The organism is Flagellimonas abyssi, assembly GCF_019457905.1.
GTDB classification, from domain to species: Bacteria; Bacteroidota; Bacteroidia; order Flavobacteriales; family Flavobacteriaceae; genus Flagellimonas; species Flagellimonas abyssi.
In genome coordinates this window covers 1-57,671 of record NZ_JAHZSV010000021.1, presented here as the reverse complement: position 1 = coordinate 57,671, position 57,671 = coordinate 1, and the positions used below count along the sequence as shown (strand labels likewise).

At 41.7% G+C, this 57,671-nt stretch carries 53 protein-coding genes and 1 tRNA gene; 25 read left to right on the top strand and 29 right to left on the bottom strand.

Features of this window, described 5'->3' with window-relative positions; all coding sequences use genetic code 11:
- The first annotated feature begins 96 nt into the window (after positions 1 to 96).
- The 15 genes from K1F36_RS14075 to K1F36_RS14015 all read left to right on the top strand — a co-directional run bounded on the left by K1F36_RS14075 (position 97) and on the right by K1F36_RS14015 (position 12,949).
- Positions 97 to 303, top strand: coding sequence for a YgaP family membrane protein (locus tag K1F36_RS14075; RefSeq protein WP_220114404.1), 207 nt, complete (start codon positions 97 to 99; stop codon positions 301 to 303).
- 269 nt (positions 304 to 572) lie between these two features.
- Complete coding sequence (locus tag K1F36_RS20170; RefSeq protein WP_258539076.1) at positions 573 to 701, top strand: hypothetical protein; 129 nt, start codon at positions 573 to 575, stop codon at positions 699 to 701.
- 129 nt (positions 702 to 830) lie between these two features.
- Positions 831 to 2,204, top strand: a complete 1,374-nt coding sequence (locus K1F36_RS14070) for a cytochrome ubiquinol oxidase subunit I (protein ID WP_220114403.1) — start codon at positions 831 to 833, stop codon at positions 2,202 to 2,204.
- 4 nt (positions 2,205 to 2,208) lie between these two features.
- Positions 2,209 to 3,246, top strand: coding sequence for a cytochrome d ubiquinol oxidase subunit II (cydB, locus tag K1F36_RS14065; RefSeq protein ID WP_220114402.1), 1,038 nt, complete (start codon positions 2,209 to 2,211; stop codon positions 3,244 to 3,246).
- A 121-nt stretch (positions 3,247 to 3,367) separates the two neighbouring features.
- Positions 3,368 to 4,825 (top strand): NAD(P)/FAD-dependent oxidoreductase, encoded by a 1,458-nt coding sequence (locus tag K1F36_RS14060; protein WP_220114401.1) that lies wholly within the window; start codon positions 3,368 to 3,370, stop codon positions 4,823 to 4,825.
- Between the two features lie 6 nt (positions 4,826 to 4,831).
- Entirely contained in the window at positions 4,832 to 4,966 is a 135-nt protein-coding gene (locus tag K1F36_RS20165) for a hypothetical protein (protein WP_258539073.1), read from the top strand.
- Positions 4,967 to 5,120: 154 nt separating this feature from the next.
- The gene (locus tag K1F36_RS14055) at positions 5,121 to 6,422 is read left to right on the top strand and encodes a TolC family protein (RefSeq protein ID WP_220114400.1); all 1,302 of its coding nucleotides are present in this window, start codon (positions 5,121 to 5,123) and stop codon (positions 6,420 to 6,422) included.
- Between the two features lie 10 nt (positions 6,423 to 6,432).
- Positions 6,433 to 7,521, top strand: a complete 1,089-nt coding sequence (locus tag K1F36_RS14050) for an efflux RND transporter periplasmic adaptor subunit (RefSeq protein WP_220114399.1) — start codon at positions 6,433 to 6,435, stop codon at positions 7,519 to 7,521.
- Positions 7,522 to 7,537: 16 nt separating this feature from the next.
- Entirely contained in the window at positions 7,538 to 10,732 is a 3,195-nt protein-coding gene (locus tag K1F36_RS14045; RefSeq protein WP_220114398.1) for an efflux RND transporter permease subunit, read from the top strand.
- Position 10,733: 1 nt separating this feature from the next.
- Positions 10,734 to 11,039: a hypothetical protein gene (locus K1F36_RS14040; protein ID WP_220114397.1), complete on the top strand. Its 306-nt coding sequence runs from the start codon at positions 10,734 to 10,736 to the stop codon at positions 11,037 to 11,039.
- A gap of 10 nt (positions 11,040 to 11,049) precedes the next feature.
- On the top strand, positions 11,050 to 11,253 hold the full coding sequence (locus tag K1F36_RS14035) for a YgaP family membrane protein (RefSeq protein ID WP_220114396.1): 204 nt from the start codon (positions 11,050 to 11,052) through the stop codon (positions 11,251 to 11,253).
- A 59-nt stretch (positions 11,254 to 11,312) separates the two neighbouring features.
- The gene (locus tag K1F36_RS14030; protein ID WP_220114395.1) at positions 11,313 to 11,870 is read left to right on the top strand and encodes a YeeE/YedE family protein; all 558 of its coding nucleotides are present in this window, start codon (positions 11,313 to 11,315) and stop codon (positions 11,868 to 11,870) included.
- Positions 11,867 to 12,280, top strand: a complete 414-nt coding sequence (locus K1F36_RS14025) for a DUF6691 family protein (RefSeq protein WP_220114394.1) — start codon at positions 11,867 to 11,869, stop codon at positions 12,278 to 12,280. Before K1F36_RS14030 ends, K1F36_RS14025 begins: the two co-directional genes overlap by 4 nt.
- Positions 12,281 to 12,382: 102 nt before the next feature.
- Positions 12,383 to 12,787 (top strand): response regulator, encoded by a 405-nt coding sequence (locus K1F36_RS14020; RefSeq protein ID WP_220114393.1) that lies wholly within the window; start codon positions 12,383 to 12,385, stop codon positions 12,785 to 12,787.
- Positions 12,788 to 12,877: 90 nt separating this feature from the next.
- Positions 12,878 to 12,949, top strand: a tRNA-Arg gene (locus K1F36_RS14015).
- 282 nt (positions 12,950 to 13,231) lie between these two features.
- On the opposite strand, the gene K1F36_RS14010 is transcribed toward K1F36_RS14015, so the two are convergent.
- From K1F36_RS14010 to K1F36_RS13970, 9 genes are all read right to left on the bottom strand, one after another.
- Positions 13,232 to 16,279 (bottom strand): hypothetical protein, encoded by a 3,048-nt coding sequence (locus K1F36_RS14010; RefSeq protein WP_220114392.1) that lies wholly within the window; start codon positions 16,277 to 16,279, stop codon positions 13,232 to 13,234.
- Positions 16,280 to 16,342: 63 nt separating this feature from the next.
- Positions 16,343 to 16,927 (bottom strand): hypothetical protein, encoded by a 585-nt coding sequence (locus K1F36_RS14005; RefSeq protein ID WP_220114391.1) that lies wholly within the window; start codon positions 16,925 to 16,927, stop codon positions 16,343 to 16,345.
- A gap of 22 nt (positions 16,928 to 16,949) precedes the next feature.
- Positions 16,950 to 17,492, bottom strand: a complete 543-nt coding sequence (locus tag K1F36_RS14000) for a hypothetical protein (protein WP_220114390.1) — start codon at positions 17,490 to 17,492, stop codon at positions 16,950 to 16,952.
- Between the two features lie 18 nt (positions 17,493 to 17,510).
- Positions 17,511 to 18,074, bottom strand: a complete 564-nt coding sequence (locus tag K1F36_RS13995) for a hypothetical protein (RefSeq protein WP_220114389.1) — start codon at positions 18,072 to 18,074, stop codon at positions 17,511 to 17,513.
- Positions 18,075 to 18,220: 146 nt separating this feature from the next.
- Entirely contained in the window at positions 18,221 to 19,180 is a 960-nt protein-coding gene (locus tag K1F36_RS13990) for a hypothetical protein (protein ID WP_220114388.1), read from the bottom strand.
- Positions 19,181 to 19,208: 28 nt separating this feature from the next.
- The gene (locus K1F36_RS13985) at positions 19,209 to 20,132 is read right to left on the bottom strand and encodes a DUF4412 domain-containing protein (RefSeq protein WP_220114387.1); all 924 of its coding nucleotides are present in this window, start codon (positions 20,130 to 20,132) and stop codon (positions 19,209 to 19,211) included.
- A gap of 70 nt (positions 20,133 to 20,202) precedes the next feature.
- Positions 20,203 to 20,352: a hypothetical protein gene (locus tag K1F36_RS13980; RefSeq protein ID WP_220114386.1), complete on the bottom strand. Its 150-nt coding sequence runs from the start codon at positions 20,350 to 20,352 to the stop codon at positions 20,203 to 20,205.
- Between the two features lie 126 nt (positions 20,353 to 20,478).
- Positions 20,479 to 24,945 carry a two-component regulator propeller domain-containing protein gene (locus tag K1F36_RS13975; protein WP_220114385.1) on the bottom strand — a complete coding sequence of 1,489 codons (4,467 nt, stop codon included), beginning with the start codon at positions 24,943 to 24,945 and terminating at the stop codon, positions 20,479 to 20,481.
- 550 nt (positions 24,946 to 25,495) lie between these two features.
- Positions 25,496 to 27,118: an RluA family pseudouridine synthase gene (locus tag K1F36_RS13970; protein WP_220114384.1), complete on the bottom strand. Its 1,623-nt coding sequence runs from the start codon at positions 27,116 to 27,118 to the stop codon at positions 25,496 to 25,498.
- Between the two features lie 373 nt (positions 27,119 to 27,491).
- Between K1F36_RS13970 and K1F36_RS13965 the strand changes: the two genes are divergently transcribed.
- Both K1F36_RS13965 and K1F36_RS13960 read left to right on the top strand, forming a co-directional pair.
- Positions 27,492 to 30,401, top strand: coding sequence for a PEP/pyruvate-binding domain-containing protein (locus K1F36_RS13965; RefSeq protein WP_220114383.1), 2,910 nt, complete (start codon positions 27,492 to 27,494; stop codon positions 30,399 to 30,401).
- A complete protein-coding gene (locus K1F36_RS13960) occupies positions 30,402 to 31,664 on the top strand; it encodes a serine hydrolase (RefSeq protein WP_220114382.1) in 1,263 nt (420 codons plus the stop codon).
- On the opposite strand, the gene K1F36_RS13955 is transcribed toward K1F36_RS13960, so the two are convergent.
- Positions 31,651 to 34,386 carry an Npt1/Npt2 family nucleotide transporter gene (locus tag K1F36_RS13955; RefSeq protein WP_220114381.1) on the bottom strand — a complete coding sequence of 912 codons (2,736 nt, stop codon included), beginning with the start codon at positions 34,384 to 34,386 and terminating at the stop codon, positions 31,651 to 31,653. The two genes, K1F36_RS13960 and K1F36_RS13955, sit on opposite strands and share 14 nt — an antisense overlap.
- Positions 34,387 to 34,474: 88 nt before the next feature.
- Positions 34,475 to 35,377 carry a serine hydrolase gene (locus K1F36_RS13950; protein ID WP_220114380.1) on the bottom strand — a complete coding sequence of 301 codons (903 nt, stop codon included), beginning with the start codon at positions 35,375 to 35,377 and terminating at the stop codon, positions 34,475 to 34,477.
- Positions 35,378 to 35,715: 338 nt separating this feature from the next.
- Between K1F36_RS13950 and K1F36_RS13945 the strand changes: the two genes are divergently transcribed.
- Both K1F36_RS13945 and K1F36_RS13940 read left to right on the top strand, forming a co-directional pair.
- Complete coding sequence (locus K1F36_RS13945) at positions 35,716 to 36,111, top strand: hypothetical protein (RefSeq protein ID WP_220114379.1); 396 nt, start codon at positions 35,716 to 35,718, stop codon at positions 36,109 to 36,111.
- Positions 36,112 to 36,175: 64 nt separating this feature from the next.
- On the top strand, positions 36,176 to 37,216 hold the full coding sequence (locus K1F36_RS13940; protein ID WP_220114378.1) for a YaiO family outer membrane beta-barrel protein: 1,041 nt from the start codon (positions 36,176 to 36,178) through the stop codon (positions 37,214 to 37,216).
- A 101-nt stretch (positions 37,217 to 37,317) separates the two neighbouring features.
- Here K1F36_RS13940 and K1F36_RS13935 read toward each other — a convergent pair whose 3' ends face one another.
- From K1F36_RS13935 to K1F36_RS13910, 6 genes are all read right to left on the bottom strand, one after another.
- Entirely contained in the window at positions 37,318 to 38,658 is a 1,341-nt protein-coding gene (locus K1F36_RS13935) for a hypothetical protein (protein WP_220114377.1), read from the bottom strand.
- Between the two features lie 49 nt (positions 38,659 to 38,707).
- The gene (locus tag K1F36_RS13930) at positions 38,708 to 39,265 is read right to left on the bottom strand and encodes a collagen-like triple helix repeat-containing protein (protein ID WP_220114376.1); all 558 of its coding nucleotides are present in this window, start codon (positions 39,263 to 39,265) and stop codon (positions 38,708 to 38,710) included.
- 52 nt (positions 39,266 to 39,317) lie between these two features.
- The gene (locus K1F36_RS13925; RefSeq protein WP_220114375.1) at positions 39,318 to 39,467 is read right to left on the bottom strand and encodes a hypothetical protein; all 150 of its coding nucleotides are present in this window, start codon (positions 39,465 to 39,467) and stop codon (positions 39,318 to 39,320) included.
- 167 nt (positions 39,468 to 39,634) lie between these two features.
- On the bottom strand, positions 39,635 to 42,460 hold the full coding sequence (locus K1F36_RS13920) for a hybrid sensor histidine kinase/response regulator transcription factor (RefSeq protein WP_220114374.1): 2,826 nt from the start codon (positions 42,458 to 42,460) through the stop codon (positions 39,635 to 39,637).
- A 151-nt stretch (positions 42,461 to 42,611) separates the two neighbouring features.
- Positions 42,612 to 43,196, bottom strand: a complete 585-nt coding sequence (locus K1F36_RS13915; RefSeq protein WP_220114373.1) for a GDYXXLXY domain-containing protein — start codon at positions 43,194 to 43,196, stop codon at positions 42,612 to 42,614.
- Positions 43,189 to 44,472, bottom strand: coding sequence for a DUF2157 domain-containing protein (locus tag K1F36_RS13910; RefSeq protein WP_220114372.1), 1,284 nt, complete (start codon positions 44,470 to 44,472; stop codon positions 43,189 to 43,191). The genes K1F36_RS13915 and K1F36_RS13910 overlap by 8 nt, the downstream gene beginning before the upstream one ends.
- Positions 44,473 to 44,726: 254 nt before the next feature.
- On the opposite strand from K1F36_RS13910, the gene K1F36_RS13905 reads away from it, so the two are divergent.
- Positions 44,727 to 45,056, top strand: a complete 330-nt coding sequence (locus K1F36_RS13905) for a hypothetical protein (protein ID WP_220114371.1) — start codon at positions 44,727 to 44,729, stop codon at positions 45,054 to 45,056.
- A gap of 4 nt (positions 45,057 to 45,060) precedes the next feature.
- Here K1F36_RS13905 and K1F36_RS13900 read toward each other — a convergent pair whose 3' ends face one another.
- Positions 45,061 to 46,002 (bottom strand): NAD-dependent epimerase/dehydratase family protein, encoded by a 942-nt coding sequence (locus K1F36_RS13900; RefSeq protein WP_220114370.1) that lies wholly within the window; start codon positions 46,000 to 46,002, stop codon positions 45,061 to 45,063.
- Positions 46,003 to 46,066: 64 nt separating this feature from the next.
- Between K1F36_RS13900 and K1F36_RS13895 the strand changes: the two genes are divergently transcribed.
- Together K1F36_RS13895 and K1F36_RS13890 are read left to right on the top strand one after the other, a co-directional pair.
- The gene (locus tag K1F36_RS13895; protein ID WP_220114369.1) at positions 46,067 to 46,564 is read left to right on the top strand and encodes a hypothetical protein; all 498 of its coding nucleotides are present in this window, start codon (positions 46,067 to 46,069) and stop codon (positions 46,562 to 46,564) included.
- Entirely contained in the window at positions 46,554 to 47,054 is a 501-nt protein-coding gene (locus K1F36_RS13890; RefSeq protein ID WP_220114368.1) for a nuclear transport factor 2 family protein, read from the top strand. The genes K1F36_RS13895 and K1F36_RS13890 overlap by 11 nt, the downstream gene beginning before the upstream one ends.
- A gap of 1 nt (position 47,055) precedes the next feature.
- Here K1F36_RS13890 and K1F36_RS13885 read toward each other — a convergent pair whose 3' ends face one another.
- The 3 genes from K1F36_RS13885 to K1F36_RS13875 form a co-directional block, all read right to left on the bottom strand.
- Positions 47,056 to 47,766, bottom strand: coding sequence for a hypothetical protein (locus K1F36_RS13885; protein ID WP_220114367.1), 711 nt, complete (start codon positions 47,764 to 47,766; stop codon positions 47,056 to 47,058).
- Positions 47,767 to 47,848: 82 nt separating this feature from the next.
- Entirely contained in the window at positions 47,849 to 48,655 is an 807-nt protein-coding gene (locus tag K1F36_RS13880) for an SDR family oxidoreductase (RefSeq protein ID WP_220114366.1), read from the bottom strand.
- A complete protein-coding gene (locus tag K1F36_RS13875) occupies positions 48,648 to 50,918 on the bottom strand; it encodes a M28 family peptidase (protein ID WP_220114365.1) in 2,271 nt (756 codons plus the stop codon). The genes K1F36_RS13880 and K1F36_RS13875 overlap by 8 nt, the downstream gene beginning before the upstream one ends.
- A gap of 122 nt (positions 50,919 to 51,040) precedes the next feature.
- Here K1F36_RS13875 and K1F36_RS13870 point away from each other — a divergent pair, with 122 nt between their 5' ends.
- A complete protein-coding gene (locus tag K1F36_RS13870; protein ID WP_108245353.1) occupies positions 51,041 to 51,511 on the top strand; it encodes a CBS domain-containing protein in 471 nt (156 codons plus the stop codon).
- Here the strand turns inward: K1F36_RS13870 and K1F36_RS13865 are convergent, their stop codons facing one another.
- The 4 genes from K1F36_RS13865 to K1F36_RS13850 are packed head-to-tail and all read right to left on the bottom strand — an operon-like array spanning position 51,512 to position 53,691.
- Complete coding sequence (locus K1F36_RS13865; protein ID WP_220114364.1) at positions 51,512 to 51,865, bottom strand: hypothetical protein; 354 nt, start codon at positions 51,863 to 51,865, stop codon at positions 51,512 to 51,514.
- Positions 51,866 to 51,874: 9 nt separating this feature from the next.
- A complete protein-coding gene (locus K1F36_RS13860; RefSeq protein WP_220114363.1) occupies positions 51,875 to 52,447 on the bottom strand; it encodes a pentapeptide repeat-containing protein in 573 nt (190 codons plus the stop codon).
- Positions 52,448 to 52,464: 17 nt separating this feature from the next.
- On the bottom strand, positions 52,465 to 52,956 hold the full coding sequence (locus K1F36_RS13855) for a DUF6265 family protein (protein ID WP_220114362.1): 492 nt from the start codon (positions 52,954 to 52,956) through the stop codon (positions 52,465 to 52,467).
- A gap of 36 nt (positions 52,957 to 52,992) precedes the next feature.
- A complete protein-coding gene (locus tag K1F36_RS13850; RefSeq protein ID WP_220114361.1) occupies positions 52,993 to 53,691 on the bottom strand; it encodes an SIMPL domain-containing protein in 699 nt (232 codons plus the stop codon).
- Between the two features lie 125 nt (positions 53,692 to 53,816).
- On the opposite strand from K1F36_RS13850, the gene K1F36_RS13845 reads away from it, so the two are divergent.
- Positions 53,817 to 54,953 carry a glycerate kinase gene (locus tag K1F36_RS13845; RefSeq protein ID WP_220114360.1) on the top strand — a complete coding sequence of 379 codons (1,137 nt, stop codon included), beginning with the start codon at positions 53,817 to 53,819 and terminating at the stop codon, positions 54,951 to 54,953.
- Here the strand turns inward: K1F36_RS13845 and K1F36_RS13840 are convergent.
- From K1F36_RS13840 to K1F36_RS13825, 4 genes are all read right to left on the bottom strand, one after another.
- Positions 54,950 to 55,552 carry a GNAT family N-acetyltransferase gene (locus K1F36_RS13840; RefSeq protein WP_220114359.1) on the bottom strand — a complete coding sequence of 201 codons (603 nt, stop codon included), beginning with the start codon at positions 55,550 to 55,552 and terminating at the stop codon, positions 54,950 to 54,952. The two genes, K1F36_RS13845 and K1F36_RS13840, sit on opposite strands and share 4 nt — an antisense overlap.
- A gap of 109 nt (positions 55,553 to 55,661) precedes the next feature.
- Positions 55,662 to 56,132: a hypothetical protein gene (locus K1F36_RS13835; protein ID WP_220114358.1), complete on the bottom strand. Its 471-nt coding sequence runs from the start codon at positions 56,130 to 56,132 to the stop codon at positions 55,662 to 55,664.
- Between the two features lie 49 nt (positions 56,133 to 56,181).
- Positions 56,182 to 56,676: a Dps family protein gene (locus tag K1F36_RS13830; RefSeq protein WP_220114357.1), complete on the bottom strand. Its 495-nt coding sequence runs from the start codon at positions 56,674 to 56,676 to the stop codon at positions 56,182 to 56,184.
- A gap of 211 nt (positions 56,677 to 56,887) precedes the next feature.
- Positions 56,888 to 57,112, bottom strand: a complete 225-nt coding sequence (locus K1F36_RS13825; RefSeq protein WP_220114356.1) for a hypothetical protein — start codon at positions 57,110 to 57,112, stop codon at positions 56,888 to 56,890.
- Positions 57,113 to 57,311: 199 nt separating this feature from the next.
- Between K1F36_RS13825 and K1F36_RS13820 the strand changes: the two genes are divergently transcribed.
- Positions 57,312 to 57,638: a single-stranded DNA-binding protein gene (locus K1F36_RS13820; protein WP_220114355.1), complete on the top strand. Its 327-nt coding sequence runs from the start codon at positions 57,312 to 57,314 to the stop codon at positions 57,636 to 57,638.
- The last annotated feature ends 33 nt before the right edge of the window (positions 57,639 to 57,671 follow it).

Genomic DNA, 57,671 nt, shown 5'->3' with positions numbered 1-57,671 from the left:
TTTTGAAGTAAATATTTGAAAATCAATAAGAGGCAAGGTGCAAGCTGATACGATTTTTGAAAATAAGTTGTATGCAACAATCATAAACTATCCATTATGAAAAAAAATATGGGCGGTGCAGACCGCACAATTCGGATTATCCTAGCACTTGGTGTAGGAGCATTGTACTATTTTAATGTAATAACAGGAACATTGGCCTATGTACTCTTGGCCTTTGCAGTGATATTTGTTTTGACAAGTTTTGTAAGTTTTTGTCCGTTGTACACCCTATTGGGAATCAATACCTGCAAGGTCAAGAACTAGGTTTTTTGGTTGTTTGATAAGAATGAGGCTGTCTAAAAAGTCAAGACAGCCTCTTTTTTATTCGGGTAGGTATCGGATAACTATTCTCAAATACGCAAATTATAGAGGGGTAGAAATGCTTTTTAGACGCCCCCTTTTTTGTTTTCAATAACACAGAATTGCATAGCGAGTGTTTAAAGTTCGGATGCTTGTCAAGGATTTATGAGCATTATCATGTTTTGGCTATTCCTTAGCAACTAAATTTGATTCAAACTTAAAACCAATACATCGTGAAATCATTAATAAATATTCCATTGGTATCATGGGAAAACGGCATCTGGATGATAGGCGTTTTTGCCCTAGTTGTCATTGTTCTTGTGATTGCAGTATTCGCCTTGATGAACAGCGGTAAGAAATAACACTGACCAAACATAAGAGAAATGGATTTAGCATAGCAGATCTTTTTATGTTAAATCCATTTCATTTGTAACATGGGTAACTTATAAAACGTGTTCCGCTCCTTATTTTTGAGGCACAAAACATTATTCATGGAAACCGAAATTCTTGCCCGGATTCAATTTGCGTTCACAGTAGCCTTTCATTATATCTATCCGCCTTTAAGTATAGGCATTGGTCTACTGCTGGTCATTTTTGAGAGCATTTATATCAGAACCAAAAACGAGACCTACCATAAGTTGGCTCGCTTCTGGACCAAAATTTTCGCCTTGACATTCGGTATTGGTGTTGTAACGGGCATTGTCATGGAGTTTGAGTTTGGTACCAACTGGGCAGTATATTCCCGATATGTAGGGGATGTGTTCGGTAGTGCCCTTGCTGCCGAAGGTATCTTTGCCTTTGCTTTGGAAAGTGGATTCTTGGGCGTTCTGTTGTTCGGTTGGAACAGGGTCAAGCCCTGGGTACATTTAGTGTCGACTATTGGAGTTTTTCTGGGTTCCATGTTCTCCGCCATTTGGATCGTTGTGGCCAATAGTTGGCAACAAACACCAGCGGGATTCCATATTGTGGGCGAAGGAATGGATGCCAGGGCCGAGATCACCGATTTTTGGGCCATGGTATTCAATCCCTCCAGTATGGATAGATTGACCCATGTTTGGCTCGGTGCATTTTTGGCAGGAGCTTTTCTGGTATTGAGTGTCCACGCCTACTATTTGATAAAAGGAAAATATGTGGAGGTTTCCAAGAAAGCATTTAAGATAGCCTTGGTGGTTGCCACCGTCTTTTCTTTGGGCCAATTGTTCACGGGACATCAATCAGCGGACGGAGTAGCGGAGAACCAACCGGCAAAACTAGCGGCACTCGAAGGCCATTTTGAAGCATCGGGACCCGCGGACATGTACATTTTGGGCTGGGTGGACAAGGAAAACCAAGAGGTATCCGGAATCAAGGTGCCAGGAGGATTGTCCTTTTTGGTGGAAGATGATTTTGATGCACCCATAACGGGCCTCAATGCCTTTCCCGAAGATGAACGCCCCTCACAGATAAACGCAGTGTTTCAATTTTATCACATCATGGTGGCCATAGGGATAGCCCTGATATTTTTGACCCTTTTTGCGTCATTTTTATGGTGGCGGGGGAAACTCTTCCATACAAAATGGCTGCTTTGGATTTTTGTATTTGCCGTATTTCTTCCGCAGATTGCCAATCAAGTGGGATGGTTTGCAGCCGAAATGGGCCGACAGCCATGGGTGGTCTACGGTCTTTTGAGGACCAATGAGGCATTTTCACAGGCCGTTTCTGATAATCAGATCATGTTCTCCCTGATTTTGTTCTTTTTGGTATATGCCCTGTTATTCGTATTGTTCATTTACTTATTGCACAAGAAAATCAAACATGGGCCTTTTGAAGAATCGGAATCGGACGACACCCCTTTTGGCGGAACACTAACTCATATGATGAACTAAGCTTATGGAAACGTTTTTAGGATTGGATTATCCCACTTGGTGGTTTTTGGTAGTAGGAGGACTTTTCTCAGGATATGCCATATTGGATGGTTTTGATTTTGGAGCAGGGGCATGGCATCTCTTTCTAAAGAAAGAGAACAGCCGTAGAATTGCATTGAATGCCGTTGGCCCGGTTTGGGATGGGAATGAGGTTTGGTTGGTCATTGGTGGAGGAGCACTTTTTGCTGGTTTTCCGGTAATGTATGCCACGATGTTCTCGTCTTTATATATCCCCTTTATGTTGTTTTTGTTGTTCATCATTTTTAGGGCCATTTCCATAGAGTTTAGGGGTAAGGAAGCCATGTTGTGGTGGCGCAGGCTCTGGGATGTTTGCTACAGTATTTCAAGTATAATGCTCGCTTTTTTATTGGGTGTTGTGCTGGGCAATGTATTGCAAGGAATAGCCATTGGCGAAAACTACCAGTATCAAGGAGGTGTGCTTTTTGAATTTTTGAACCCCTATGCCTTGATGACGGGCTTTACCACATTGTTCTTGTTTATGACGCATGGTGCCATATTTCTTTTACTGAAAACCGAAGGGCGATTGTTTGCCAAACTGACTAGGTTGTTAAAACGTGGAATGATATTGTTCATACTAAGTTTTTCGATAACCACACTGTATACCTTGATCTATATTCCCCATCTGTCCGATGATTTTAAAAGTAACCCGGTTTTGTTCGTGGTGCCTTTGCTCACGTTTCTCAGTATTGCCAATGTGCCCCGTTTGGCCGAAAAGCGCAAATACAAATGGGCGTTTCTGTTCTCCTCGTTGACCATAGCATTTTTATTGGTCTTGGTAGCGGTTGAGCTGTATCCTGTTTTGCTCAGCTCCAGCATAGATCCAAAGTATAATATTGACATTTACAATGCGGCATCCTCCACAAAATCCTTGCAGATTATGCTGACCATAGTGGCTATAGGCACACCTTTGGTGCTTTTCTACACCATATTCGTGTACAGGACCTTTTGGGGAAAGGTTAAATTGGACGAGACCAGTTATTGATTGTAGATTTTTTGTTCCAATTGAAGAAAAGGGCACCAAACGCGGTGCTCTTTTTTTTTGTGTGACCTAGGTCACTTTCTATGTGGTTGAGGGCGAGTAAATTTGGGTAAATAGTTCAAAAATGTCCAAAATAGTCGTATTGGGAGCTGGTATTGCAGGTCATGTGGCAGCCTCCCATTTAAGAAGAAAGCTCTCCAAAGAGCATGAGGTTGTGGTGGTGTCCCCCAATGGAAACTACCAATGGGTGCCGTCCAATATTTGGGTCGGGATCGGTAGAATGAAGCCAAAGGATATCCTATTCCCATTGGCGCCCCTGTACGCCAAAAAGCATATTGATTATAAACAGGCCAAAGCGGTCAGTTTTCATCCCGAAGGCGATTCGAAAGAAATCAAACCCTATATACTGGCTGAATATGTTACGGGCGATGAAAAAGGAACACGGGAGAAGGTAACCTACGATTACCTGATCAATGCCACGGGACCCAAACTCAATTTTGAAGCCACGGAAGGGTTGTCTCCGGGCAAAAACAAAACCCACTCTGTTTGCACCTACACCCACGCCCAAGAAGCTTGGATCGCACTGGAAGGGCTCATCAAGCAAATGAAAGCGGGCAAAAAAACGAAAATATTGATTGGTACGGGACATGCGAAATCCACCTGTCAAGGAGCCGCCTTCGAGTATATTTTGAATGTTGAGCAAGAGCTCCGAAAGCACAAAGTGAGGGATATGGCCAAAATCACTTGGATTTCCAATGAATACAATCTCGGCGATTTTGGTATGGACGGTATGCTGATGAGCTATGGAAGCAACATCATGAAATCCAACGAAATGGTGGAAATGATCTTTGAAGACAGAGGAATTCAATGGATTTTGGAAGCTGGAGTCAGTAAAGTAGAGGACGGAGTGGTCCATTACGAGACCTTGGATGGAGAATATAAAAAGAAAAAGTACGACTTTGCGATGCTGATACCTTCGTTTTCGGGCCACGGTTTTAAAGCTTACGATAAAGAGGGAGGAGATATTACCGATAAACTCTTTAGAGGATTTATGATCGTGGATGCCGATTACACCCCCAAGCCCTATGAGGAATGGAGTGTTCAGGATTGGCCGGAAACGTATCAAAACCCATCGTACGCCAATATTTTTGCTCCCGGTATTGCTTTTGCACCACCCCACAGCATTTCCAAACCCAGGAAGAGCAAAAACGGAACGGATATTACCCCTGCTCCGCCAAGAACGGGTATGCCATCGGGAATCACTGCCAAACTGGTAGCCGATAACATTATTGGGATGATCAAGCATTCCAATAATGAGCTCCATCACAAAGGATCTATGGGAAATATGGGCGCAGCGTGTATTGCCTCCGCAGGTTTTGGTACGACCACGGGAAGCGGTGTGAGCATCACTACCTATCCCATTGTTCCCGATTACAATAAATATCCCGATACCCAAGGAAGAAAATTGGGTAAAACCTTTGGCACAATCGGTCTTGCAGGTCACTGGTTGAAGTTGGCACTGCATTACGCCTTTATTTATAAAGCAAAAATGAAACCCTTTTGGTGGTTAATCCCAGAATAGAAAGTTATGACACGAAGAATCTCAAAATACAAACGATTTACGATGATGAACCCCATTATCCAGTTCTTTAAGTTCATTTATTTGAGCATTAAGGTACTGATCGTGGTGGCAGGCGGGCACGGTGGAACCCGAAATGTTTAGTCACTTACTTCCATTATCGTGGAACACCTCAATACAGGCTTGCTTTGTTTGGATGTCTTCGTATTGAGGTGTTTTTTTTGAAATTTTCTCGGTAACCCAGGTTACTGTGTAGGTGCCCTGCCAAATCTACTTTTGCTTCAAACTAAATAAGTAGATGAAACGAGGATTAATTATAGCTACGCTAATTTGGACTCAGGGGCAACTGTTTGCCCAAGACCATATCAAGATTTCCTTGGCGGATGTCCTGGTCAAGGTACAGGAGTCCAATGCCAGCATTAAGGTTTCCGAGCAAGAAGCCCAAATGGCCAAATACGATTATAGGTTTTCCAACTCCATCTTTTTGCCGCAGATCGCTGTGTCGCATACGGGAATGGCCACCACGAACCCATTGATGGCGTTCGGTTCCAAACTGAACCAAGAAATCTTGACCCAGGCAGATTTTAACCCCGCCCTTTTGAACAATCCCGACCAGATCGAGAACTATGCCACCAAAGTTTCGGTGGAACAACCCTTGATCAATTTGGACGGATTTTACCAGCGTAAAGCAGCAAAAACCACTATGGAGGCCAAGGAACTTCAGGCCATGCGCACCCGTGATTACCTTGATTTTGAAGCTCAAAAGGCCTACGGACAACTGCAATTGGCCCACAGAGCTGTTGCGGTGTTGCAAAAGGCACATGAAGCGGCAAACGCCAACCTGAACATGGCACAGAACAGTTACGATCAGGGATTGCTTCAAAAAGCGGATCTGTTGGAGGTAAAAGTTCGGGTGACCGAAGTTTCCGATCAGTTGAAGACAGCCAAGAGCAATGTGCAAAACGCATCGGACTATCTATCCTATTTAATGAATGAAGAAGGGGACGTGGTCTATGCGCCATCAGAAGAACTCATACCGGAGAATCTTGCGGAAACTACGGAAGGTTCATTGGTGGACAGGGCCGATATAAAAGCGATGGATTTGGTGTCCGAAGCGTATAAAGCAAACATGAGGGCCGACAATATGACGTTTTTGCCAAGGTTGAACGCCTTTGCGAGCTACGAAATGTACGATGATCAAATCTTTAAGGCCGATGCCAAAGGATACATTATCGGGGCAAGTTTGAGCTGGGATGTTTTTAAAGGATCCCAACGCTTTGCCAAAGTGGGAAAGAGCAAAACAAGTTATGAAAAAGCGAAACAGGAATACGAACAGTACGTCGCCAAAAGTACTATGGAGCTTCAACGCACCAAACGGATGGTCGAGGATGCGAAAAGCAGGCTCGAGACCTCAAAATTGGCTATGGAGCAATCCGAAGAATCATTGAGGATCCGCACCAATCGATTTAAGGAAGGTTTGGAAAAAACAACAGATTTGTTGGGGGCGGAAGCCACCTATGCCGAAAAACAATTGGCATATTATCAGACCATTTTTGACTACAATCAGGCACAATCCCTATTGACATTTTTAACCAAATAACAATTGTAAGATGAAAAACACTACGATATATAAAAGTTTTATGCTAACCGTATCCTTGGGATTCTTCCTGATGGGGTGTGTAAGTGACGCGAAACAAACTGCGGACATCACGGAGGCGGTTCCCGTAACCGTTGCCGATGTGGAGCTGGGCGATAGTTCCACCATTATGGCAGGCAGTGGTCAAATAAAGGCGGTGAACAGTGCCACCTTGAGTACCCGAATGATGGGCTACGTGGAATCCCTGCCCGTGAAAATTGGCCAGAAAGTAAACAAGGGTGATTTGTTGATCTCCATAAACAATGTGGACCTACGCGCCAAAAAAGCACAAGTGGAAGCCTCCATTACCGAGGCACAGGTAGCGTTTGCCAATGCCAAGAAAGATTATGAACGATTCCAGAACCTTTTTAAAGAAAACAGTGCTTCCCAAAAGGAACTGGATGATATGACCGCGCGCTACGAAATGGCCAAGGCCAGATTGGAGGCCGCAAACCAAATGAAGAACGAAGTGAACTCCCAGTTCGCCTACGCCAACATTCGGGCGCCCTTCAGCGGAGTGGTTACCAATACTTACATCGATGCGGGCGATATGGCCAACCCAGGGGTCCCTTTGGTGTCAGTGGAATCCCCTGGCGGATTTGAGGTGGAGGCCAAGGTAGCGGAGAACAACATTTCGGCCATCCAAGCGGGGACCAAAGCATACGTTTTGATCAAGGCTCTGGATACCACAATTACCGGTAAAGTATCGGAATTGAGTGCCTCCGCACAAAATACCGGAGGACAATACGTAATGAAAGTATCATTGGACAAAACGGATGCCAAGATTTTGTCGGGGATGTATGCCACCGTTAGGCTCGAAACGGAAAACGGAAGCGAAGGTAAAACTGTTGTGACCGTACCGTCCGAAGCCTTGGTGCATAAAGGCCAACTCACAGGGGTGTACACTTTGGGCCAAGATGATGTGGCCTTGCTTCGCTGGTTGCGATTGGGCGAAAATTATGGAGCGGAAGTAGAGGTCTTGTCAGGCTTGTCCGAGGGCGATCAGTACATCGTATCCGCCGAAGGAAAACTCTACAACGGGGTCAAAGTAAGCATTCAATAACCCAAAAAAGCTAACAATGAAAGACGGACTTGCAGGAAAAATAGCCAAAGGGTTTATCAGCTCTAAACTAACGGTGCTCCTAATGATCGTATTTATGGTCATTGGCGTGTACAGTTCTTTCCTTATCCCAAGGGAAGAGGAACCACAGATAGATGTGCCGATGGCGGACATATTTGTGGGGTATCCAGGGGCCAGCCCAACCGAGGTGGAATCCAGGATCACAAAACCGCTGGAAAAAATTATATCCAACATTAAAGGTGTGGAATACGTGTACACCACCTCGATGCAAGAGCAGGGGATGGCCATTGTGCAGTTCTATGTGGGAGAGGATATCGAAAGATCTTTGGTGCGCCTATACGATGAGATCAACAAGCATATGGACGAAATGCCCGCCGGTGTGACGATGCCCTTGGTGAAAACCCGTGCCATTGATGATGTGCCCATGCTGGCGTTGACACTTTGGAGCGAGGAGTACGATGATTTTCAGTTGAGGCAGATTTCAGGAGAGCTTATCAACGAGATTGAAAAAGTAAACGGGGTTTCCATCACCAAAAGGATAGGAGGGCGCAGTCCCCAACTTCGCGTGGTGTTGGATAAGGATAAAATGGCGGAATCTGAATTGGATATGTTGGCCGTTGCCCAAATGATCAAGGCCAACAATCAGCAAATGGATGCCGGTAACTTCCTGTACAATGATACAGAGTTCCATATCAGCACAGGAAATTTTCTGGAGACCAAAGAAGATCTCGAAAACTTGATTGTGGGAACGAAACAGGGTCAACCCATTTATTTGAAGCAATTGGCCACCGTTTTGGATGGCCCAGAGCTTCCAAAAAACTATGTTTCCCTAGGATTTGGTGCTGCCAGTGAAAAAGCGGAGACCTATAAATCTGAATATCCCGCGGTCACCATATCAATTGCCAAAAGAAAAGGTGCGGATGCGATGCAGATTGCCGATGTGGTACTGGAAAAGGTAGACCACCTGAAAACAACGCTCATTCCAGATGAGGTAAAGGTCGAAGTGACCCGTAACTACGGACAAACCGCATCACAAAAAGTATCTGAGCTATTGATGCACTTGATCGGGGCCATCATTGCAGTGACCTTTGTGGTCATGTTGGCCATGGGATGGCGAGGAGGACTAGTGGTGTTCCTATCCGTTCCCATCACATTTGCATTGACTTTGCTGAGTTACTATATGCTGGATTACACCCTGAACCGAATCACTTTGTTCGCTTTGGTTTTTGTGACGGGTATTGTGGTGGACGATTCCATCATTATTGCGGAGAACATGCACCGTCATTTTAAAATGAAACGCTTGCCGTTCAAAGATGCCGCTATCTATGCCATCAACGAGGTCGGCAACCCTACCATTTTGGCCACGTTTACGGTAATTGCATCCGTATTGCCCATGGCCTTTGTATCCGGTTTGATGGGCCCCTATATGTCGCCCATGCCCATCGGAGCTTCGATTGCGATGTTGTTGTCGCTGTTTGTGGCTTTGACGATAACGCCGTATTTGGGATACATTTTCCTAAGGGAAAAGGACAAAAAGAAGAAAAAGGAAAAGAAACCCGTCGAAATTCAGGAGACCTTTATTTACAAAGCCTACGCTCGATTTGAGAGACCTTTGATCGAAAGCAAGAAAAAAAGATGGTTGTTCTTGGGGATTACATTCTTGTTGCTAATGGCCTCGGTGGCCATGTTCTTCACCAAATCAGTGGCGGTAAAAATGCTTCCTTTTGATAATAAGAACGAGTTCCAAGTGGTCATAGACCTTCCGGAAGGCACTACCTTGGAACGGACATCGGCAGTGACCAAGGAAATAGGCGCATATCTATCCACACGACCCGAAGTGGTCAACTATCAGGCATATGTGGGCACCTCTGCTCCGATAACCTTCAATGGTTTGGTAAGGCACTACGACCTGCGCGGTGGCAGCAATATGGCCGATATCCAAGTCAACCTTGTAGATAAACATGACAGGAGCGAGCAGAGTCACGACATTGCTAAATTGCTCAGGCCGAAGATTCAGGAATTGGGCAAAAAGTACCAAGCGAACATCAAAATTGTTGAGGTGCCGCCAGGGCCTCCCGTGCTTTCGACCATAGTGGCCGAGATTTACGGACCCAATTACGACAAGCAGATAGCACTTGCTGATAAAGTGAAGGGCATCTTGAACAACACGACCGATGTGGTGGATGTGGATTGGAGGGTCGAGGATGACCAAGTGGAGTATGATTTTGTGGTCGACAAGGAAAAAGCGATGCTTTATGGCATTACTCCGCAGCAAATTGTCCAAGTAATGGCGATGGCTTTCCGTGAGCAACCGGTTTCCCATATGTATCGCGAAGATGCCTTTGAGCAAATTGGAATTGTGCTTTCTATTGACGAAAAGGATAAATCCCGCTTGGATGAAATCAAACAAATAAAAATAGCATCCCAACAAGGAAATATGGTTTCCGTTGGTGATTTGGTTACAGTCAAAGAAGGCATCAAGGCGAAGAGCATCTACCGAAAGAATCAAAAAAGAGTGGTTTATGTGATGTCCGATATGGCAGGTGAACTGGAAAGTCCCGTGTATGCCATTTTGGGTATGACGGACAAGTTGAACCAATTGGAGCTTCCACAAGGATATTCCATCAACGAACTTTATATGGAACAGCCCCAATTTGAAGATGACTACACTGTAAAATGGGATGGCGAATGGCAAGTAACTCTTGAGGTCTTCAGGGATTTGGGAATTGCTTTTTTAGGGGTGATCGTCATCATTTATATGTTGATTGTTGGATGGTTTCAAAACTTTAAGGCACCTGTGGTGATGATGGTGGCCATTCCACTTTCATTGATCGGGATTGTGCTCGGGCATTGGTTGCTCGGGGCATTTTTTACCGCTACATCCTTTATTGGTATGATAGCTCTGGCGGGTATCATGGTGCGGAATTCGGTTTTACTGATTGACTTTGTCAATTTGAGGCTCAAGGAGGATATTCCTTTGAAACAGGCCGTGATAGAAGCTGGTGCCGTGCGTACAACGCCTATTTTATTGACCGCGGGCACCGTGGTTATAGGAGCCTTTGTGATTTTGTTCGACCCTATTTTTCAAGGTTTGGCCATTTCACTTATGGGAGGAACCATAGTGTCCACCATTTTGACGCTATTGGTGGTGCCACTAGTGTATTATTTGATTGAACGTAAAAACTACAAGTAAAATGAAAATGATTATTGTTACCACGGTCGAGGAATATAAGAGCGAAGTCTTCAAACTGTTCAAGAAGGCCGGTGTGGAAAGTTTCAGCGAATCCGATATAGATGGGTATAAAAGTGCCGCACCACTGATGTACACCAGCAGTTGGTTTCCCAGTGAAAAAGGGGGAGCAGCATCGAACATGTTCTTTTCGTTCACCGAGGACGAAAAAGTTACCGAATTGTTCAAACTGATAAAACAATTCAACGAAAACAGCGAGACCACCAACCCGATTAGGGCAGTGGAAATTCCCATTGAAAGAACCGTTTAAAAATCAAGAAATGAGAAATAGAATCGTAAGAGGGGTAGCAGGGTCTTTTGTGCTGATCAGTTTGGCCTTGGCCATCTATGTAAATATCAATTGGCTTTGGTTTACTGCATTTGTAGGGGCCAACTTGCTGCAATCATCGCTCACTAAGTGGTGTTTGTTGGAAGACATTCTGAAGAAATTTGGAGTTTCAGATTCCGATAAGAACTGCTGCTGATATCCCACAAGTTTGTTTATTGAAGCATTTTGGTGACCTTTGTCCAAAACCTCACTAAAATGCTTTATCAACCTTGGCCTTGGTATGTGGCGGGCCCACTTATCGCTATCATCATGGCGCTGCTTATACTCATGGGCAAAAAATTTGGAATGTCCTCCAACTTGGAGACATTTTGCTCCATTGGTGGGGCAGGAAAGTTTTCGGATTACTTCAAAATAGATGTAAAATCAAAACGATGGAACCTTTTGGTCGTTCTTGGCGCTGTGATCGGTGGATTTTTTGGGGCACATTGGCTTTCTCCCAATCCGGCCGTCAATATTTCGGATAAAACCGTGACCAAACTGCAAGAACTTGGTTTTGACAGTGCAGGAAAGGCCTATTTGCCCACAGAGCTTTTTAGTATGGAGGCGTTATCGAATCTCAAAGTGTGGATCATTCTTTTGGTAGCTGGATTTTTGGTTGGTTTTGGCACTCGTTACGCCGGAGGTTGTACATCGGGACACGCCATTTCTGGATTGAGCAACTTACAGCGGCCCTCTTTGATCGCCGTCATCGGATTTTTTATCGGCGGACTCATCATGGTTCATTTGCTATTCCCTTTAATTTTTGAGTCATGAGAAGTTTGGCATATATCATCATAGGCACATTTTTAGGTGTTGTTTTGTACAAGTCTGAAGCAGCATCATGGTTCAGGATCTATGAAATGTTCCAGTTGGATTCTTTTCATATGTATGGCATTATTGGGTCAGCCTTGGCAGTTGGAATCGTATTGGTGCAATGGATCAAAAAATCAAAAACCAAATCCTTTTTTGGGGAAGTGATAAACATACAGGATAAGGAAAAATCTTTTGCTCGATATATCTTGGGAGGAACAATGTTCGGATTGGGTTGGGCGTTGGCAGGGGCATGTCCTGGACCCATTTATATATTGGTAGGAGCGGGTTATTGGCCTATAATTCTGGTGCTTATGGGTGCTATTCTCGGAGCTTTTGTATATGGTATTGTTAGGAGTAAATTGCCTCATTAAGGTTGACTCAACGGTATATTTGGGCCAAACAACGAAAATGAATGGCGCATTGATGGTTTGCTTCTAGCTTTGCTCTCCCCAAACTTACGTAATAGTTCCTACATGAAGTTAACTACGTTTATCATAGACGATGACTTGGTGTCGCAATTTGCGACTCGATACTGCATACAGCAATCCCACGGCAATTTTGATATTGTTACTTGTTCCAGCGGAGAAGAAGGCTTACAGGCTTGTTTGAGTTCGATAGAGGAGCAGAACAGATTGCCCGATATTATTTTTTTGGACTTGGTTATGGATGGAATGAATGGGTGGGATTTTTTGGAAAATTTAAAGAATTTGTTCAAAGGACATTTACTTCCAAGTGTGTACGTTCTTTCTGCCTTTACTAACACAAAAGATAGAGCCATAGCGAAAAAAAACGGAATGATCTCGGGATATGTCGATAAGCCATTGTCGCGTTCCTATCTGGAAAAAATATTGAAGGAAGAAACAGCAAAACGAAGTTAGGTGGTTCCCCCATTTTTTTGATGTAAATAGATTAGTGTGTTTGCATAAAATCCATCAAAAACCCTATTTTTGCAATCCATTTTATGGAATGGCCCCGTAGTTCAATGGATAGAATAGAAGTTTCCTAAACTTTAGATGCAAGTTCGATTCTTGCCGGGGCTACTTTTTGACTTCAGAATGATTCAATAAAGCATTTCTCTTTCCAGATAGGCTTCAAGTCAACCCGTATTGGTGCAAACAGTTCTTCAAAATATGGATGTGCGTAATGTGACACGCAATCTGGCCACAAGCGAATTAGATTACAATTTCCTGCCTGCACTCTATCAAGAAAAAAGGATATTTCCGCTCTAAAGAGAACAACACCTGGTTTGCAAAAGTTCCTCTAAAGAAGTAATCACCAAATTCCAATTTTAACCAAATCACGTAACGCCAACAATTAATATTTTAAGCCGATGGGCAGGGCAAAAATGAAAATTCATCATCCCCCATCATGTTTATTAAGTTTTCCAACCCGTCCATGCCGGTGATGACTCCTTGTGCCTTTCCAGCTCCCATTTTTCCAATAAAAGTCATAATGATACTTTTATATACATTACAGGCCAATTCTTTCAAGGCCAAGTTTACCTGCCCCTCCAGTTTATCGGGATTCATCACTATAATGGCCTCAGTGGCAAAGGCATACAATTTCACCAAGGTCATGCTGTACAATGCCACGATCGGGGCCGCAGATGTTGCAGCTCCCGGAATCATCATCATGAGCTGAACTCCCGCCAACACTTTTTTATATTCATCAATCACATTTTTCAGCGCTAATAATTGTTCCGCTGTCGAGGAGCTTCCGCCGCCGCTTCCATCTGGCAAAATTCCCCGAAGCTCCCCTGTGTTTCGATCTATTTCATAATAGGATGAAACATTCATTTCCTTGTCAAAAAAAGACAATTGGTTTTCCCTGAAAATCCGGTGTTGGAAAACCTTGTCTTTTTGTTTCAGAATATGGTAGTGGTATTCAGGATTGTTCCGGACATTGTGCAAACAGACCAGGTCATGCCCCTGCAACTGTTTTACGGCACTTTCGTCAAACACTGCTTCTTCCAGAAAGGCAAATTGTGCGGTCTTTTTAATGGTTTCATATAGGTTTTCCCTTTTGGTTCCCTTTCGGGTCACACTGGCATATTTTGCAGTGGGCAAATAATCGAAGAGGATTTTTGTTTTGTCCTCATAATACCCAGGCTTCATTCTTAATAAACAGGATCGAAATTGGGTAGGGTAGGTGACCGACTGCTCTGTGGCATGATTACTTAAGGGCTGCATCATGGTAAGCAACAATGGTGGATAACCAAGTGAGCCTTTTTCCAATGCTTCTACCGCTTTCTTTGTATCGTTCTGCTGTTGTGCCATAAACCAGTCTTCATTGCTGATCATTGACTTTAGGTATTCTGTGAGCCTGACGGACAAAGTAGGGGCTTCCCGTTCGAATGCCAATAGGCCCCCGCCCAGCATCATTTCATGCACATCGTCAATATACTTTCGGCTCGGTGTGAACCTATTTACATCCAAATAGTTGTCCCAACCTGCCAGTGTACGTTTTATTTTAGTGCTTCTCCAACTCATCTCAACATAAAGCCCTATGATGCGTTCGCCCAAATAAAGGTCGTTTTGTTCAGGAAATTTTAGGGTGGCCTTGTCCGAAAGTTCTTTTTCTTTAATGGATACGTTGATGCGATGTTCTGTGGCCTCTTCAAAAGAATGGTAGGTAAGCACATAGGGTGGAAAAGTCATATCCCCTATGATGTTTCGGATTTTCTCTTTTGTTTTTTCTTGGTCATCGGCAGGAATCTCATTAAAGTCAAAATTTTCCCGTAAGTGTTTATAAAAGGTATCAACATTAAAAACATTCAACAAAATGGCTGGCGGTCCCGTTTCGTACACATCTTTGTATTCGGCTTGGAATTGATCGTCATTATGACCATCAGTGGCATATAGGATGAGGTCAGAATCGCTTTGTTTGGCCTTTAGTAGAGAGGTGTAAACATTGGAAGTGGTCGCCGTGCTTATGACCATGGCATGCGGATACATTTCCTTTACCATTGCTTCCAGCGATGCTGCAAATTCTTTTGCACCGTCTCCCCGGTATTCTGATGGCATACTCAAAGAGGTATCATACAGCAGCATGATCTTTGGGGAAAACACATTTTGTTCCAACCACCCGGTAACGGCTTTACCATTATCGGTTATCTTAAAATTGGCAGCGGACAATCCTTCAACAATGGTTCCTGATCGGTCCTTTGGGTATAGCTCTAACTTCACTTTTGGAAAAGCCATTGCTGTGGCCTTTACTTCAAAAGTCTCTACTTGTGAAACATCTCCAAGCTTTCCACTCTCTTCTTTGACTACCACGTTTTTAAGGATTTCCTTACCTTCCAAGGTAATGGGCTTGCCCACAAGCGAGCGTTCTTCCATAAAGGACAAGTCCTTATCAAATTTCTGATAGGCAAAACAGGGGGTGAATGTACTGATGTCGGAAATGGACTTTGTGGCCTGTTGGGTGAAATCCATATTCTTCATGAACAGAATCTGCATTGTGCTGCCCATCAGATCGCTCAGGTTCCATGTTCCGGAAAGGAGTTCCTTTTCTTCCCAAAAATCAATGGCGGTCCTATAGGTCAGTGATATCTTGATGTCTTCCTCACGTACTTCTGAAAGCTTTGGGGCGTTCTTAAATTTCTTGTCCTTGTTACTTGGGTGCAATTGGCCGACAGCTACTTCAGGGTCAAAAACATGGGCGTAATGTTCTACTCCGTTCTGGACATATATCACAGAAGGGACTTCGTTTTGGTGAAAGCGGAAGGAGTTGGGTTTTATGGAAGAAACATTTTTATCGGTAAGTTGGGAGATAAGATTATCTGCCAGACTGGTACATTTTTCATCCAATTCGGATATTTCATGGGCACTCCCACTGCCGTTGTTGGCACCCAATAATTTTTTCCATTTTTTAAGTTGTTTTTTACTGATGGGTGGAGCAAATTCTGCACGATTGGTACGAAACACAATGTTTTTTACATCCTCTTCGGTGATTTCTGTTGCTTCCAAGACCACTCTTGCTTCAAAACCCGCTTCGGTGAGCATGTTCTTCAAGATTTCAGCTTTTTCTCGGGGGGTGGCCAATCCGCATCTAAGAGCGACTTCGGTCCCATACATGGACATACGGTTTGCTTGGTGGAGAAATTGCCCAATTTCAGGGATCATTTGAAGGCTGTCCCGCACAAATTCAACCATGGCCTTCGGGTCTTTGGCAGCGACCAAGGCCTTTTTTCTGCCTAGAAGATGATCTGGACTTTGCTCCAAGGCTGCAATCATTTCTTTCCAAACACCAAATGGCACAGATGGATCGTTACTTTCACAGCTAGAGAGCAACAACGGTGAAAAGGAGAGCCCTGCTGAACCAACTCCGACCAGTCCGATAAATTCTCTTCTATTAAATTTTGATTCCATATTTGGTTTTTCCAAGATTGAAACTTCTGGGTGTGCCCTTTTAGTAATGTTATGTTTGGGCCCTTATTTGAATAGCCTATCTATTTTAAGTTCTTTGAAAGCATCCCAAACGGCCTGCTTGTCGATATTGTCCGCTTGCATGTTTACTGCGAATCGGTCTTTGTACAGGAAGTTGATCAAAACCTTCTTTTCTGCTTTATAAACAGTTTCTACACCCAACATGGTGTTGTGGTTCAGGATTTTTTCCGATTTAGTATCGGTTTCCGAATCAGTGTTCAGGTTTTTGAAGGCAATGTACTGCGAGGTGAGCATTGTACCCTTTTCCCCGGCACCATCATTCACGTTCACAACTAATCTGCTTTTATCGGAGCCTTCGTATGTGGCCGTGGCACCACTTATTCCATAGCCCGTCAACGTACCTTTTACTATTTTCTGGAGTTCCATGCCCTGGAGGGTTTTTGGAAACCAATTGTTGAGTGTTTCCTCGGAAACAGGCGCGGTTTCTTTTAAGTCTTGTGACTGTTTGGCCAAATCTTGTACGGTTTTGCCCATTTTTACGGTTTCATCAACGGTGTTGTCTTTTTTGTTCTGCGTATTGCATGAGACCATTAGCAACATCAGGCCCAGTATTTTCAATGTTGTTTTCATTTGATTACAATGGATTATGGTTTTAATAAGAGGCATTTATTTTGCCCGAAATCGGAAAATTGCCATCACGTTCTATCATTCCACTGCCTTCGCCCGTAAAGGTCATTTCCAGCTTGTTTGCTGTTAACTTTTTAATGGTGATGATCCCTTTTTTGAATACAATGCGTTTATTGGTTCTTTTTACATTCCTATCGGCATTGAAGAAGTTCAGATCTACCTTAATGTTGCCCGAATTCACGCCCGGAACTTTGTATTCGGCCTTTTGCTTGTCCAGAATGTTGGTGTTGGTAAGGTTTAGGTTGAGCTGGAACGGGTTCTCATCCGCCCTGAACAAAAGCAAAATGGTATCCTTTGCAAAGGTTCGTTTTACAGGTAGTAGGTTTTCTTGCTCAATATGGAACACTTGGTTTTCCATGCTGACTTCCACTGCAATGTTGCCCGTAAGTTCGCCAGTGGACGCTGCAACTTCTTTTTTTTGGTCATTTTTACATGAAAAAAATAGGGTTCCGACCAATAAAATAGAAAAAAGATAATTGTGGAAATATGATTTTCTATAATGCATCATTTAAGTTTTAAGATTGTGCTACTTTGATTTTAATACGACCATTTTTTTCTTCTTGTCAAACATGACAAGAAATGTGTCACCTGGAATGAATGTGTCACCTGGAATGAATGTGTCACCTGGAATGAATGTATCGCCAGGGATATAGGCTTGCGACAGATCAAAGGCCAGTATGGCATCTTTTTGAAGCACCACTGAAAAGTTTTTAGTGTTTTTTATGGATAGGAACGTCCTTTTCTCGATATCCGAGTACTCATGGGGCCGTACTGAGCGGGAATCTGTTTTGGAACTGTTGCTGGCAAATTGCCTTTTTTTAACATCCGAGTACTCATGCGGATGTACCGAACGGCTGGATTCCCCATATAGCATACCAGCAAAAAAAGTGCTGCCCGGGTATTTTTTTGCTGCGGTGGTTTTGTCTGGCAGGGCATCTGCTGGAAGGATATCAACAACCGTTTTTGTTTCATTGTCAATGGCCAAAATGATTTTTTTACCATTTTTGAGTGGTGCCGACATTGATTGTGCTTGAGTCAGCGTAGCGATACCAATACATACAATCGATAGGATAATTGTTTTTATTTTCATTTGTTATTATTTTTAAATATTTAGAATGAAGCCTTTTATCGCAATCTTCACCTGTGCTTTTGTTTGTGAACTGCAGCGATTTGAAGATTGATTTCATTGATAATTTTTTGAATAGCCTACACTACTATTTATGCTCTGTTGACGGATTAATTTCTACATTTTTGTGCCGAACTTTCTGAAGCTATTTCCAATGCCTTTTTCACTTGATAACCAGGGGTGAACATTTTTCCAACAAAGTCCACTAAAAAATCTATAGCGTCATCACTCTTTATAATTTCTTTTAAACGATTATTGCTATTGCCATAATCGTTTAGTTTCAATTGATCGTTTGCAAACTTGAATTTTAAGTATAATAACATATGGGGGAGCTCATTTTTTGTACGGGATTCAAGGTCTAATTGAAGTTTTTTTGCCGAAAGGTTGAAAACCTCTTTTTCTTCCATTGTTAAGTCAGAATATTTTTTCTTCCCATTATCCCTTAAATAATCGGAAAGATTTTTGTTGTATAAGTCTCCTATTGTTTGCTCAATTTCCTTTAATTTTTGAAAATTTTCCCCCCATGCAACTCCTCCATATATGACTGAATTGCCAAAAAAATAGTTTCTAATTTCCCATTCGTAGTTTGTTATGATTTCTCGTTGTGTCTCTTCATCCGGGTCATCAAAATCGGCCAAGCCATAAAACTCTTGCGGGCAGTAATTAATGGAAGTTCCGGCCAATAAAATCATAGATTCAATGCCCAGCCATTCTTTCTTTTTGCATGGCTCTGTTTCAGATTCAGCTCTCATATCACAATAGGCCAATAATTCTGCATATGCCCCCATTATCTGTAGGCATTTGCCTGTCATGGATTCCCCCTCAAATTTTTTCAAAGCCTCAGAAAAGCCCCCCATCAGCTTTTTCAACTTAGGGTCGTCCAACTTTTTATTTATCTGATTGTTGATATTTTCCCAAGCTGCATCATCTGCTTCATTTTCTGCTGTTTCAGTAGCATTTCCAAAAAAATCCTGCGCTTCGCCCATGATGTCGTCCAGGTCAAAATCCTGTGCCTGCATTCCAGTGCCCATAAGCAAGAAAAGCATGGCGTATCCCAATATTTTTTTCATATCAATATTCTATGGTGATTAAATAATCTTAAAACCCACCCATGGTGGAATATTCCGCTTTTACAATGGACATGCTTTCTTTTTTCAGTTCGGTGCATACCATGCTGAAGTTGTCCTTTTTCTTCTTAGCAGACTCAAACTGCATTTCCATGAACATGGTGTTCTCGCCAATGGGCAACACACTGCTCGGCAGGCCTTCCGTGTTGGCTATGCCGCCCAAGTATCCCACAGGGGTCTCATTGGTGACCCATACTTTGGATACCCCATCTTTTGAGGTGATCTGATACCCCTTGCAATTGTAACCTAGGATGGTTTTGCCGGCAATGGCTGTGACCTTAATGTCTTCCGCTGCCTGTTTGTTCTTTTCCTCCATCTTTTTGGTCAACTTTTCAATGGTTTTTTTGCTGGAGGGCATTTTCATGGCCATTTTTTGTTTGCCATCGTCAGTGAACATCACCATGGTCTGGTTGCCCATGTCCATAACAGTGATGCTGCTCATTTCGCCCTCTTTGTGCCAATTGCCAAAATACCGTTGCCCCGGCTCCATCCAATAGTGTATATCGCTCACATCTTTTTGGGTGGTGATTTTCATTGTGGCCTTATACGAGAATTCATAAACATCAGGAACCCCTTTTAGGTCGCTACCCCCGAACAAACCTGCCATCTTCTTTTGCATGGCAGCTTCTTTGGCCAGGTTTTGTTGCTTTGTGGAGTCAAGGTTCTTTTCGGTTTCCCCGATATTTTTCGGGGCGTTCTTTTTTCCTTTACCTCCCTTGGTAATGGAATCTATGGCATTATCCGTTCCTTTTGATACTTCTTCATCTGTACGGTTCATTATGGTCCGTTCAACGGCATTCTCTGCTTTTTTCTTCAATTTTTTAAAAAATTGGGCTTCTGCGGAGTATGATATTGCCAGGCAGCACATAAGCAGAACAACTACTTTTCTTTTCATGACGATTGTATTTTGTTTATGTTTAATTGAGATAATGAAAAAGGGTAGGGGGAGTATTATGCCTTTTTCGTTATTTTTTTAACCTCTTGGTTTCTTCTTTCTTGATTTCCAAAGTTTGGACCACCTTGTTTTCCAATAAAATATTCAGTTGGTACTTACCGCTCTTTAAGTGGTCGATACTCATATAAATTCTATTGTCTTCCGTGGTTTTTTTCATCATATCATGGAAGGCATTGAACCTGTCCGGTTAAAACTTGTTGTAAAGATATCTGGACGTTGAGGGAGTGGATGAAAGATATGTTTTCAATGATGGAAGATATGTTTCCGACTGTAAAAAAACCTTGTTTTATACCTTTTTCGAGAGATATTCGTTAGGAGTGCAACCAACAATTTCCTTGAAGACCTTGTTAAAATAGGAAGGGGTATTAAATCCAACTTGATATGCAATTTCTGAGATAGTGGCGTCGGAATGGGAAAGTAGTTCCTTGGCCAGATTGATGCGCTGTGTGCGCACGAACTCCGTTGTGGACATTCCCGTGACGGCATGTAGTTTTTTATGCAATTGGGAACGGCTCATGAGCATAAGCTTGGCAAATTTTTCGCTAGTGAACGAGGTGGAGGTGATATGTTTGTCCAATACGCTCTGCAGCCGTCGTAAAAATTCTTCCTCCGTTTTTGTAGGAACAAGTCCGGGATTTATCTTAAAGGTTTTGGAGTAATGTTCTTGAAGACGGATTCGATTTTCCAGAAGTTTTTCTACCCTTACTTTTAATATTTGGGGACTGAACGGTTTGGTTACGTAGGCATCTGCACCTGTTTCCAAGCCTGATAATTGACTTTCTTGGTCGGCTTTGGCGGTGAGCAATATAATAGGGATATGGCTGGTGGCCTCATTCTTCTTAATGGTCTGACAAAGCTCAATCCCGCTACAAACAGGCATCATAATATCGCTTATGATCAAATCGGGAAGTTTTTCTTGGGCCACTTCTATACCTTTCTTTCCGTTTGGGGCCTTGAGGATGACATATTCATTTTTAAAAATGGAAACCACATAGGAAAGGATATCCTTGTCGTCTTCCACAATGAGCAAGGTTGGCTTTTTAAATGTGCCCAATACAGGTTCTTCCATGGGAGCCGATTTGTCATAAGAAGTAGGAGAAGGGAGGGTTTGAGTTTTGTTAAAGGGTTGACCTATCGGCAAGGTGAGCGTAAACTGGATTTTGCCCTGTCCAATATTGTGTGCGATAATGCTTCCCTTTGATAAAGATACAAGTTCCCGTACAAGAGCCAGCCCTACGCCAACACCTTCGGATTTTTCACTATTTTGATGAAAACGTTTAAACAGCTTGCTTAGGTCCTCTATTTTCAATCCATCGGTGGAATTTAGAACGGAAAATACAAGATTTTGCTGTTCTTCCTCGGCAGTTACGATTATGGTACTGTTCTTAGGGGCGTACTTTATGGCATTGGATAACAGGTTGGAAATAATTTTTTCCACAACGTCCGCATCAAACCATGCGTTGCCCATTTTTTTAATGTTGTGCTGTAGATCCATGCTTTTGTCCTTGGCAACATATGAAAAGGCCTCGATCAATTGAATCAACAATCCTTTTAGGTCGCCTTTGGTAACATTGGGCTTGTATTGACCGGAATCTATCATGGATAAATCCAACATTTGGTTGACTAGGCCCAAGAGTCTTTGGGTGTTGTTTTTGATAAGGGATAGTTCCTTTTTATCGTCATTGGAAAGTCCAGCTCTGTCCAATTGATGCTCTATTGGTCCCGAAATAAGGGTGAGCGGGGTCCGTATCTCGTGGGAAATATCTGTGTAGAGTTTGGTTTTTAATTCATCAAGTTTTTGAAACTTGTTTTTTTCAATCTCCACAAGATAAAATTTGTGCCCCAGACCCAATGAAAATATGAGAAGTTCTATAAAAACCCCTAATTGCGTAATATTAAAGCTGTAAAAACCAAAGACATTATTGGATTCCACTCCCCCTGAAAATGAATGCTGATTGCCCAAGTTCAATCCCACCATGCTAAACCCGATCAGGAAAAAATTTCCGAGAAGAATATAATAACGTAAAGGTGACTTTACCACTATGAAGGCCCTGATCACTGCATAGATGCCATATAAATGTAAGGGTAATAAAAGCAGGTTCAAATGCCTTTTTACCAGTAAAAAATCTTTAGTGAGAAGAACATAAAAGAATATGGAAATTGCGGCCAAATAGGTGGCGATGGAAAACCATTTGAGTTCACGTGAAAATTTGGCATGATGGTCCCGGATTTCTGCAAACGAGTCAACAAAAGCAATGAAAACCCCTGATAGTAAAAACACCAGTGGGGCTAAAAAATAATAGGAAGTGTCATAATTCTTAAAAAAAAGTTGTAATTCCAGTTCAAGGTCTATTCTTAAAAAGAAATAGGTGGCAAATATCAAAATATAAACACCGTACAATAGATAATCCCGTTTCCTTAGCCTAAAGTACAGCAGTAGCATAAAAATGCCAATGGCAATAAAACAGCCTTGGAATATAAATGTGGTAAATACGGCGACGGCCATGTTCGTAAAGTGCCACGGTTGTTCTATTTCAAAACTGTAGGTGGCCGGGACATCGCCCCAAATGCCATCATAATTGCTGGAGAGCACCTGAAAGGTATACTCGCCGGGAGACAAATTTGTATATCGGGCCGTATTGTTGTTGCCTGCATTAATCCAATTTTCATCATTGCCTATTAATCTGTATTTATATTGATTTAGGCTGGGTTGAGAGAATTGCAATGATGAGAACGCGAATGTAATGGTGTTTTGTGTATGCTTTAAAGGAACGTTTTCCGAAAGATTCCGCGTATCGTTAAAAACCTTTACATTGGTGATTACGGTTTTGGGTTTAAAGGGATTGGTTTCCAATTGTTCCGGCCGAAACCAATTGAGACCTTCCAAACCACCAAAGTAAAGCGTTCCCTCTTCATCTTTGAAATAGGCCCCGGTATTGAATTCGTAGGATTGTAGACCATCATAGTTTCCATAATTTTCCACGGCATGTTTCCCATTATGATATGAAAACCTGGAAATACCTCGATTGGAGCTCAACCAAAGGTTCCCTTGTTCGTCCGGTAGGATTCCATAGACAACATTGTTCGGCAATCCAGTTTTAACCGTAAAATGTAGAATTTCTCCTGTGGATGGTTCATAGGACTTCAGTCCATTTCCGTTTGTGCCTATCCAAAGTCTTTCATTTTTATGGAGCAAGGATTTTATATCATCGGCAATTGAGTCAATTTTCACTATCCTTCGGGTATCCATGTTAAGGGAAAAGAGGCCGCTCTGTTCAGTTCCCACCCAAAAAATATTGTCTTTGAAATGTTCAATGGTTCTAATATTGTCCGTGGTCAAATTGGAGTTTTCCGAATTGAATTGGGCTACAATACCATTTTTCTTATCGAATAAGATGAGCCCCTTGTTTCTTGTACACAGCCATAGATTGTTGTTGGGCGCCTTATAAATCTTCCAAATCGTATGATTTCGTAATTCTTCAATGGTTTCAATTTGATTGTTGCCCCGCATTTTTTGGAGACCATGTTCTTGATGTCCGATCCATAAGGTATTGCCATCGTGATACAGGGACATAATCCTGTCCCCGATTAAATTGGATTCCCCGATTTTGATGGTGAAGGCCTGTTGGGTATCCAAATTAATTTTGGTCAACCCTTTGCCCGAGGTTCCCAGCCAAAGGCTTTGGCCTTCCTTGGCAATGGCCCTTATGACATCCACATGGGCCTCTTTGGGCACATTTTTGTTGGTGAGACTATTGAACTTGGCCAAGTACTCATCATAATAGCTGACCCCCGCACCATCCGTACCTAGCCAAATAGTTCCTGTGAAATCCTCGAATAGAAATAAAATGTCATCATAATGAATGGCATCGGGATTGTTTCTATCGGCCAAAAAATGCCTAAAGCTCTTGGTGGAGAAATCAATGATGTACAAACCTTGTCCGTACGTTGCAACCCATAATCGGCCATATTTGTCCAACAAAAGGTCTTGTATGACCAAATCCGTTGGGAATTTTTCATTTCCAAAACCCTTGAATTGAGCAAAGGTTTCTGACGAGGCCGACTTTATAAATAGTCCTTTTTGATAAGAGCCCACATACATATTTTCTTCATTTGTGGTAAAAGCACTAAAGTTTGTCCCAGATGATCGGTAGATAGTGTCCAAAGCCTGTTTATCATTGTTCAGCTTATAGACTCCTCCCGATGCCGCTATCCAAAGATGATCCCCCCTTTCGATTAAATCGTATATCTCCAGTGACTTGTTTTGACCGCCCAGCATCTGGATAGTATCCTTCTTATTGGCTTTGATTCGAAAGAGCCCCTTTTTATAAGTGCCAATATAGATGTTCCTTCGTGAATCTTCGTACACAACACTGGCACTATCTATGGATTTTATTTTTTGAAATTCTTCCTTTTTTCTATCATAGAATTTCAAGGTCCCGGGATTGGTGATGACCCATAAGGTGTTATCGGAGTCAATGAACACCTTGCCAAGTTTACTGTAAGTGGGTCTGGTAACATCTTCAAACTGTTCTTTATAGATGTTAAATTCTCTTCCATCGTATTTGTTCAACCCATCCTGTGTGGCAAACCAAAGATATCCGGTGGTGTCTTGGGCGATGCCCACTACACTGTTCTGTGAAAGGCCGTCATTTACTGTAAGGTTATTGAATGAAAATCGATTGTGGGCCTCGGGTGGACCTTGAGCTTGACTAAATGTAGACTTGCCAAGGCACAATAATAAGACCAGCATGCTGCACCGGTATAAAAAGACAAGGCCGTTATGGCTACTTTTTTTTTGCAATGCCTTTAATGGTTGAGGTTTGTTTTTACAATATACCTTTTTTCTTAAACCTAGAGCCCGATTTTGGCCTAACATGTTCGCTTTGATGAATCTAGAGTAAGTAATTGGCCTATTTATATTGTAAACGCGTAAATGATTTCAAATTTCTTAAGGCGTTATCTACTAATCATGGGACGTAGCAGACTAGAATCATCTCAATGGTTAAACAATCTCAAGTTGAATTTTAGGGTAGTACTATCTTATTTTCAACACGCATAACATGTTTAATCAGTTTTACTTCATTGATGATTTTGTAATTGTTCAGGTATATTTGAAATGATGAAAGACAAATCAATCACAAAAGTTCACAAATCGTAAACATTTTCAAATCAAAAAGTGGAAACCCCAATAAAACTAGGGATCCAAGAGGAAATTTCGATTCTTGCCGGGGCTACTTTTCTACAATCAATTAAAATGAATTAACCAAAATTTTCTTAATTGGTGATCTACCCCACAATTTTCAAATAACAAAAGGCATTTCTGTCTTGATTTTTATCCGCTCATTGTTAATAGGATGAACAAATTCTACCTGTTGTGCATGCAAACAAAGTCGTTTTGAAGGGGTGCCATATAGATTATCTCCAACAATTGGTGCATGAAGTCCCAGTTTATGGGCACAATGTACCCGCAATTGATGTGAACGTCCCGTTATAGGATTCAATTTGATTAAGGTTTGACTGACTGTCTTTTTTATGACCTCATATTGTGTCAAAGCAGGTTTACCGTGTTTATAATCTACCATTTGCATGGGCCTGTTATTGATATCCAAGATAAGGGGAAGCGCTATCTCTCCGGTGTTTTCTTCAATTGGTTTCTCTAGAACCGCAAAATAGGTTTTGCGAATCGTACGCTCCAAGAATTGTTGTTGCAGTAGTTTGTTCGCTTTTTTGGAAAGGGTAACAATCATTATTCCAGAGGTATCTTGATCCAGTCGATGTACAATTATGGGGCCGGAAGCTTTCGGATACTGTTCCAGAATACGGGATTTTACAGAATCTTTTATGTGCCTGCCTGGCACAGACAACATGCCGGTAGGTTTATTTACGACAACCAAATGTTCGTCTTCAAACAGCACTTCCAGTTTCTTTCCTGCCCCAAAATTTTCCAACAAGGGATTTGGTTTTACAGGGATTCCTTTGAGCATATGTGCCAGAATAGGCTGGCACTTGCCTTTACATGCCGGGTAAAACTTACCATGTTCCCTAATTTCCGAATCGGGAGACGGTCCCCACCAGAACTCAGCTAGCGCCACAGGTTTCAATCCTTGTTTAAATGCATATTGAAATAGTTTTGGAGCAGCACACTCTCCTGCACCTGCAGGTGGTACATCCACCCCAAAATCGGTAAATACCGTTTTAACGGATTTGCCTTCTCCCTCACCGTTCAAAAAAATGAACGATTCAAAAATAGCATCCTGTAGCTGATTGGACTTGGTTTTACGTAGCATTTTGAGTGCTTCAATTCGTTCTTCCAACTTCCTGTATGCACCAATAGCTTTTTCTAACCGCAAGTTCTCGGAACGTGTAAAACGTCTCAGGTCCATCCCGGCATTGGTACCTTGCTTCACCAAATCGTCCAAAAGTTCCTGGCGCTCTTTATCAGGTAGGTAAATAGACTCTTTTCTAAGTCTGTCACGTTCCAATTTGCTCTTTTTTGCCGCTTTCTTGGCAGCAAGTATATTTTCTTTGGTCTCTTTTGTGGTCTTTTTTAGGCGTTGCTTGGCAGTGATGAACACATCACTTTCTTCCAGCGCTTTAACTTCTTTGCTAATGGCATTGATGCTGGCCATCTCTGGAAAATCTTCTCCTTTTGGTAATTGATGAACAGGAGGTACAAATAGTAATTTTTCCAGCTCAGGTTGAAGCTCGCCAGAATATGCACTTAGATATCCAAGTTCACCGTTCTTGGTTTGTACCACAAGGACCCCTAACATACGTCCTGTAGGTTGATTCATCAATTCTGGCAAATTCTGTTGCAATCTATTTTGAAGGTCTTTCGCTGCTTTCTTGGCAATGGCAATGGGCGTATAAAAATGAGGATATTCAAATGACTCAGGTATTTTGTCCTGCCCATTCGTTTTCAAATAAACTACTTTGTATTCCTTTAAAGGTAAGCTAGTTGCCAATATTTTTTATATTCTAAGTTTGATTGGCAGTCCATTCAAAACTTGATTAACCCTACAAATTTACAGTTCTTCTGTAGATTCAACTATTGAAGGATTTAAAAGTAAAGGTTCACTTTTGACTGGATTGTTAGTTCTCTTCAAATATGATCCTATCATTCTCATGGTTCAATAAAAATTAATGAATAAATATTGGCACTTGTTCATTTATCCCATGGTACAAGATTGAAATGAGCAAACAACAAATTCTGATGTTATTTGAATATATTTACTACAATAGACAATGTTCCAAAAGTTGCTTTACTGTTGGAAAGCATTGTTAAACGTATTTGCTATGAAACGTTTTATCTTAGGTATATTTTATCTTTTGCTCACCTTGTCATGTGTGCTCCAAGCTCAAAAATTGGAACCGAAGGAAGTCACTGTGCTTGTCAACAAGTATAAGAATGATATTCGGGGACCGTACAAAGACATTCGATGGTTCTGTACCGATGGAAGCATCCGTCCACCCAAAGACCCTTGCCCCGATAACATTGGTACAGGAGTCCAGCATGCCCGATATAAGGATGAGGTGGTAGCCCTGGGGAAATCGAACCATATCTTTTTGGGACAAATCTTGGCGTACACTGATATGGAATCCCTTTGGGACGTCGAGAACGACCATTCCAGGCTCAAACAGTACCAACTTGATAAATATTTAAGGAGTGTGGACAACGGTTGGATCAATCAAAAAGGTCAGTTTTACCGTGGCGCCATACAATCCGAAGATGAGCAAGCTTGGGGGATTGAATTTTATAAATGGCTCTTGGCCAAGGATGAAATTTTAAGGAACGAGTACTTTTTGGTTCGTCAATCGCTAAAGGATATTCCACATAATGGGGATGACAATGTTGCGCAAAAGATGAGGAGCGAATCCAAAGTGATATCAGACTTATATCTGCCTTTTATGGACCTGCGGACAAAGATTCACAGTCAGCCGGAAGAATCGGATATCCAGAAAGTGATCAAGTTTAAAAAAACACATAGTTCAAAGTTACCTGCGGATATTGCACTAAAGATAGATGCCTTGGTCACCACCATGAAAGAGTTTCATAAACCTGTAGATATTTTTGCCCTGGCACAAATGGCTCCGTTGACGAAGGGAACTCCGCTTGGTAATTCAATAAGTGGTTTTGCCGCAAGTTCCTCAGAATTGAATTCACCAAAACTATTGGTTGAACAGGCTTCTCAGCTCTTATATGATATACGGGAAGGGCTCTTGGAAGAAGAAAGACCCATGGCAAGGCTTCAGTTGCTTGATGTATCATTGAAATTGGAAGAGATCGTATTTAAGAGTTCACCAGAGTACCAACCGCAAAACTTGAAAGACCTACTGCATAAAATCTGTTATTTGGGTATGGCCGTTACTGGATCGGGCTATCTCGAACAATGGGAATGGAACCAATTGGCTCCCGGGCTCACAAACTATGATGTGCCGGAACAATCACTTGGGGAATTAACCGAGGTGTTGAACAGGGCAAGGGCCGCAGTGGAATGGAGCGCCGCGATGACAAAGGCAAATTATGATGCCATAGTAAAGCAATATGTGGCCTTTGAACCCCTCGCAGCAGGATTTATAGATGACAAGATCCGTGGCTCGGTGTCGCTCCATTTGGGGCAGAGCGTTGGCGAATTGGGCAATATGATTTCCATGGAATCGCAATTGGCGAACAAAGTGATGGATGTACAGAACCAAAGTACCATTCGAGGTCTCAACCCTGGGTATGCTTTTGGTGAACTTGTAGTAGTGGGGGGCAGTTCGGATGATATTGAGGTATCGTCGGATAAGATCTATGTATTCCAACGGCCGCCGTCAGACTTAAAGCCGGTGGCGGGCATTGCCACGGTGGCCGAGGGCAACATGGTCTCGCACGTACAATTGTTGGCGCGAAACCTTGGAATTCCCAATGCCGCCCTTTCCGATGAGAATTTGCAAGCCTTAAAAAAATATGACGGCACAAGGGTTTTCTACGCCGTATCGAACAAAGGGAACGTAATTATTAAGCCTGAGAACCAAATGTCGCAAGAAGAGCTGGCTCTTTTTGCGATTAAGGAAAGAAGGGAAGAACGTATTGAGGTGCCTGTAGGACAAATCCGTTTGGACGAGAACAATGTGCTCAACATGCGAAGCGTGGATGCAGATGACTCTGGCAAACTGTGTGGGCCCAAAGCGGCCAACCTTGGCCAGCTCAAAAAAATGTTCCCCGATAAGGTTGTTGAGGGATTGGTGATTCCATTTGGGATTTTCAGGACCCACATGGACCAACCAATGCCTGACCAAGAAGGTTCATACTGGCAATTTTTGACCAATATGTTCCAAGAGGCAAATCGAATGTTGGATTCCGGTATTACCGAGAATGAGGTTGAAAATTATCAGCTAAGACAACTGGAAATATTACGGGCGGCCATTAAAAAGATGGAGTTGCTCGACAGTTTTGTAGATCAATTGGAAAATGGGTTCAAAGAGGTACTGGGCGGTGATTTGGGGAATGTTCCTGTATTTCTGCGTAGCGATACCAACATGGAAGATCTTAAGGAATTCACGGGAGCTGGCCTAAACCTTACCATTTTCAATTCAGTGGATAAAGCCAAAATTTTGGAGGGTATAAAAGATGTTTGGGCATCGCCCTACACGGAAAGGAGCTTTAAATGGCGCCAAAAATATTTGTTGAATCCTGAAAATGTGTACCCATCAATCTTGGTGATTCCGAGCGTGGACGTGGACTACTCAGGAGTTTTGATCACCAAAGGAATAAGTTCAGGAACGGATAAAGACCTTACCGTTGCCTTCAGCAGAGGAGCCGGTGGCGCTGTGGATGGTCAGGCTGCGGAGCAATACCTGATCAAAGATAGCGGAGGCTATACCTTGTTGGCTCCAGCCAGGGAACGTTTTTACAATGTGCTTCCTGTAACGGGCGGTATCGAAAAGAAGAGTGCAACCTTTCAAGAGCGAGTGTTAAAGGAAAGGAACATCAAAGAAATCCGTGATTTGGCACGCACTATTCGGGAGCGTGTTCCCAAAGAGACCAATTCGGATTATGAGGGTGCTTTTGATGTGGAACTTGGTTTTAAGGACGATAAATTGTGGTTGTTTCAGATTCGTCCGTTCGTTGAGAACAAGAAAGCTTTGGGGTCAACGTATTTGGAATCCATCACCCCAAAGATTGACCTCGAAAAGCGTATATCACTTTCTAAAAAATTGTAGATGAAAAAGATAGTTATCATAGTGTTTTTAGGATTGATGGGGCTTGGATTCAGCGAATTTGTGGAATATCCTATCGATGGATACGAGCGTACGGGGATCAAACGTCTCAAAAGACTTGAAATGATCAAAAATGGGGAGTTGAAAGAATCCACACCATTGCCCGCGGGAGCCATGAAATCTTGGGAGGACATCAAACTCAATCTCTTATCCAGAAAGGAAGATAGCGTTGGAAGTTTTTTTGAAGTGGACGAATCATTTCAGAAAGATATAGGTGCCCTGTTCCGAGGTCTCGACAAAAGTTACTCATTGACCATTATGGATATTTCCGATCCTGATAGTGTCCGCTATGCCGAACGAAACAAATCCTTGGGGTATCAGCCGGGAAGTGTGGGCAAGTTGGCCGTGCTTACCGCGCTTTTTGAACAGTTGGCCAAAGTCTATCCCGATTCCTTTGAACTGCGTACACAATTGCTGAAAAATAAAATGGTGAAAGCTGGGGTATGGGGGCTCACTGATGAACATACCGTTCCCATTTTTAATGTGGAAAAAAATACATTGGTAAAACGGCAAGTGGTAGCAAGTGATGTATTTAGTCTTTATGAATGGGCGGACCACATGCTTTCGGTTAGTAACAATGGTGCTGCCAGTATTGTATGGCGTGAGGCATTGCTAATGGCGGCCTTTGGCGAAAAATACCCAGAGCTTACCGAAGAGGAGGCAATGGCCTATTTTAAGGAGACCCCCAAAAAAGATTTGACCGATATGGCCAATGATGTGGTGAACCTTCCTTTGCGTGATTTGGGTATAACAGCTGATGAATGGCGCTTGGGCAGCTTTTTTACATCAGGTGCCAATACCTACGTAGGAGATAAAGGCGGAAGTATTGGTACTCCTTATGGTTTGATGAAGTTTTTGGTCCAACTCGAACAAGGAAAAGTGGTAGATAAGGAAAGTAGCCTCGAAATGAAACGGTTAATGTACATGACCGATAGACGGATACGCTACGCCCAATCGCCAGCACTAAAGGAAGCAGCGGTTTATTTTAAATCTGGTAGCTTGTACAAATGCGATAGGAGCAAGGGCGAGGAATGCGGAAAATATATGGGAAATGTACAGAACTTTATGAATTCGGTTATCATAGTGGAACATCCCGATAACTGCAGATATATGGTGGTCCTCATGACCAACGTGCTTCGAAAAAATTCGGCATCCGACCATATGTATCTGGCTTCGGCGATTGACAAGATTGTTAGGAAAGGTTGATTTCCTTAATGGCATTTTGAGCAAAATCCTTGATTTTAGGATTATCATCTGTTACATAGCGTTCCAATAGCTCCTTAAAACGTTTGTCTCGCTGTTTGCCTATCAGATAGATTACCGCCAATCTTAACTTTATATCGGGCACCTGCAACAGTTGCTCAAAGCATTCGATTTCACTAGGTATGGCATGTTTGATCTTTTGTATTGCCTCTTCTGATGAAAAATCCATAGTGGCTTCCTCTATTATGGGCAGTAATTTTTGTTTAAGATTTCCTGTGAGTAGGTTGTCCAGAAACTCAATGGCCTTTATACGAGATTCTTCTTTGGGACTCAACAAGCCCAAATAGGCATTATGAACATCTTCCTGTACATATTTAAGCCCTAGTAATTTGAATATACGTTCCAGACCAGAATCAAGTCTACGTTCCAATAGCTCCAATAATGATGCTCGTGCATTCCTTTCTTCAACATTAATTTGTCCACCGGATTTTTTACGGTTTCTATATGAAATAATGATCTGGGTATGCATCGCTGAAAGTGTTTGGTGGTACAGTGTGCATTCTTCAAAGATCTTGGCAACTATCTTGAATCGGTTAAAACGGAGCGTGGGGCGCTCTTTTCTGATATCGCTCAACGACCGTACCACAGCCAGTCGTACACTGAGGTCCACATCATCAAAAAGTTGGAACAATGAATGTACCGCATCTTTGGACATAAAGGTTTTTATGACCGAAGGTACCAGTCTGCAAACATCAAGGCTTACCGTCCTGTTTTTTACATTTGAAACCAAGATGGGAAGGATTCCCGGTCCGTAGTTGTGCAAGGCCTCTATGGCAAGCGGACGCATGTTCTTATGGGTGAGCAATTGCAGTAATTTGTTGATAAACAATGGCCGCATGCTCAATCCGGCCGCCCTAATCGCTGCTTCCCTTAAATGATTGTCCACACTATCGAGATGTTCTGTTATTGCTGGGTAGAATTGAGGGTAACCCGAAGCGCCAATGGCCTTTAATACAAGTGGGTTAATTGCGATGTCGTTTTGTGATAATCGTCTTTCCAATCTGCCCGGAAGGTCATATTTTGTTTTTAGGGTTTGGTTCCCCGTACTTTCCAAGGCCAAACAATACAGTGCGGTATCTTTGATCAATTGACTATCTGCTTCCAGAAATTCGTCGAAGATGTATTCTTCATTTTGTTCGGCGTGCAGCAATAAATATTCAAAGGTGGCCAAGGTCAGTTCTTCATCATTATGCTGTAATAGTTCGTTGATATTGGTTATCATGCTGGAGCTGTTCAAAAAATACAGGTTCCGCATGGCGGCAGCTTTTATCTTCAGGGAAGGATGATCAAGTAATATTAGTACATCATCCGTAAACCTTCTATCATTGATTTCCATCAATTTGTTGAGCATAAAAAGAATCTGTTCGTCTGTGCCACTGTAAAAAACGTTTTTCATTCCTTCAATAGCGGAAATGGGCTTCGCCTTTGTATTGGAAGGATTGGTGGAGCTTGGAGAAACATTTTCCAGGTTCTTTTTGAAAGTGGTGTAATATTCCTGCCGTAGAATACTGATGAAAAAAATCCAAATCATCACCAAAACTATGATCAATAAGGTAATGCTCGTAGTTCCAAGGTCTAGTGCGCTAACAAAAAATATGAGCAATAGGCCTGCTACGCCGGTGGCAATGCTATCCACTACAACATCAATGAAAGATTTGGTACGGTTTTTCAGCTCGAACGGTAATGGGAGAACCAATAATTCGGAAGCACTTTTGTTTATCGATTGTTTTAAGATGCCGTCCATGGCCTTGATGACCACGATTGCGGACAGTTCGGGCAATATCAAAAAAAAGATGGAGCCGAAAAGGATGCCCAAGGGCAGGAGCAACAGCGAAAATCCAACGCCCCAAATACCAACAACACGATGGGTAACAAATAATTGGATTCCCAAGGACAACAGGTTGAATGTGGAAAACCAAAATGCCAAAAATGAGGTGAGTTCCTCGGGATCATCAAAAGATTTTGCAGCAAAATCGCTAAATTGATAGTCTACCAACTTGGCCACCAACACGCCTACAGCTACTGTGAGTGCCATATAGGTCAGATGTCGTGATTTTTTGATCAGTTTGTACGGATGGCCATCTGTGATGGAGATTCGCTTCTTTTTTTTGAAATCATCCAGTTTGTTCACCCGAAGTTTCCAGATTTCCCGTAAAACGGGAAAACAACCCATAAGCATGATTGCGGCGATAAAGATCATGGCATCGTTCCCCACGAAAGGTGCCAAAATGGAGGTGATGTAGCCTCCAAATATACCGCCCAATATGGCTCCAGAACCTATAAATCCGAAAAGCCTTTTGGCGTCCCTGACGTTATAGACCAGATTGGCCAACACCCAAAATTGTGAGGCTGACAGCACAGCATAAATGGCAGACCAGATATAAAAAAAGAACAGTAAATAGGGGTTGATCAATCCTAGTCTTAAAAGTACGGCCAATGCCACAAGTATTATAATTGACGAGAGCAATGTGGTTCTTATGATATGGTTCAGTCCAAATTTGGCAAGTACCCTTGTGTAGAAAAAGGAACTTAGGACTGCAGTAAAGGCAACCAAGACGTAAGCTACGGATAATTTTTCCGCACCAAGTTCTGAAAGAAAAAGTGCATTGATTGTCGGCTTTATGATCAGTAGCACGGAAATGATCAAAAAGATGTAGCAAAACATAAAAAGGGAGATTTTAAACTCTCCCTTTCGTATGTCAAAAAATTTATTTGTTAGCTCAAATATCATTGGCCATGTAACTTTCCAATGATTAAATTTCGGGTTTTTTCAATACTTTTTCGATGGGCTTTACCAAATTTCGAATAATCTGTTCGCCATTAGGGTCATCGATCAGTGCGACCAAGATGTATCTTCGATTGGCCTCTTTGCCCCATACCAGAATGGAATCGGAATGATAGGTTTTCCAAGAGCCGGATTTTCTAAAAAGACGTGCAGAAGGTGCAATGATTTCCAAGGTGTTCACGAATTTGTGGTGAAGCTCCGGATTCTCCATGATGTTTAGCATTTGTTTGGAGCGTTTTTCATTTACCAGCTTACCATTGGCAAGTAAGTAATAAAAGCGGCACACCTGTGTCACGGATGCGGCATGGCTAAGTTGTTTTAAAGGTTCCCTGTTGGTATTGCCACCTCCACCATATCTTTTGCCTACCCAGAGCCCGCCCCCGTTGCCCTCATCATAGAAAGCATACGTTGGATCGGTCATTACGGATTCTATCTTGGCATACCCCAAACGGTCTATCATCCTAGTAGATGCAGCATTATCCGATTTGCTGATCATTAACCTCATGTCCTTTTTGATCTCAGAAGTTTCAATAAGCTCACCTTTTTCTATTGCATCCATCGCAGCAAGTAAAATGGCAATCTTTGGCAGGCTTGCGGCATACATCATATGGTTGCCATTGATTCTTGCAAATCTAACATGCTCGGGGTTGCTCAGATCCACGATGCCAATTGCCATCTTTTTTTGACCTATTAAGCCGGCCCATGTCTCATTGCCCAAAATCTCGTCTTCTAAATTTGCTTGTAACGAGGTGTCTATCAACTTGGTCAACGGTTTTACTTTTTCGCTCCCAACTTTTATTGGGAGAGTCTGCTGACCAAAGATGGAAAGACAAACGGTAAAAAATAAAAATGCGAAATAGGTGATTTTCATTTAAAACGCATATTTTAAAAATTAGTCAAAATTATATAATCGTAAGACACACAATGTGTTAAATGATAAAAATTAGTTAAAATGCTAAATTGAGCATTTATAGGTTGTATGAGCTGTGTTGGAAATTCAACATGTTAAAATTCATATGGATTAATACGATTGTAAATATTGTTTCGGTTTTTCGGTAAGGGCTAATTTTTTCTATGATAAGTAAATGTTTATGAAGAAGTATCCGAACCTTAAAAATGGATTTCTTTTTACAACAGAGTTCCTTTTTTGAATTAAGTATAATTTTTTGTAAGTAAAACGCTACATAATTATACTGTTTCCCCAAAAAAATGCTCAAAAGATACATACTTATCATTTCTGCTATCATCAATATCGTGTCAATTTTGGCCATATTGGGATGGATGTTTCAATTGGAATCGCTTACCAGGGTTGTCTCCGAACTCCCTTCAATGAAATTCAACACAGCCTTGTGCTTTATTTTTTTGGGAGCGACCATAGTACTTATTGTAAAACACTATAATATAGTTTTTGCGCATATCGTCAATGCATTTTTATTGATTGTAGGTTTGTTAACTTTGAGTCAGGATATTTTTGCAATTGATTTGGGAATAGACCAATTTATTGTGGAGGATTTTTTGGGATACAATCAGGTAACCCGTACCCGGGCAGGATGTCGTCCGCCACTTCACTCTCTTTTTCGCTTTTGGGGATATCACTTTTACTGATTTTATTAGGAAAACCTAACAAAATGAGGTTTGCCCCATATATGTCCCAGGCAGTGCCATTTTTTTGGGACGATTGTACACCTGGGATAAACAACCCGATAACGCAAGAAGAATCCTAGGAGCAACTTTCAATTCGAATTCGGGGTATGAAGACGCAGCCTTGGCTTACGCCAGCTTGGAGTTCTGGAATCAAGATTCGGAGAAGGCCTTGGAAATTGTTGACAAAGGATTGCAATCCCATCCAGATTCAGAGAGCCTGTTAGTGCTCAAAGCAAAAATATTGATGGATTTAAAGCGAAGTCAAGAAGCAAGCAAAACGTTGAACACCGCTTTGAAGTATCATCCAAAATCCACCAACGTACGGTCCTTGCTACAGAATATGGCCACGGGCGAAAACTTGAATGAGGTAGGAGTCTCCTATAATTTTGTGCACTTCAAGGAGCGTTTTGACCAACCTTGGCATTTGGCCAGTCTGCATTATGGAAGGCAATCAAGCATTGGACCGATTTTTGGCAGGCTAAATTATGGGAATAGGTTTGGAATTGGTAGTACACAGTTCGAGGTGGATTTTTATCCAAGAATTTCAAAAATGTTTTATGCCTATATCAATGGGGGAATATCCAACGACAAAGCTATTTTTCCAGAGTATCGCGCTGGATTTTCACTTGATACCAATCTGCCTGCCGCCTTTGAAGTCGATGCTGGTTTTAGGATGTTGCAGTTTGATGAAGCCTCATGGACTTACACCTTTGGATTGGGTAAATATTACAAGAATTACTGGTTTAACCTTAGGACATATCTGAATACGGTAGATGCTGAGATAGCAGATGCGTATGCACTTACGGCAAGATACTATTTTGGCGGAGCCGAAGATTATTTTAGCGTACGGGTGGGGACCGGTTTTTCGCCGGACAATACATCGAACAATGTGCTGTTCAATAATACAGCAAGGTTGCGCTCTACTAATTTTGCCTTGGGCTATAGAAATCTGTTGGGCCAAACCCATATTGTTTATGTAGAAGCATCGTATGACCGTATAGAGTTTGCTTCGGACACTTTTGATGACCAATACACTGTGAAATTGGGTTATATCAAACGTTTTTGAGATGTAGTATGGACATACAAGAAGTATCGAATATCTTAATTCCTAATATTCGATACTTCTTGTAAATCAATATCCTCAATATTTCTTCAAATACTATTGCATCAGTTCAACTTCCAAACGGTATTGTCGGTTGACGAAAAATTACTCCTTTGGGTCCCTCCGATCGCAAAAAGTTTCCCATTTAAATTGACCAACGTAAAGAAAATAGCTTGTATAGGGAAGGAATCAATCGTAGTGGCCAACTCCCAATCTTCACCATTTTGGGATATATAAAAGGTGGAGTAGCTGTTGGGGCCATCAACAGGAGTGGTCATCAATATGATTCTATCGTCGAATACCACAGTGCTTACAGAGTTTATACCTCTTTCTCGAATATTGGAAACAACTGGGTCGGACCAATTGACGCCATCAGAACTAGTCCTAGTGCTGATTGCTTCGATGTCCGAATCCGGGTCGGGTTCAAAACAATAAAGGATATCGTTAAGGCTTTCAATTCGAAAACCGTATTTGGATTCAAACCCATGGTTTTCGGTTTCCAGCACCCAATTTAAGCCATCCGAACTGCTATAAACATTTCGCTCAGGGGAAAGTTCTTCCACATCGCCCCTGTAGCCGGCAATCCTAAATATTTGATTTCCAAGAATCGCAAATCTAGAGGACTGATATTGAGTAAAGGGTGTGGTCTCCGTTTCCTCTACCCAAGTGATACCATCTTCAGAACTAAAAATCTTATTGGACAGAATACCCTCGGAACTACCTCCGTAGATCCATAATCTGCCATTGAACGAGATCAGCTCGTGCCCATAAATGGCCCCAAAAGAAAGATTGCCTTCAAATGTCCAGTTTTCACCATCTGCACTGGACCAAATATCCGGAAGCGGAGTATCCGTTTCGTCTCGGCCTCCGATCAACCATATTTTTTCATTAAAAACTTCAACAGCCGCACCCTTTCTGCTCCCGTATGCTGCATCTTCGGTAATCAAGGTGGCGAATATGGTTTCGGTGGTAAAGAGTTGTACCTCACTTTCTGCCAGGATGGTACCATCTTCAACGGCTATTACCTGCCAATAATAGTCGGTGTTCAGTTCAAGGGGGTCGGTTTCCTCTATATCAAAGGTGGGCATGTCAAGTCCGGATGCGAATTCTGCTAACCCGTCTTCGGAGGTTCCAAGAAAAACGGAGTATGTTACCGTTTGCTCTCCGTCGTACTCCTCCCAGACTATGGTAGGTGTCTTGGAAACGGGCTTTTCGTTATTGGAAGGACTCAACGTGGTCAAGGTCCCAACGGTAATTTCCCCTTCGTCATCGTCATCATCTCCAACGTCATCGACGTCTTCAATTTCATCTTCGATTTCACTTCCATTGTCATCATTGCTGCAGCCCTGTAACAAAAGGGCAAAGCAGATAAATAGTAGTTTAAAAAATGGCTTTACAGTATTCATGATTTATTTTATTTATAAAAAGTATTGTAGTTTTCGTTCACGGTAATTGCTAATAAGAAAGACCAAAGTGGTCCATTACTTCATAGTAGGTCATTTTATTAAAGTTTATGGTCTGCCCGTCTTTCATGGTAGTACTGCTATCGGGTATAATCACATATCTAAAATCCGTGAATACACCAAAGGAGGTGAGGGAGTTATCAACTGATCGGGCGATAAAGATGATTTCGCCCAAAGTTTCGGGCAATACAAAGTAATAGGTTTGGTCGTTGAAGACTACGGGAATAGGAACAACGTAAACGCCATCACGCCCATATACCAGAACGGTTCCAGAATTTAAAATATCGCTGGTAAATACCTCATCCTCAATATAGAACTGGGTATAGCTTACAATATCATTCGAAAATTGTTCCGGTATCCATTCAGAGGCGATTACATTGGCATTTCCATTTTCTCCAGGTTCACCTTGGGGTCCAGTTGGCCCTTGTTCACCTTGTGCTCCTTGAGGCCCTGTCGGACCTTGCTCACCATCTTCTGCGGAACAGCCGATGAATAAAGTGGTCAAGAAAATAGCAAGCGTAGTCTTAATATATAAGTTTGAGGTTTTCATTTTTAAGGTTGTATTTAATTGTACTGTTAAAAACTTACGTTTTACTGGGGAATCATTCTTTGGAGAAATGTGTGTTCTTGATAATTTTGTTTTGGTTCATGATTTTTAGTAGGTATTTCCCTTTTTTTAGTTTGTTGACGTTTAGATAGATTTCAAAACGGGGAACTTCATCCAGTATCCCTTCATATCTCTTTTTCTTCATGTTGATATGAAGTTTTTTTTTAGTTATTGGTAAGGTGGAATACGTTTGTGACTTACACTGCCAACCTTGGAATCAAACTTAATGGTATTAGGGACAGATGGCTATGAATTATGTATCAAAGCCTGTGAAATATGTAACATAACTACGGTTTTCCGATCGGGAAGAATTTAAAAAGTCTTGTTCTTACTGAATTCAGAAGGGGAGAGGCCATAGGTTTCCCGAAAGCATTTTGTAAAATAGGAATGATCGTTAAAACCTACTTGATATCCTATTTCTGAGATGTTGACATCACTTTCCTGTAAAAGTTTGGCTGCCAGTTTTAGCCGCTGGCCCCGGATAAACTCCGATGTGGTCTGACCGGTGAGTGCCTTTAGCTTGCGATGAAGTTGCATTCTGCTCATGCCAATGGCAACGGAGAAGGCCTCCGCGTTAAAATTGGACGAGACCAATTGTTCGTCCAAAATGGTTTGTAGGGATTCCAAGAACCGTTGGTCATACGAACCAATCGAAATGTCCTTTGGGGTTAATATTACCTCTTGGCTAAAGCGTTTTTGTAATTGTTTACGGCTCTCCAAAAGATTTTGGACCGTTTGCTTCAAAACTTTGTTGTTAAATGGCTTGGTCAGATAACTATCGGCTCCAATCTCCAATCCTTGCAATCGGTTTTCATCACCTGTCTTGGCAGTGAGCATTATAATGGGTATATGGGATGTAGTATCGTTGGTCTTACAATTTTTGGTAAGTTTCAGACCATCTTCCTTTGGCATCATTAAATCTGTGATGATTAGATCGGGCACCTGCTTTAGTGCCTTTTGAAATCCGACATCGCCATTTTCGGCGGTAATTACATGGTATTTGTTATGCAAAATGGAAGAAATATACGTGCGTATATCTTCATTGTCATCCACAATTAATATAATGTCCTTGGCCTCATTGTGTTCTACAGAAACACTTTCATTGTTATGGCTATCAATGATTTCGCTCTCTTGGTATGGAGTTTGGTAAGTGGTAGGTTCCGAATGCATGTCTTTCTCGTTTATTGAAAAGGCATTTTCATGAACGGGGACCTCAATATAAAAAGTGATACTATCGGCATCGTTTTTTACGTGTATTTTGCCCTTGTGCAGTTCCACCAGCTCTTTGGTAAGTGCCAGACCAATACCTGTTCCCGGCTCATTTTCGTGGCTTCGGTGGAAACGGTCGAAAATGTTATTGAGCATTTCTTTGGAAAGTGAAATGCCGGTGTTTTTTACAGATAACGAAAGGTTGCCATCCCCAATGTTTGCACTTACATGGATTTCGGCCTTTTCGGGACTGTATTTTAGTGCATTGCCCAAAAGGTTCACCACTATTTTTTGAAGCACATCGGCATCGTACCAGTATAGATGTTCTTCAATGGAAATCTGAATGTTGAGCAGCTGTGATTTTTTGTTGGTCTGGAACACAAACGATTCAGCAATGGATTTTAGAAACTGGGACAACAGCCCTCGGCCAACCTGTAATTTGTAAAAACTGGATTCGAGTTTGGACAGGTCGAGCAATTGGTCCACCAATGTGGTCAGCCGTTCGGCATTTTTTTTGGCAATGGTCAAATTTTGTTTGTCTTCCTCACTAAGACGGGTGTTTTCTAGTTGCTGTTCCACCGGGCCCTTTATCAAGGACAATGGCGTGCGCAGCTCATGGGAAATGTTGGCGAAAAAATTTGATTTGGCGGTGTCCAGTTCCATTAAGCGTTTATTGGTCTTTTGACGGTTGCGGTAGAGCAAAAATAACGAGAGGGCGACCAATGAGATAAGCACAATTCCTCCCAAAAGAATATTTTGCTGATTTTTTTTACGCTCCTCGGCCAGGTCATTCTGAGACTTTAGCAAAGCGATTTCCTGCTCCTTTTTTTGGGTTTGGTATTTGGCTTCCAGATCCAATGCAAGACTTTTTTGTTTTCGGGCATCCAAAGAATCTTGATGCACCAAGGTTTGGCTATAGAACTCGGTAGCTTTTTCAAAATCCCCCGTTTTTCTATAAGACTCGGCAAGTGAGCTTGTAATTCCCAATAGAATGCCGCTATGGCCCGCATCGGAATCTTGGAAATAATCATATGCCTTTTCCAAATATGGGATGGCTTCTCGGTGTCTGTTGATTCTTTGAAGGAAACCTGCATGGACCCGATAGGCATTTGCGATTTCTTCGGGGTTTCCCGCCTGTGTCAATAGGTCGAGTCTTTTCTTGTAATAAAATTCGGCTTGCTCGTAGTTGTTGAGGTCCGTCTCAATAATACCAAGGGACCAATAGATGTCCGCCACCCGTTTACTGGAGCCCATACGTTCAAAATAGGCCAAACTTTTTTTAAAGTAAGGGATAGCTTTTTCATATTCCCGTCGTTGCCCATAAATATTGCCCAGCATTATATAACCGAAATGTTCTTCTTCAGGATTTCCGATTTCCGAAGCCATTTTTTGGGCACTGCGGAAATAACGCTCTGCTTTCCCAACATAGGATGTGTCCTGTACGCTGTAGGTTCGCAACAATACCTTTCCCAGATTGAACAGTGCATTTACCACATGTGGGTTTTTTTCACCATAGCGCTCGGAAATGGAATCTATTTTTTGATAGTGGTCTATGGCATCAATGTCTTCGAACTTTGAATAATGGACATTGCCAAGTGAAAGCAAGGCGCTTGTCATTACCTCTGGTAGTTTATTGGCACTCGCCAAGTTCATTGCTTGCTTTGCATAATGGGTTGTGGAATCGTAATCGCCCTTCCTGAAGTATAGATGTGAGATTTTGCTCTTTGCCTTTCCCAAAAGCAGATGGGAACCTTCTCTTTTTGCGATTTCAAGATTTTGAAATGCAAGGTGGAGCGCATCATCATATTTTGATGATTCGGATAAGGAATCTATTTGTGTTTGATTGGATAAAAACCCATCAGGTACATTTTGACCAAATGATGAAAACCAAATTGACGTAAGAATAAAAACTAAGCCTCTTTTAATCATGATATCAATTTTATCATCAACCTGACAGGACAAGTTAACCAAAATTCCACTTTACCCTCCGTTCCCATGTTAATTTGCCAAATAACGGAGGTTTTCATCAACAAGGCAACCAAAGGGTTTTTTAAGAGCCTAATTCTTGCCGATACCAATTTTAGCGCGGGTCTTTACTCTGTTCCTTTATGACTATTTCCCTAATCGGAATATCATCTATCAACACATCTTTTAGCACGGCATCCCCGTTTTTAATGGAAACCAGGGCGTATGTGGTTTTGGTTGTGTCAATCTGTGATTTTTGATAGGTGGCTTCGGCATCGTACGCCTTGGATTCCTCCATATAAAATCTGTTAAACGGGTAATCGATTGATACCTTGTTTTCTCCGTTTCTGGACACAAACCATGCCTTGGCCTCTACAAAATCCTGTTGGCCGTTGGGCGCCTGTTTGGAAATGGAATCTATTTTTGCAAACCCGGATTTGTTCGTGCCAAGAAGGATATACACTTTTTCACCACGGGACCAGTCCTTTTCATCCGGTACTGTAAAGGTGTTTTCTTCAAATGTCAATGTAATGTATTTCCCCCTAAAAGGATCGTTAGGGTCGACCGGGACAGTCTTGAATTTGTATTCGCTGCCTTCCTCCAGTATGCTTTCTTGGTTCCAAATCATTTTGGCGGGAACATAGAGCTGAGCTAGTGCCACTATGGCAAAAATGAGTATTTGTTTGTTCCTGCTAGTCATTTTCCTGTCTTTTTTTAATCATTCTATAATTGACAAAATAGAATCCCACACCAACAGATATAAATAGCAATCCACGGATTACAAAACTTAGGTCGGTATCAAAAAACCTGCAAACAATCAATGCAGCTATAATAAGAAGACCGTAGTTGAGAATACCCAAATGGTTCTGTTTGGAACCAGCTCTAATTGTTAGGATTCCAATGGCGAAAACCAAAAGATTTATCAAGAATACCGCCGCTATGGATGAAAATGTTCCCATAAAGAAAATAGGTATAAACAATAGGAAAGCAACCGAAAAAGGAGATATACCTTTAATCGATGACGATTTTAACCGTTCATACAAAAACATCATGGCCAATACGGATAAAATGACGGTAATGATGAATTCTGGAGCAACAATAATTTCATTCAGGAACATTTCTTTTTTAATGAGATGCTCCCAAAACTCATTAAAACTTAAAATCAATAGAATCACAACGGTCCCCACGCTTCCCAATAGGGTAAAGGCATTTTTTGTGGTCTTATCCGGGAGGAATTTACTTGTTCCAAAAAGATAGAACAGGCCGAACAAAGATGCGTATGCCAAGAACATGAGTTCGTCCATTTGTTTGGAAAAAGTACCCAGAACCACAGTAAGGGACAAGGCGACAAACCAATTATGAAAGCGTAGAAAGTTGCTGTTGGGACTTTTCTTTAGTAAAAGATAATAGTGTGGAACAATAGCGGCAATCATCAGCCAATAAACATAAGGTATCTCAGTGGGGTAGTCCCAATATCCGGTTTCGCTTGCGAAATAGGTTGTTCCAATAATGTAGAGCAAAGAAACCATTGAGGATTTCATTACATAAACAAGGGGCAACATCAAGAGCATCCAGGTCAGTAGATATGAGCTTAAATTTCCGGGAATATTATATATCTGACTGATCAACGCGATGCTGGCGCCAACGGCAAAGAACAGAAAAACCGCTGAGCCTTCTTTCCAAGCAATATTTTGATGCTTTTTTAGTAGGGTGAACGAGCATAAAGCTTGCCCGATTAATAAAGGAAGAAATGCCGCCCCTGTTTTTAGCCCACGGGACAGTTCATCCCAGTTATGCGCAATGATTAGAATCGTCCCCAGACCGACCAAAATTGCCCCCAAAATGCCAAAAACCACAAAAAGCTTGTTGGTGGATGGGTCTTTCTTGTTTTTGTAGTAAGATTCGATTCTTGTCGAGGTATCCTTGGAGATTACCCCGGCACTTTCAAGTTCTTGCAGGTCGTTGAGAATGCTCATGGTCCTCGTTTTGTAGGTTAAGCCTTGAATTAGATTAGGTTAAGATACATAATTATTGTAAAGTCGGTAGAATGACTTAATCTTTCCTCTCAGTTGTTTTTCTGTATTCTTTCCCTTTTTTTAATACCAACTTCAGGTTAACATCATTTTTGGTCGATAAAATCGCCCCAATTTTGAAATGCAAAGATTTTTTTTATAATTTTTCCATACAATCACAATAGTTATATAACTTAGGATAAGTAACCAACAACACCATGGACAACCTCAAACGCGTAATTGTAGACTATAAAAAACTCACCTCCGAGGTACTCAAGCTTTTGGTGGAAAAATATCCTGATGGATATGGGGATGATGATGTAATTAACTTCAAGAATATAAAGGGAGAATATATAGAGGCTGTGGAAGTATCTACCGAGGATACCAAATATCTGGTAAAGATCAGCTCAAAACTGGAACGTTCCATGGCCGACTTTGATGAGGATGATAGCGATGAGGAAAACTTTGATTCCGAGGATTATGATAAAATCCCTGAGGAAGACGAGGACTTTTCAGATTCAGATTCTGATTCCGGTGAAGAGGAGTAGTCGCCTAACCCTTCAGATTTTCTAACATCTCCTTTGTGGTCTGGTCCAAATTGAATCTAGGTTCCCAGCCCCACTCATTTCTTGCCTCTGTATCATCAATGCTACTGGGCCAAGAATCAGCAATTTCCTGTCTAAAATCAGGGGTGTAGCTTATTTTGAAGTTTGGAATGTGCCCAACAATGCTTTCGGCCATTTTTTCAGGGGTAAAGTTCATACCGGCCAGATTATAGGAAGATCTTACTTTTATTTGCTCTGATGGACTCTCCATTAAATCAATAGTTGCTCTAATGGCATCGTCCATATACATCATGGGAAGTTCTGTATCACTCTTTAAAAAGCACTCATATGAACCTTTTTTAAGTGCTTCATGATAAATCTCAACGGCATAATCGGTAGTGCCACCACCAGGCATCGTTTTCCAGCTTATCAACCCTGGGTAGCGGACACTTCTAACATCCACGCCATATTTTTTATGATAGTATTCGCACCACCTTTCCCCCGATTGCTTACTTATGCCGTACACCGTACTTGGTTCCATGATTGTACTCTGCGGAGTATTGGTTTTAGGGGTGTTTGGTCCAAACACAGCTATGCTGGAAGGCCAGAATACTTTGGAAATCTTTTTGTCCTTTGCCAAATTCAGGACATTGAAAAGGGAATTCATGTTCAGGTTCCATGCACGCATTGGGAATTTTTCTGCCGTGGCGCTGAGCATGGCAGCCATTAAGTAAACTTCATCAATCTCATAATGCATCACCACATCTTCAATTGCGGCATAGTTGGTGGCGTCCAATAGTTCAAAAGGTCCTGACTGCATCAAGGCGTCTCCGCCTTCGCGAATGTCACTTGCAATTACATTATCAGCACCGTACTTGCTTCTAAGTTCAAAGGTGAGTTCCGTTCCTATTTGGCCACAGGCGCCAATGATCAATATGGGCTTATGCATTAAAAATGAAGTTAATTTAGTTCGAGGTCAAAGATACCCTTTATTAAAATTTGTACATTCGCTTATGCAAAAATTGTTAGGTATTCTTGTTCTGATAGTACTTCTAAACGCCTGTAAAAAGGTTGAAGAAGCCCCTGTTGAGGTGAACACAGAGGAGTTGGAGTTCAACTATCAAAAAATGCCCGAAAAAGTTGAAATCAATCCCGCAGCTGCTGCTATAGTAGCTGATTGGCAACAGTTCAAAGATTTGAACAGTAGTATCGATGTGCTTTATAAAGCAACCAACAATGAAGATTTGGCACTTGCTATTGACGATTTAATAGAAAAGGAGAAGAAACTGGAAGCGGGCCAATACCCAGAACTTTTCGATTCGTTTCAAGTGAAGAGCAGACAAATGGTGATGCGCACTTTTCTCTACAAGGCCAAGACCAGCATTATGGAAAATCAACCGACCACAGAGCCCACTATAAAGGTGTTGGAGGCATACAATTCCATACGTAAGCAGTTGAATGTGATCATGAACAGCCAATTGGATAAAAAACTGATTCTAGATGAAACATAAGATTCTTGTCTTGGTGCTTTTAACGGTATCAGCGACCCTATTTGCTCAGAATACGGAGGAGGATAAAATCAATGATGTGCTGGATGGTTGGCACCTTGCTGCGGCGAACGCTGATTTTGAGGCCTATTTTGATAAAATGACCGAGGACGGTGTGTTCTTGGGAACCGATGCCATGGAAAACTGGCAGAACGATGAATTCAGGGTATTCTCCAAACCCTATTTTGATAAGGGCAAAGCATGGAGCTTTACGGCGGTACAGCGAAATATTTATGTAGGCGAGTCTGCCGATTTTGCCTGGTTCGACGAATTGTTGGATACCCAAATGAAAATTTGCAGAGGTTCCGGAGTACTTAAAAAAATAAATGGGCAATGGAAGATTGCCCATTATGTATTGTCAATAGCGGTACCCAACGATAATGTGGCCGAGCTGGTCCAAATCAAGGAAGAAAAGGATAATGCCCTACTCCAAGAACTAAAAAAGAAGCAGTAGCTTAATTTTTAGTCCCTTCCGAACCTTCGGCAGCTTGTTGCTTTCTCGATTCCAAAGCTTGCTTGCTCAAACTTGCCAAATTAAAATTCGGGGCTATTTTCAGTGCTTCATCAATAGAAGCAATAGCGGCATCGATATTCTCTTTGTTCTGGTTAAAATCGGCCAATCCCTTCAAATGGTAGAAAGCCGCTTTTAGAGGAACTTCATAGGGTTGTTGCCTTTCATAAAAGGCATACTTCATTTCATCCGTTGCATTGGCAATACCATATTCGATATTTTTAACGGCTCCATCCATATCTCCAGTTTGAATTTTAAGATCGGCCATTTCATAAGCCAAGTAAGGAGATGGGTTTCTGGAATTCAACTCCTCAAAATGTTCCAAAGCTCTTTTGGGCTGGTTCAAGGACTTGAGTGAAAAAGCCTTTACCTGTACCGCCAAATCCGAATCATCAGCATTCTTTTCAATGCCTATAGTGTTCAAGGCTTGCATGTGTTTGCCATTGTTCATGTAAACAAAGGCCAAAGTATCCCTTCTCTCTTTGGATGGAGAAATCACGTTAAGGTGCGTCAATGCACTGATTACACCATTTATATCACCCTGAAGGCGCATTTCTTTGTAGTAGGCATTATAGTGCTTTAGAAGTGCATCGTTTGTTTGGGAAATACCTGTAAAGCCCACAAATAGGAGCAGCAAGAGTACAGACTTTTTCATTGATCTTCAATTTAGTGCGCCAAATCTAACAAATTAATCCCAACCCACCTGTTAAGAATTCGATAAGTAAAAGGCTATGCCCCTAGGAGTCAATTGCAGTTTGAAAGGTGTGGCCTTTGCCCATAAAGTTCTTGCTCAGTACTATCTTCCCTTTTGTATCGGGTTCTTCGTCATATGCGGGAGCGGGCAAGCCTCTCTTTTGGGCTTCTTCAAAATAATATATTTGCTTTTTGGGGTGATGCGGATATACACCGTTAAAGAGTTCTCCCCAGTATCCTTGCTCTAGAATGGTAGCAATCATGTGAATGCAATCATGAAGGTGGATCAGGTTTATTGGATTGTTTCCGCCAGTCAGGTTCTCCCGACCGGAAAGCATTGTGATGGGATGCCTATTTGGACCAATCAATCCCCCAAATCTGATAATGGTAGTTTTGAATCCGTTTTCATTGTGAAATAAGCTTTCGCATTCCACCAATTGTCTACCCGATTCGGTTGCGGGCTGTGTAGGTGATTCTTCGGATACTTCGCCTTCGGAATCTCCGTAGACTGCCGTACTGCTCACAAAAATGAGATGGGATACATCACTCTTTTTGATTTCCGTGATGAGATGCTTGATTTTTTCAACATAGCTTTCGGTTTGTTTGCCGCGAAGTTTCGGCGGCACGTTGATGATCACTTTATCAAGATGGGAAAGGAAGCTTTGGATGTCGCCTTCAATTTCTTTTTCCGACAAACGAACCTTGAAGGGTTTGATTCCCTCGTTCTCCAAGGCAGAGAACTTATCGGATGATGTTGTGGTCCCGTGAACGTTGTATCCACCTTCAATTAATTTTTTCGCTAAGGGCAACCCTAGCCAACCGCAGCCCAAAACACCAATGTTTTTACTCAAATCGTAAAGTTTTAATCGTTAATATAGCATCATTTAGAACAAATGGCATGGGAATACTGTTTTTTGGACGTTCCGGAATACTGAAGTCAGGATGTGTCAAAAGGTCGTTGGATGCCTCATAAAGAGTAAGTTCCAGTACAGAATCCTTGGAAAACTCCAATTGTAGTTCCGTGAAATTGTTGTCTGTTATGTAGTGTGTGACCAATCTGTTTTTCCTGTTTTCCAAGAAATGGGAGGATAACTCAATCTGGTTTACTTTGGCTTTCCCCAATTTTATCGGGTTTGTAAAAATCTCCAAACGGTTTACGTCTCTTTGCGGGGTTATGCAGATTTCAATTACTCTGTTTTCACCAACGATGGTGTCCATTACCGTGTCAATGTACGGCACGGGTATTTCTTTTTTCGGAGCATCGGCAACATAATTCAAATTGGTGCGGTATTTACTGGAAATTGTCTCTGCTTCGGGTTGCTTTTTATCCTCTCCAAGAAATTGACCGTTCCAATCAATCAGAACATTGTCGTAAGTGGCCCATTGGGAAGTGTTTTTGTCTTCATTGTAAACATATAGCAAGCTGCTTGGTTTTGGTCTTTTCTCGTTAAAGTCGGATTGGATATGGCTTGTGATTCCAAATGCGAAGAAGAGAAACAAACAGAGATAGGCCAAACGCCCTTTACTTTTTAACTGGCCAAAAAATGGGAGTATTAGGAAGAACAACAGTGTTGTGAACAGCGTTGCGGCGACCATCATTTTTAAACCAAGACCAACGGGGAACATTTTAATGAATGGGGAGTAGATGAGTACTGCTGGCAATGCCAGAAATACCATAAGGAAAGCGTTTGGTTTTTCTTGATTGACGGTCACCAAGAGTCCTGCCAACAAACCAAATAGAGGAATTATAAAAAAGCTGGCTCCTTTAAGGTAGTGTGCCACCAATCCGCAAACGATAAGCCAAATAAAAATGGGAGCAACCAATAAATTGGGTGTGCTTGTTTTTCGATATTTGTGATAGGTATAAAAACACACGAACAACGAGAACATGACGTATACCACAATGTAGAGATGTCCATTGTAAGTGAATCCATGAAGCATATCCTTAAATCCGGGATACCACCATGTAATGATGGACCAACAGAAATATCCTGCAAGTCCGTTGACGAGCAAAGTGATGAGCACTGGAACAAAACCCTTGAAAACATCCTTGATATTGAGCTTTTTGTTTTTGAAACCAAAAAATAGCAGCAGTACAAACGCAAGAACTGCAAAACCGAACATAGGCCAGATCCATTCAAAAGGGTAGGAGACCATCTTGTAAAAAGGGAGATTATAGTATACTTCATCGCTCAAACTTTTTAGGTTATCCAAATCGGCATCACTAAAATGGGTGAGCAGGGGCATTAAGTAGCTGCCTTGGTGGGCAAGAGTGTTCCTGTCCAATCTTTCGTAGTTGTCCAATGCAGTATGGTAATCAAAATGGTCGTCGATAAATGCAAAATTGAAGCCTTCGATATCGCCGTCCTCCCTAAAAACAGTAAGGTCTGTATCGTTCGGGAGCATTTTGTAGATACTGTAGGCCAAGGAATTGGCCACGGGATATTTTGGATTGGCCTCTTTGAATTCTTTTATCAATTTGGCATTGCCCCTGTTGGTTTCGATGAGCATGTAACTGGGGCCACCGCTGCCCCGTGCCTCAAAATTAAGTACAAGGCCTACATCTTTGGCCCACGGGTGCTTGTTTACAAAAAGGTCCGCTCCGTTAAGCCCAAGTTCCTCTGCATCACTGATGAGGATAATGATGTCGTTTTTGGGCGTCCTGTTTTCGCTCAAAAAGGCGCGAACCCCTTCCAAAATAGTTGCTACGCCGCTCCCGGCGTCGCTTGCACCCAATGATGAATGTGGATTACTGTCGTAGTGAGACAGTAAAAGAAGTGCTTTTCCATCTCCACTTCCTTCTATTCTTGCAAGAATATTGGTTGCCTTGCTCAAGTTGCCCCAATCTCCGGCAGTATACCCATCCTGAATAGTGGTTTTCAAACCTAATTTGTTCAATTCGGAAATGATATAGTCTTTGACACGTTCGTGCCCAGGAAAACCAACGGCATGGGGTTCCATGGACAATTGTTTTACATGCTCCAGCGCCCTGTCTGTGGAAAAGGCTTTCAGCTCAACATCTTGGTCGGGGCTGTAGGAAGGCATCAAGGATTTAAAGCTCCAGTATACGGCAAAAAGAAGGAGTAATAGGGCAAGGGTTCGGGAAAATTTCATGGCTTAGCGTTGTTGGTGATTAAATGTATGAAATTCTAAAAAGTTCTCATATTTTGACGCCAAAAATTAGGTTATTCGCTAAAAAAGTCTATATTTATTATTCAACTTTAAAATCTAACCATATGGCAATCAAAAGTTTTCAAGGCGTACGATGCAAAGAGGAGGCCAAGAAGAAATACAATGCCCCAATTTTGGTGGAGGATTACATGACCAAAAAATTGATCACCTTTTCTCCGGACCAGTCCATTTTGGAAGTGATGGAGACTTTTGCCAAACACCATATTTCTGGTGGGCCCGTTGTGGACAACAATGGTTTTTTGGTAGGGATTGTTTCGGAAGCCGACTGTATGAAACAGATATCCGAGAGCAGGTATTTTAATCAACCTATTTTGGACAAGAGTGTGGAGCGGTTTATGACCAAGAATGTTGAGACCATTCCCCACGATATGTCCATTTTTGATGCGGCTGGTGTTTTTGATAGGCACAATAGACGTAGGTTGCCTGTGATGAAGAACGATATTTTGGTAGGTCAGATCAGCCGAAAAGATATTGTGGTTGCGGCCCTCAAGCTTACTTCCCATAGTTGGAAATAATCATTCCCTTTTTACGATCATAAAATAGTCATTGTCGAGGGGTAGATAGCCCAAATCGTAGACAAAAAAATAGGTGCTGCCTTTTTTGGTGGTATATAGGTTGGTGAGGTATTCAAAATCGAAACCTTTGTCCAGCAACCGCATTTTGGTGGTCTTGGTTTTGCCGTCCTTGAGAGGGAAACTGTCAAGAACTCTGTAATTCTTGCGAAGTTTGTTGTTGATGTTTCGAACAAGGTTTTTGCTGTCTCTGTTCAGTAGGTTATTGTATGCGTTTCTACAATGGTCGGAACAGTACTTTTGGTCGATACGGCCCAAGAGTTTTTCGCCACAGACCAAGCATTTTCTTTCAGGCATAGGATAAGATTAGGTCACCACAATATCATACTTTTTTAATAAACCGATTAGACCGCCCTCACTGAAACGGGTTTTATTTATGTGATTGATGGATGGGTCGATGTTGAAATTAACGGCCGAGGTAAAATCGGCCTGTTCTAAATGGGTGCCGTCGAAAAGAGCATTTTCAAAATCACATTCTGGGAACTTAGCTTGTATCAGATTACTGTCTGTAAAGTCGGTTTGATGGAACTTGCACCCATCAAAAATGATACGTGGCAAATCCATTCCATGAAAAGATGCCACCGAAAGATTACATCCGCTAAAACGTAGTGATAATAAAAGTTGATTGCAAGTTTCAAACTGAACCCCCACCATTTTACAGTCCTTAAAAATTACATCGTTAAAAGTAGTATTGGCGATATTGGTATTGGTAAGGTCGCATCCTTCAAAAGTGCACTCCACAAAATTTTGGTTGTCCAAGTACCCCTTGGAGAACAGGCAGTCCACAAAACGGCAATTTTCGTAATCGCCCTTGGGCAATTTTTGCTTAGTATAATCCCGTTTTGTGAACTTCTGATCTGTCCAAAAGTTTGCCGACATGGTCTTCACTTATTTTGTTACTTCATTCGGTTGTATGCAAAAAGAACTTCTCCGGTATTTCCGTTTTCCTCGATAAGGACCCAAACATTGATTTGGTCTTCGCTTATTTTTTCCATGGTAAGTCCCTCAAAATATACCTTGTTGGGTTCAAGTTTCACCAGTTTAAAGTCGATGGTCTGGTCTTTTTCTTCCCAACCCCTCATGTTTCCATCAAAATGTTTAAGCTGTAGTATAATGGAATCGTCCAATTGTTGAATGTGTCCTGACTCATAGAAGGATACTTTGTCATCGTTTACCAATCGGAACACGAACATCATGGAGTTGCCCAAAGGTGCACTCCAGATTTCTTCAGCAATTCCACCGAAGGCTTCACCGGTCCAATGGCCTTCTATCCATGCGACTTCCTCTAAATTTGCCTTGGGGGATGATTCTCCTTCGGAAAGTTGAAGCGTTTCCTGGGCAGAAACGATTCCTGCGCAAAACAGCAAAATAAGTACGATTGATTTCATGGGTTGGTCGGTTTTTGATTGATGAAACCCTATCCATTAATTGGACAGGGCGAATTTTACGTTTACTGTGGTCTCCACTCGTATTTTTTCAAAATCGATGTCCAAAGGTTGTGCGTTGCCCATGTCGGCGGAAACAGCTTTCATTTCCATCATCGGAGCTTGGTTGTATCGTGGGTAGTATTGCGAATTGTCGGCAATGTGAATGGCCATTCCCACTTTTTGACCCAACGGTTTTGTTAAGGCTTCCGCTTTTTGCAACGCTTTTTTTACGGCCTTTGTTCGTAGTTCGAGTTCCAGTTCTTCCATTTTGGAGTACTCGGTTTTTTCAATGCTTGTGTTGGCAATGTCCAATTGTTCCAAGGCAACCATTACTTCGCCCAGTTCTTTTCCAGAATAAACCACTAGGGAATATTGCTTGCTTTTGAGCACCTCTTTTTGGCGCAGGAAATATTTTTTAAAGTTACTTCCCATATCCTTGATGACCAGTTGCTCATCCAAATCAATGCCCATGGCCTTAAAGCGCTGTGCCATTTGGTTTTCCTGTTCTTCTACGGAGACACGGCCTTTAGTGTCCTTTTCTTGAATAATAATGTTCAGATAGATTTTATCCGGGGTTACCAGCGTGTCCACTTGTGAAGAGGTTTCCAAATAGGGAGTGTCCAAAAAGTTTTTGGATTGGGCAAAGGTTGTCATAGTAATTAAAGCTGTTGCTACAAAAATTATAGTCTTTCTCATGATGTAATTTTATTAAAGATAAATACTTCCGCCTTATGTTCAAAACCTGTGCCGTTTTGGATTTTGCTCCCTTGTATTGATTCAAATCTTTGGATTAACTCGATAAACTTGAGTACATTGTAGGGATGAAATTTATTTTGGCACCCGATAAATATAAAGGCTCGCTCACAGGACGCGAATTTTGTAAAACCGTTGCTCAAGGTATCGATAAAGTTTTCCCAAAATCGGAAATTTTGAAGATGCCTTTGGCCGATGGTGGAGATGGCACCATTGATGTTGTGGCGGATTATCTCAAAGCATCAAAGGTGAGCGTAAAGGTCAATGATCCTCTTTTTAGGGAGATTACAACACAATATCTGCTGTCGGAGGATGGGCAAACGGCTTTTATCGAAATGTCCGAAGCATCCGGTTATAAGTTGCTGCAAAAAACCGAAATGGATTGTATGCAAACCACTACCTTGGGCACCGGTGAGATGATTTTGGACGCTTTGGAGCGTGGTGTCCAAACCATATTGTTGGGGATTGGAGGCAGTGCAACCAATGATGGTGGCATGGGGATGGCTAAAGCGTTGGGCTATCAATTTTTTGATACCCATGGAAATGAATTGAAACCGATTGGGAAAAATTTGAGCCAGGTGAAGGAAATCAGTCAAAACAATATCCATCCAAAGCTGGCCGAAGTTAAAATTCAAGTGGCGTGCGATGTGAACAATCCTTTTTATGGGGAAAGCGGTGCGGCCAAAATTTATGGCGCCCAAAAAGGTGCTTCTGAGGAGGATATCGAGTTTTTGGATGGAGGGTTAAAAATTTTTTCCGAAATTCTTAAAGCATCATTCGACATTGATGTCCAAAATATTCCAGGTTCTGGAGCTGCCGGCGGTGTTGGTGGGGGAGCGGTAGTTTTCTTGAATGCCGAACTGGTTTCTGGTGTTGATTTGATTATGCAGCTAGCCAATTTTGATGAAGCGTTGCAAGGAGCGGATTGGGTGATTACGGGCGAAGGACAATTGGACGGACAGACTTTTTCTGGAAAAACCATTAGCGGGATTATAAAATCAGCAAAAAAAAGAAACGTTCCCGTTGCCGCCTTTTGCGGGTCTGTTGATGTTGACATTAACGAGATGCAAGAAATGGGATTGGACTATGCAGTATCCATTCTTAATCAAATTGGGAATTTGGACGATGCCAAAGCAAACACGGTGGCGAACTTAAAATTGGCCAGTTACAATTTTGCCAACTTGGTGAAGCTGAGCAAAGGTTAACCCAAGTAACTCCTCGTCATTTTAAATTCCAACGAAGTTTTTACGGTTTTCCATTCGCTGTCCAAAATGGAGAATACAACGGTATCCCTTAAATTGCCGTGTTCATCTACCCGGTGGTTTCTTAAAATACCATCCTGTTTGGCACCCAACCTCAAAATGGCATTTCTGGAAGGATGGTTGTGGAAGTGCGTTCTAAATTCGACCGCAATACAGTTTAAGTTTTCAAACGCATATTTTAGCAAAATGTACTTGCATTCGGTATTGATTCCTGTTCGCTGGACTTTTTTGGAGTACCAAGTAGCACCTATTTCCACGCGTTTGTTCTTGGCGTCCACATTAAGGTAGCGGGTGGTCCCTACAATAGTGTTTGTTTTTTTGTTGATGATGGCAAAGGGCAATGCTTTTCCCGAAGCCTGTTCGGATAACGCAGTCTCAATATAGGTATCTATGGTTTTTGGCGAGGGAACGGCTGTGTACCACAACTCCCAAAGTTTCCCATCAGATGCGGCAAAGGCCAAATCCACTTTGTGCGTTTTTTGCAGGGGAACTAATTTTACCAATTCTCCTTCCAATTGAATAGGGCGCAGCCAAGAATCCATAGGTTGAAATTAAAGTTCAAATATAAGTTTTAATCCATCGATTTGAGCAAAGAAAAAGCCAGGGAAAATCCCTGGCTCCATCATCAATCAAAAAACGAAATCATATCAACTATTCCGATTCAAATTCCTCAATTATAAAGAAACTTTTATCCTTCTTGTCAATGAGGTAATTGCTTTCCAACACATTGTAGTGCATGGATCTATCGTCAACGTTAATATCAAAACCGTTATCGGTCTGTACCACCTCAAAGTTGTTCCTTTCGGAACCTTTGTATTTTAGTACCATATAATCGTCATAGTTGGGGTCTGAGTCACTATCTATGGCTACCAATTTGGTGACATATGCGGATGATGGTTTCCTATCTTGGTTCACCATTCCTTTGTCCTTGCTGTCCAGTTCCATGGTATAGTTCCTTCGTTCCATCACCTTTACGCTATATTCCTTTTCCTTTCCATTTTCGGAAATGGTAAAGGTTTTTAGTTGCGTAGTGGCCTTCATGACCCCGGAATTTTTATTCTGACCATAACCTGCAAAAGCGGTTAGGGTTGCTAGTGATAGTATGGTAATCAACTTTTTCATAGTATAGTTTTTATAGTTAATAAATCAGTTCGCTGAATGTGTGCTTCAACTATTTGAGGTAAGCGGTGAACATCCAGTGTCTTTTCTCCAACGCTGTCATAAATTCCGTCAGCATATTCTCTGTGACCACATCACCTGTTTCAAGAGCGGCGTTTATGGCGTCCAACATGCTATCATGTAGAATTTCGTAGTCGTGCAAAACTTCCCTGACCATTTCTAGTGCGGAGATATTTTTTTCTTGTTCTTTTATTTTTGAGAGCTCCAGTGTTTTTTTAAGCGAAAAATTGCTTTTTACGCCAAATACACGGATTCTTTCCGCAACAATATCAATGTTTTCTTTAACTGTGTTGTATTCGTTCTCAAACTCTTCGTGCAGTTCAAAAAACTCTGGCCCTTCAATATTCCAATGGAAATTTCTCAGTTTATTATAAAAAACCTGATAGTTGGCCAAAAGGGTATTTAGGCTTACTACTATTTCAGCAGTTTCCAAATAAGTGAATCCTAGTTTTTTGAAAGTTTTATTTTTTGCTTTAACAGCTTCCATATAATAGATTTTTTTGATTTGTTTTCTATAAAATTACATACCAACACACGCGCGGATTGATTGAAATGATGTAAATATTGATGCAAAAGGTATGCGAGGATTCTTTTGGTGCTAAATTGGCCTGTGGCCACTATTGGGTAGGGGATAAGTAAGCTTTGGCTAGACGGATTACTAAAAATCGTCTTTGTTTGGTGCTTTAACGCAGTTGAGATCAGTCTGTTTCCTGATCGTCTATAATGAATCCTTTGCGCAATGAAAGGTATACGTCTGAAGAAATGTCAGTAACATATTCCTTCTCACCGTTGAAAACCTTCTGGGGTTCTTTGTTTACAGGGTCATGTTCCTGTACATAAATGGTATCCAATTTATCGTAAAGCATCTTGCCCAAACTAAATCTTTTGAGAACAATATATTTATTGATACTTCGGATTGCCATGGACTAAGTAGTTATTGGTTAATTAATAAGACACAGTTAACATTCTTAGGTCACTTTTAAATACGTGTAATTGTTTACATATGTTTACAAACGAAAGCAAACGATTACATGTCAAATAACACTTTCTAAAGCTTCTAAGTTTGCCTCGTCGAGCAATGAAGTTCGATGAGCACATGTTCAACTCTTAAATCTTATTACTATGAACTCACTTAGAAACAAAGTACAATTGATTGGAAACTTGGGAAACGACCCTGAAATCATCATTTTGGAAAATGGCACCAAATTGGCCAAATTTTCCATCGCAACAAATGAATCCTACAAAAATGCAAAGGGCGAAAAGATAACAGACACGCAATGGCACAATATTGTGGCGTGGGGCAAATTAGCTGAGATAACAGAGGATTTTTTATCAAAAGGAAAAGAAGTCATAATAGAAGGTAAGCTCATGAACCGGTCGTACGAGACCAACGAGGGTGAAAAAAGATATATCACCGAAATTAAATGTAACGAATTGTTGATGAAGTGATTTAAACTTTTTTTGGATCGAAAGATAGGGCTA

Coding starts and splice junctions, on each gene's coding strand:
- K1F36_RS14075 (WP_220114404.1), top strand. CDS start 97: ATGAAAAAAAATATGGGCGGTGCAGACCGCACAATTCGGATTATCCTA.
- K1F36_RS14070 (WP_220114403.1), top strand. CDS start 831: ATGGAAACCGAAATTCTTGCCCGGATTCAATTTGCGTTCACAGTAGCC.
- cydB (WP_220114402.1), top strand. CDS start 2,209: ATGGAAACGTTTTTAGGATTGGATTATCCCACTTGGTGGTTTTTGGTA.
- K1F36_RS14060 (WP_220114401.1), top strand. CDS start 3,368: ATGTCCAAAATAGTCGTATTGGGAGCTGGTATTGCAGGTCATGTGGCA.
- K1F36_RS20165 (WP_258539073.1), top strand. CDS start 4,832: ATGACACGAAGAATCTCAAAATACAAACGATTTACGATGATGAACCCC.
- K1F36_RS14055 (WP_220114400.1), top strand. CDS start 5,121: ATGAAACGAGGATTAATTATAGCTACGCTAATTTGGACTCAGGGGCAA.
- K1F36_RS14050 (WP_220114399.1), top strand. CDS start 6,433: ATGAAAAACACTACGATATATAAAAGTTTTATGCTAACCGTATCCTTG.
- K1F36_RS14045 (WP_220114398.1), top strand. CDS start 7,538: ATGAAAGACGGACTTGCAGGAAAAATAGCCAAAGGGTTTATCAGCTCT.
- K1F36_RS14040 (WP_220114397.1), top strand. CDS start 10,734: ATGAAAATGATTATTGTTACCACGGTCGAGGAATATAAGAGCGAAGTC.
- K1F36_RS14035 (WP_220114396.1), top strand. CDS start 11,050: ATGAGAAATAGAATCGTAAGAGGGGTAGCAGGGTCTTTTGTGCTGATC.
- K1F36_RS14030 (WP_220114395.1), top strand. CDS start 11,313: ATGCTTTATCAACCTTGGCCTTGGTATGTGGCGGGCCCACTTATCGCT.
- K1F36_RS14025 (WP_220114394.1), top strand. CDS start 11,867: ATGAGAAGTTTGGCATATATCATCATAGGCACATTTTTAGGTGTTGTT.
- K1F36_RS14020 (WP_220114393.1), top strand. CDS start 12,383: ATGAAGTTAACTACGTTTATCATAGACGATGACTTGGTGTCGCAATTT.
- K1F36_RS14010 (WP_220114392.1), bottom strand. CDS start 16,279: ATGGAATCAAAATTTAATAGAAGAGAATTTATCGGACTGGTCGGAGTT.
- K1F36_RS14005 (WP_220114391.1), bottom strand. CDS start 16,927: ATGAAAACAACATTGAAAATACTGGGCCTGATGTTGCTAATGGTCTCA.
- K1F36_RS14000 (WP_220114390.1), bottom strand. CDS start 17,492: ATGATGCATTATAGAAAATCATATTTCCACAATTATCTTTTTTCTATT.
- K1F36_RS13995 (WP_220114389.1), bottom strand. CDS start 18,074: ATGAAAATAAAAACAATTATCCTATCGATTGTATGTATTGGTATCGCT.
- K1F36_RS13990 (WP_220114388.1), bottom strand. CDS start 19,180: ATGAAAAAAATATTGGGATACGCCATGCTTTTCTTGCTTATGGGCACT.
- K1F36_RS13985 (WP_220114387.1), bottom strand. CDS start 20,132: ATGAAAAGAAAAGTAGTTGTTCTGCTTATGTGCTGCCTGGCAATATCA.
- K1F36_RS13980 (WP_220114386.1), bottom strand. CDS start 20,352: ATGATGAAAAAAACCACGGAAGACAATAGAATTTATATGAGTATCGAC.
- K1F36_RS13975 (WP_220114385.1), bottom strand. CDS start 24,945: ATGCTGGTCTTATTATTGTGCCTTGGCAAGTCTACATTTAGTCAAGCT.
- K1F36_RS13965 (WP_220114383.1), top strand. CDS start 27,492: ATGAAACGTTTTATCTTAGGTATATTTTATCTTTTGCTCACCTTGTCA.
- K1F36_RS13960 (WP_220114382.1), top strand. CDS start 30,402: ATGAAAAAGATAGTTATCATAGTGTTTTTAGGATTGATGGGGCTTGGA.
- K1F36_RS13955 (WP_220114381.1), bottom strand. CDS start 34,386: ATGTTTTGCTACATCTTTTTGATCATTTCCGTGCTACTGATCATAAAG.
- K1F36_RS13950 (WP_220114380.1), bottom strand. CDS start 35,377: ATGAAAATCACCTATTTCGCATTTTTATTTTTTACCGTTTGTCTTTCC.
- K1F36_RS13945 (WP_220114379.1), top strand. CDS start 35,716: ATGCTCAAAAGATACATACTTATCATTTCTGCTATCATCAATATCGTG.
- K1F36_RS13935 (WP_220114377.1), bottom strand. CDS start 38,658: ATGAATACTGTAAAGCCATTTTTTAAACTACTATTTATCTGCTTTGCC.
- K1F36_RS13930 (WP_220114376.1), bottom strand. CDS start 39,265: ATGAAAACCTCAAACTTATATATTAAGACTACGCTTGCTATTTTCTTG.
- K1F36_RS13925 (WP_220114375.1), bottom strand. CDS start 39,467: ATGAAGAAAAAGAGATATGAAGGGATACTGGATGAAGTTCCCCGTTTT.
- K1F36_RS13920 (WP_220114374.1), bottom strand. CDS start 42,460: ATGATTAAAAGAGGCTTAGTTTTTATTCTTACGTCAATTTGGTTTTCA.
- K1F36_RS13915 (WP_220114373.1), bottom strand. CDS start 43,196: ATGACTAGCAGGAACAAACAAATACTCATTTTTGCCATAGTGGCACTA.
- K1F36_RS13910 (WP_220114372.1), bottom strand. CDS start 44,472: ATGAGCATTCTCAACGACCTGCAAGAACTTGAAAGTGCCGGGGTAATC.
- K1F36_RS13905 (WP_220114371.1), top strand. CDS start 44,727: ATGGACAACCTCAAACGCGTAATTGTAGACTATAAAAAACTCACCTCC.
- K1F36_RS13900 (WP_220114370.1), bottom strand. CDS start 46,002: ATGCATAAGCCCATATTGATCATTGGCGCCTGTGGCCAAATAGGAACG.
- K1F36_RS13895 (WP_220114369.1), top strand. CDS start 46,067: ATGCAAAAATTGTTAGGTATTCTTGTTCTGATAGTACTTCTAAACGCC.
- K1F36_RS13890 (WP_220114368.1), top strand. CDS start 46,554: ATGAAACATAAGATTCTTGTCTTGGTGCTTTTAACGGTATCAGCGACC.
- K1F36_RS13885 (WP_220114367.1), bottom strand. CDS start 47,766: ATGAAAAAGTCTGTACTCTTGCTGCTCCTATTTGTGGGCTTTACAGGT.
- K1F36_RS13875 (WP_220114365.1), bottom strand. CDS start 50,918: ATGAAATTTTCCCGAACCCTTGCCCTATTACTCCTTCTTTTTGCCGTA.
- K1F36_RS13870 (WP_108245353.1), top strand. CDS start 51,041: ATGGCAATCAAAAGTTTTCAAGGCGTACGATGCAAAGAGGAGGCCAAG.
- K1F36_RS13865 (WP_220114364.1), bottom strand. CDS start 51,865: ATGCCTGAAAGAAAATGCTTGGTCTGTGGCGAAAAACTCTTGGGCCGT.
- K1F36_RS13860 (WP_220114363.1), bottom strand. CDS start 52,447: ATGTCGGCAAACTTTTGGACAGATCAGAAGTTCACAAAACGGGATTAT.
- K1F36_RS13855 (WP_220114362.1), bottom strand. CDS start 52,956: ATGAAATCAATCGTACTTATTTTGCTGTTTTGCGCAGGAATCGTTTCT.
- K1F36_RS13850 (WP_220114361.1), bottom strand. CDS start 53,691: ATGAGAAAGACTATAATTTTTGTAGCAACAGCTTTAATTACTATGACA.
- K1F36_RS13845 (WP_220114360.1), top strand. CDS start 53,817: ATGAAATTTATTTTGGCACCCGATAAATATAAAGGCTCGCTCACAGGA.
- K1F36_RS13840 (WP_220114359.1), bottom strand. CDS start 55,552: ATGGATTCTTGGCTGCGCCCTATTCAATTGGAAGGAGAATTGGTAAAA.
- K1F36_RS13835 (WP_220114358.1), bottom strand. CDS start 56,132: ATGAAAAAGTTGATTACCATACTATCACTAGCAACCCTAACCGCTTTT.
- K1F36_RS13830 (WP_220114357.1), bottom strand. CDS start 56,676: ATGGAAGCTGTTAAAGCAAAAAATAAAACTTTCAAAAAACTAGGATTC.
- K1F36_RS13825 (WP_220114356.1), bottom strand. CDS start 57,112: ATGGCAATCCGAAGTATCAATAAATATATTGTTCTCAAAAGATTTAGT.
- K1F36_RS13820 (WP_220114355.1), top strand. CDS start 57,312: ATGAACTCACTTAGAAACAAAGTACAATTGATTGGAAACTTGGGAAAC.